The organism is Micrococcus sp. 63XJN7_8_ISO-PGPR-S23-253, from assembly GCF_056173425.1.
In genome coordinates, this window is the sequence record NZ_CM149673.1 from 1,126,870 (window position 1) to 1,182,958 (window position 56,089).

The 56,089-nt window shown below is 74.1% G+C and carries 50 protein-coding genes and 1 tRNA gene (2 of these 51 running past the window's edge); 21 read left to right on the plus strand and 30 right to left on the minus strand.

The features are described from left to right. The 5 genes in view from dop to AC0VX4_RS05205 are tightly spaced (at most 16 nt apart) and all read right to left on the minus strand, a layout consistent with a single transcriptional unit that may run on beyond the window. Positions 1-657, minus strand: partial view of a depupylase/deamidase Dop gene (gene dop, locus AC0VX4_RS05185; protein WP_136940512.1) — the 5' end (the start) only. 1,071 nt of this gene lie to the left of the window's left edge; only the first 657 of its 1,728 coding nucleotides appear in the window; it begins with the start codon at positions 655-657; the stop codon falls past the left edge of the window. Beyond that, positions 654-2,408 carry a proteasome ATPase gene (gene arc, locus AC0VX4_RS05190; RefSeq protein WP_060774968.1) on the minus strand — a complete coding sequence of 585 codons (1,755 nt, stop codon included), beginning with the start codon at positions 2,406-2,408 and terminating at the stop codon, positions 654-656. The genes dop and arc overlap by 4 nt, the downstream gene beginning before the upstream one ends. Further along, positions 2,409-3,473 (minus strand): tRNA (adenine-N1)-methyltransferase, encoded by a 1,065-nt coding sequence (locus tag AC0VX4_RS05195; RefSeq protein WP_060774967.1) that lies wholly within the window; start codon positions 3,471-3,473, stop codon positions 2,409-2,411. 16 nt (positions 3,474-3,489) lie between these two features. Continuing rightward, the gene (locus tag AC0VX4_RS05200; RefSeq protein WP_002855068.1) at positions 3,490-4,617 is read right to left on the minus strand and encodes a M50 family metallopeptidase; all 1,128 of its coding nucleotides are present in this window, start codon (positions 4,615-4,617) and stop codon (positions 3,490-3,492) included. Then, positions 4,614-5,354 carry an HAD family hydrolase gene (locus AC0VX4_RS05205; protein WP_002855066.1) on the minus strand — a complete coding sequence of 247 codons (741 nt, stop codon included), beginning with the start codon at positions 5,352-5,354 and terminating at the stop codon, positions 4,614-4,616. Before AC0VX4_RS05205 ends, AC0VX4_RS05200 begins: the two co-directional genes overlap by 4 nt. Positions 5,355-5,445: 91 nt before the next feature. Between AC0VX4_RS05205 and AC0VX4_RS05210 the strand changes: the two genes are divergently transcribed. Beyond that, positions 5,446-6,396 (plus strand): proteasome assembly chaperone family protein, encoded by a 951-nt coding sequence (locus tag AC0VX4_RS05210; protein ID WP_002855061.1) that lies wholly within the window; start codon positions 5,446-5,448, stop codon positions 6,394-6,396. Positions 6,397-6,418: 22 nt separating this feature from the next. Here AC0VX4_RS05210 and mshC read toward each other — a convergent pair whose 3' ends face one another. The 3 genes from mshC to AC0VX4_RS05225 form a co-directional block, all read right to left on the minus strand. After that, the gene (gene mshC / locus AC0VX4_RS05215) at positions 6,419-7,687 is read right to left on the minus strand and encodes a cysteine--1-D-myo-inosityl 2-amino-2-deoxy-alpha-D-glucopyranoside ligase (RefSeq protein ID WP_475464657.1); all 1,269 of its coding nucleotides are present in this window, start codon (positions 7,685-7,687) and stop codon (positions 6,419-6,421) included. Between the two features lie 64 nt (positions 7,688-7,751). Beyond that, positions 7,752-8,585 (minus strand): undecaprenyl-diphosphate phosphatase, encoded by an 834-nt coding sequence (locus AC0VX4_RS05220; protein WP_002854828.1) that lies wholly within the window; start codon positions 8,583-8,585, stop codon positions 7,752-7,754. Positions 8,586-8,654: 69 nt separating this feature from the next. Beyond that, the gene (locus AC0VX4_RS05225) at positions 8,655-8,873 is read right to left on the minus strand and encodes a hypothetical protein (protein WP_036315190.1); all 219 of its coding nucleotides are present in this window, start codon (positions 8,871-8,873) and stop codon (positions 8,655-8,657) included. A gap of 93 nt (positions 8,874-8,966) precedes the next feature. On the opposite strand from AC0VX4_RS05225, the gene AC0VX4_RS05230 reads away from it, so the two are divergent. Then, positions 8,967-9,206, plus strand: coding sequence for a DUF5703 family protein (locus tag AC0VX4_RS05230; RefSeq protein WP_060774965.1), 240 nt, complete (start codon positions 8,967-8,969; stop codon positions 9,204-9,206). Positions 9,207-9,258: 52 nt separating this feature from the next. On the opposite strand, the gene AC0VX4_RS05235 is transcribed toward AC0VX4_RS05230, so the two are convergent. Beyond that, positions 9,259-10,584, minus strand: a complete 1,326-nt coding sequence (locus tag AC0VX4_RS05235) for a M20/M25/M40 family metallo-hydrolase (protein ID WP_002855054.1) — start codon at positions 10,582-10,584, stop codon at positions 9,259-9,261. Between the two features lie 116 nt (positions 10,585-10,700). Between AC0VX4_RS05235 and AC0VX4_RS05240 the strand changes: the two genes are divergently transcribed. Both AC0VX4_RS05240 and malQ read left to right on the plus strand, forming a co-directional pair. After that, positions 10,701-10,784, plus strand: a tRNA-Leu gene (locus AC0VX4_RS05240). A gap of 84 nt (positions 10,785-10,868) precedes the next feature. Next, entirely contained in the window at positions 10,869-14,378 is a 3,510-nt protein-coding gene (malQ, locus tag AC0VX4_RS05245) for a 4-alpha-glucanotransferase (protein ID WP_036334376.1), read from the plus strand. Positions 14,379-14,445: 67 nt separating this feature from the next. On the opposite strand, the gene AC0VX4_RS05250 is transcribed toward malQ, so the two are convergent. From AC0VX4_RS05250 to AC0VX4_RS05260, 3 genes are read right to left on the minus strand one after another with little or no spacing between them, the layout of a single operon-like run. Next, a complete protein-coding gene (locus AC0VX4_RS05250; RefSeq protein ID WP_002855052.1) occupies positions 14,446-15,339 on the minus strand; it encodes a MaoC family dehydratase in 894 nt (297 codons plus the stop codon). A gap of 2 nt (positions 15,340-15,341) precedes the next feature. Further along, complete coding sequence (locus tag AC0VX4_RS05255) at positions 15,342-16,691, minus strand: 3-oxoacyl-ACP reductase (protein ID WP_002855051.1); 1,350 nt, start codon at positions 16,689-16,691, stop codon at positions 15,342-15,344. Positions 16,692-16,723: 32 nt separating this feature from the next. Further along, on the minus strand, positions 16,724-18,067 hold the full coding sequence (locus AC0VX4_RS05260) for an acetyl-CoA C-acetyltransferase (protein ID WP_002855050.1): 1,344 nt from the start codon (positions 18,065-18,067) through the stop codon (positions 16,724-16,726). Positions 18,068-18,186: 119 nt separating this feature from the next. Between AC0VX4_RS05260 and AC0VX4_RS05265 the strand changes: the two genes are divergently transcribed. Both AC0VX4_RS05265 and AC0VX4_RS05270 read left to right on the plus strand, forming a co-directional pair. Beyond that, the gene (locus AC0VX4_RS05265) at positions 18,187-18,900 is read left to right on the plus strand and encodes a TetR/AcrR family transcriptional regulator (protein ID WP_002855049.1); all 714 of its coding nucleotides are present in this window, start codon (positions 18,187-18,189) and stop codon (positions 18,898-18,900) included. Next, positions 18,897-21,020: an acyl-CoA dehydrogenase family protein gene (locus AC0VX4_RS05270; protein WP_002855048.1), complete on the plus strand. Its 2,124-nt coding sequence runs from the start codon at positions 18,897-18,899 to the stop codon at positions 21,018-21,020. Before AC0VX4_RS05265 ends, AC0VX4_RS05270 begins: the two co-directional genes overlap by 4 nt. Positions 21,021-21,095: 75 nt before the next feature. On the opposite strand, the gene glgA is transcribed toward AC0VX4_RS05270, so the two are convergent. Beyond that, positions 21,096-22,292 carry a glycogen synthase gene (gene glgA / locus AC0VX4_RS05275; protein WP_002855046.1) on the minus strand — a complete coding sequence of 399 codons (1,197 nt, stop codon included), beginning with the start codon at positions 22,290-22,292 and terminating at the stop codon, positions 21,096-21,098. 113 nt (positions 22,293-22,405) lie between these two features. Here glgA and glgC point away from each other — a divergent pair, with 113 nt between their 5' ends. Both glgC and pepN read left to right on the plus strand, forming a co-directional pair. Next, positions 22,406-23,650 (plus strand): glucose-1-phosphate adenylyltransferase, encoded by a 1,245-nt coding sequence (gene glgC / locus AC0VX4_RS05280; RefSeq protein ID WP_002855045.1) that lies wholly within the window; start codon positions 22,406-22,408, stop codon positions 23,648-23,650. 103 nt (positions 23,651-23,753) lie between these two features. Further along, positions 23,754-26,402, plus strand: a complete 2,649-nt coding sequence (pepN, locus tag AC0VX4_RS05285) for an aminopeptidase N (protein ID WP_475464658.1) — start codon at positions 23,754-23,756, stop codon at positions 26,400-26,402. 81 nt (positions 26,403-26,483) lie between these two features. On the opposite strand, the gene AC0VX4_RS05290 is transcribed toward pepN, so the two are convergent. The 5 genes from AC0VX4_RS05290 to AC0VX4_RS05310 form a co-directional block, all read right to left on the minus strand. Further along, positions 26,484-27,542 carry a lipoate--protein ligase family protein gene (locus AC0VX4_RS05290; protein ID WP_475464659.1) on the minus strand — a complete coding sequence of 353 codons (1,059 nt, stop codon included), beginning with the start codon at positions 27,540-27,542 and terminating at the stop codon, positions 26,484-26,486. A 103-nt stretch (positions 27,543-27,645) separates the two neighbouring features. Then, positions 27,646-27,903 carry a type B 50S ribosomal protein L31 gene (locus AC0VX4_RS05295; protein WP_002855042.1) on the minus strand — a complete coding sequence of 86 codons (258 nt, stop codon included), beginning with the start codon at positions 27,901-27,903 and terminating at the stop codon, positions 27,646-27,648. Between the two features lie 109 nt (positions 27,904-28,012). Next, positions 28,013-28,855: a TrmH family RNA methyltransferase gene (locus AC0VX4_RS05300; protein WP_002853876.1), complete on the minus strand. Its 843-nt coding sequence runs from the start codon at positions 28,853-28,855 to the stop codon at positions 28,013-28,015. Continuing rightward, a complete protein-coding gene (locus tag AC0VX4_RS05305; protein WP_475464660.1) occupies positions 28,848-29,693 on the minus strand; it encodes a sulfite exporter TauE/SafE family protein in 846 nt (281 codons plus the stop codon). The genes AC0VX4_RS05300 and AC0VX4_RS05305 overlap by 8 nt, the downstream gene beginning before the upstream one ends. After that, the gene (locus AC0VX4_RS05310) at positions 29,690-30,514 is read right to left on the minus strand and encodes an ABC transporter ATP-binding protein (protein ID WP_119217286.1); all 825 of its coding nucleotides are present in this window, start codon (positions 30,512-30,514) and stop codon (positions 29,690-29,692) included. The genes AC0VX4_RS05305 and AC0VX4_RS05310 overlap by 4 nt, the downstream gene beginning before the upstream one ends. Before the next feature lie 86 nt (positions 30,515-30,600). On the opposite strand from AC0VX4_RS05310, the gene serB reads away from it, so the two are divergent. Further along, on the plus strand, positions 30,601-31,437 hold the full coding sequence (gene serB / locus AC0VX4_RS05315; protein ID WP_475464661.1) for a phosphoserine phosphatase SerB: 837 nt from the start codon (positions 30,601-30,603) through the stop codon (positions 31,435-31,437). A 73-nt stretch (positions 31,438-31,510) separates the two neighbouring features. Here the strand turns inward: serB and AC0VX4_RS05320 are convergent, their stop codons facing one another. Both AC0VX4_RS05320 and fabG read right to left on the minus strand, forming a co-directional pair. After that, positions 31,511-32,269: an SDR family oxidoreductase gene (locus AC0VX4_RS05320; protein ID WP_002855338.1), complete on the minus strand. Its 759-nt coding sequence runs from the start codon at positions 32,267-32,269 to the stop codon at positions 31,511-31,513. A gap of 37 nt (positions 32,270-32,306) precedes the next feature. After that, positions 32,307-33,053: a 3-oxoacyl-ACP reductase FabG gene (gene fabG, locus AC0VX4_RS05325; RefSeq protein ID WP_060774953.1), complete on the minus strand. Its 747-nt coding sequence runs from the start codon at positions 33,051-33,053 to the stop codon at positions 32,307-32,309. Between the two features lie 171 nt (positions 33,054-33,224). Here fabG and AC0VX4_RS05330 point away from each other — a divergent pair, with 171 nt between their 5' ends. The 3 genes from AC0VX4_RS05330 to AC0VX4_RS05340 are packed head-to-tail and all read left to right on the plus strand — an operon-like array spanning position 33,225 to position 34,971. Beyond that, positions 33,225-33,692 carry a DUF3099 domain-containing protein gene (locus tag AC0VX4_RS05330; protein ID WP_475464662.1) on the plus strand — a complete coding sequence of 156 codons (468 nt, stop codon included), beginning with the start codon at positions 33,225-33,227 and terminating at the stop codon, positions 33,690-33,692. After that, complete coding sequence (locus AC0VX4_RS05335; RefSeq protein WP_475464663.1) at positions 33,689-34,060, plus strand: hypothetical protein; 372 nt, start codon at positions 33,689-33,691, stop codon at positions 34,058-34,060. Before AC0VX4_RS05330 ends, AC0VX4_RS05335 begins: the two co-directional genes overlap by 4 nt. After that, a complete protein-coding gene (locus AC0VX4_RS05340) occupies positions 34,057-34,971 on the plus strand; it encodes an SURF1 family cytochrome oxidase biogenesis protein (RefSeq protein ID WP_475464664.1) in 915 nt (304 codons plus the stop codon). Before AC0VX4_RS05335 ends, AC0VX4_RS05340 begins: the two co-directional genes overlap by 4 nt. Before the next feature lie 30 nt (positions 34,972-35,001). On the opposite strand, the gene abc-f is transcribed toward AC0VX4_RS05340, so the two are convergent. After that, complete coding sequence (gene abc-f / locus AC0VX4_RS05345; protein WP_002855330.1) at positions 35,002-36,600, minus strand: ribosomal protection-like ABC-F family protein; 1,599 nt, start codon at positions 36,598-36,600, stop codon at positions 35,002-35,004. 122 nt (positions 36,601-36,722) lie between these two features. Between abc-f and ypfJ the strand changes: the two genes are divergently transcribed. Beyond that, entirely contained in the window at positions 36,723-37,670 is a 948-nt protein-coding gene (ypfJ, locus tag AC0VX4_RS05350) for a KPN_02809 family neutral zinc metallopeptidase (RefSeq protein ID WP_036334441.1), read from the plus strand. Positions 37,671-37,778: 108 nt separating this feature from the next. Here the strand turns inward: ypfJ and AC0VX4_RS05355 are convergent, their stop codons facing one another. The 5 genes from AC0VX4_RS05355 to AC0VX4_RS05375 all read right to left on the minus strand — a co-directional run bounded on the left by AC0VX4_RS05355 (position 37,779) and on the right by AC0VX4_RS05375 (position 42,402). Next, positions 37,779-38,105 carry a metal-sulfur cluster assembly factor gene (locus AC0VX4_RS05355; protein ID WP_002855327.1) on the minus strand — a complete coding sequence of 109 codons (327 nt, stop codon included), beginning with the start codon at positions 38,103-38,105 and terminating at the stop codon, positions 37,779-37,781. A gap of 1 nt (position 38,106) precedes the next feature. Continuing rightward, positions 38,107-38,871: a Fe-S cluster assembly ATPase SufC gene (gene sufC / locus AC0VX4_RS05360; RefSeq protein WP_010078702.1), complete on the minus strand. Its 765-nt coding sequence runs from the start codon at positions 38,869-38,871 to the stop codon at positions 38,107-38,109. 46 nt (positions 38,872-38,917) lie between these two features. Further along, on the minus strand, positions 38,918-40,156 hold the full coding sequence (gene sufD, locus AC0VX4_RS05365) for a Fe-S cluster assembly protein SufD (RefSeq protein WP_002855627.1): 1,239 nt from the start codon (positions 40,154-40,156) through the stop codon (positions 38,918-38,920). A gap of 1 nt (position 40,157) precedes the next feature. Beyond that, positions 40,158-41,630 carry a Fe-S cluster assembly protein SufB gene (gene sufB / locus AC0VX4_RS05370; protein WP_002855322.1) on the minus strand — a complete coding sequence of 491 codons (1,473 nt, stop codon included), beginning with the start codon at positions 41,628-41,630 and terminating at the stop codon, positions 40,158-40,160. Positions 41,631-41,706: 76 nt separating this feature from the next. Beyond that, positions 41,707-42,402, minus strand: a complete 696-nt coding sequence (locus AC0VX4_RS05375) for a helix-turn-helix transcriptional regulator (protein WP_100069101.1) — start codon at positions 42,400-42,402, stop codon at positions 41,707-41,709. A gap of 139 nt (positions 42,403-42,541) precedes the next feature. Here AC0VX4_RS05375 and AC0VX4_RS05380 point away from each other — a divergent pair, with 139 nt between their 5' ends. The 3 genes from AC0VX4_RS05380 to AC0VX4_RS05390 are packed head-to-tail and all read left to right on the plus strand — an operon-like array spanning position 42,542 to position 45,339. Continuing rightward, positions 42,542-43,507 carry an ABC transporter ATP-binding protein gene (locus tag AC0VX4_RS05380; RefSeq protein WP_223246403.1) on the plus strand — a complete coding sequence of 322 codons (966 nt, stop codon included), beginning with the start codon at positions 42,542-42,544 and terminating at the stop codon, positions 43,505-43,507. After that, positions 43,504-44,280, plus strand: a complete 777-nt coding sequence (locus AC0VX4_RS05385) for an ABC transporter permease (RefSeq protein ID WP_206480458.1) — start codon at positions 43,504-43,506, stop codon at positions 44,278-44,280. The genes AC0VX4_RS05380 and AC0VX4_RS05385 overlap by 4 nt, the downstream gene beginning before the upstream one ends. Before the next feature lie 42 nt (positions 44,281-44,322). Further along, positions 44,323-45,339, plus strand: coding sequence for a COX15/CtaA family protein (locus AC0VX4_RS05390; protein WP_060774944.1), 1,017 nt, complete (start codon positions 44,323-44,325; stop codon positions 45,337-45,339). Between the two features lie 87 nt (positions 45,340-45,426). Here AC0VX4_RS05390 and AC0VX4_RS05395 read toward each other — a convergent pair whose 3' ends face one another. Next, positions 45,427-46,410: a heme o synthase gene (locus tag AC0VX4_RS05395; protein ID WP_002855638.1), complete on the minus strand. Its 984-nt coding sequence runs from the start codon at positions 46,408-46,410 to the stop codon at positions 45,427-45,429. Positions 46,411-46,673: 263 nt separating this feature from the next. Here AC0VX4_RS05395 and tkt point away from each other — a divergent pair, with 263 nt between their 5' ends. From tkt to AC0VX4_RS05420, 5 genes are read left to right on the plus strand one after another with little or no spacing between them, the layout of a single operon-like run. After that, positions 46,674-48,848 (plus strand): transketolase, encoded by a 2,175-nt coding sequence (gene tkt / locus AC0VX4_RS05400; protein ID WP_475464665.1) that lies wholly within the window; start codon positions 46,674-46,676, stop codon positions 48,846-48,848. Positions 48,849-48,908: 60 nt separating this feature from the next. Then, complete coding sequence (tal, locus tag AC0VX4_RS05405) at positions 48,909-50,027, plus strand: transaldolase (protein WP_475464666.1); 1,119 nt, start codon at positions 48,909-48,911, stop codon at positions 50,025-50,027. 36 nt (positions 50,028-50,063) lie between these two features. Continuing rightward, complete coding sequence (locus AC0VX4_RS05410; protein WP_475464667.1) at positions 50,064-51,665, plus strand: glucose-6-phosphate isomerase; 1,602 nt, start codon at positions 50,064-50,066, stop codon at positions 51,663-51,665. Next, positions 51,655-53,217, plus strand: coding sequence for a glucose-6-phosphate dehydrogenase (zwf, locus tag AC0VX4_RS05415; protein WP_002855642.1), 1,563 nt, complete (start codon positions 51,655-51,657; stop codon positions 53,215-53,217). The genes AC0VX4_RS05410 and zwf overlap by 11 nt, the downstream gene beginning before the upstream one ends. Next, positions 53,214-54,155 carry a glucose-6-phosphate dehydrogenase assembly protein OpcA gene (locus AC0VX4_RS05420; RefSeq protein WP_002855643.1) on the plus strand — a complete coding sequence of 314 codons (942 nt, stop codon included), beginning with the start codon at positions 53,214-53,216 and terminating at the stop codon, positions 54,153-54,155. Before zwf ends, AC0VX4_RS05420 begins: the two co-directional genes overlap by 4 nt. A gap of 93 nt (positions 54,156-54,248) precedes the next feature. Here the strand turns inward: AC0VX4_RS05420 and secG are convergent, their stop codons facing one another. The 3 genes from secG to AC0VX4_RS05435 form a co-directional block, all read right to left on the minus strand. After that, on the minus strand, positions 54,249-54,500 hold the full coding sequence (secG, locus tag AC0VX4_RS05425) for a preprotein translocase subunit SecG (RefSeq protein WP_002855646.1): 252 nt from the start codon (positions 54,498-54,500) through the stop codon (positions 54,249-54,251). A gap of 81 nt (positions 54,501-54,581) precedes the next feature. Continuing rightward, positions 54,582-55,373 (minus strand): triose-phosphate isomerase, encoded by a 792-nt coding sequence (gene tpiA / locus AC0VX4_RS05430; RefSeq protein ID WP_036334518.1) that lies wholly within the window; start codon positions 55,371-55,373, stop codon positions 54,582-54,584. Positions 55,374-55,375: 2 nt separating this feature from the next. Then, a protein-coding gene (locus tag AC0VX4_RS05435; RefSeq protein WP_002855648.1) for a phosphoglycerate kinase crosses the window boundary here: on the minus strand, positions 55,376-56,089 show its 3' portion. The gene runs 534 nt beyond the window's last position; only the last 714 of its 1,248 coding nucleotides appear in the window; its start codon lies off the right edge, out of view; the stop codon is at positions 55,376-55,378.

Sequence of the window (56,089 nt, forward strand, 5' to 3'; positions counted from 1 at the left end):
GTAGTTCTCGTGCGCGCCGTAGGACCGGCCCTTGCCGTCCACGTTGTTCTTGTAGACCAGCACCTCCGGGGCGCCCTCGGCCTGGCCGATGTGCTCGGCCGCCGCCTGCGCGACCAGGTCCCCGGCGGCGTCCCAGACCATGGCGTCCCGCGGGGTGGTCGTCTCCGGCGACGAGTACTCCGGGTGGGCGTGGTCCACGTACCAGCGCGCGCCGTTGGCCAGCACGGTGGACAGCAGCAGGTGCACGGGCTCCCCGTCCGGGCCCACGAGCGCCTCGTCGGTCAGCTGCGAGGGGTGCGCCGCCGAACGCGGCAGCCGCCAGCCCCGCGCGTCCACGAGCGGCGACTCCCCCGTGTAGTCCCACTCCGTGCCGGCCACCGCCGAGCCGGAGCGGGTGACCAGGTCCGCGTACGCGTTCACGAGCTCGACCGAGAGCACGCTGTGGTGCGCCCCCGGGTTGGCCGGCGCGTGGATGCCGAACTCGGTCTCCGTGCCCATCACCCGGTGCACGCCCCAGCCGGCGGCGTCCCGCCCGTTCGGGGGCACGGCCGCGCCGTGGAACAGCCGACGCTGGCCCTCGAAGGCGGGGGTCGGGCCGACGTCGACGGCGGCGGCCCGGGCGAAGCCGTCCGCGGTCCCGCGGCCGAACGCGCTCATGCCTCGACCCCCCGGACCATGCGCAGCGAGCGCAGCCGAGGACCGCGCCAGCCGGAGGTGCGCGCCCACTCGGCGGGCGCGACCGTGGCCAGCAGGTCCGTCTGGTCCTCCAGCACCGCGGCCACGGCCTCGCGCAGGTGGCCCTCGCGGACGCCGAGCGCGGCCGGGGCCTGGCCGGCGGCGAGGTAGTCGCGGACCGCGTGCCGCTTGGCCCGGTCCACGACGTCGGCCACCACGGCGCCCGAGACGAGGTCGGCCAGGTGCAGGGCGTGGGTCGTGCCGGACACGTCCGTCAGCTCCGCCAGCGCGGTGTCCGCGCCGCGGTCGTAGAGGGCGGCCACCGTTCGGGCGATGAGCGTCGCGCGGGCCGCGTCCGCGGAGCCGGCCGCCGCGACGTCGTCGGCGTGCAGGGGCACGTCCGCGGTGAGGTGCTTGGCCATGATCTCGGCGGCGCCGGCGGCGTCGGGACGGTCCACGCGGATCTTCACGTCGAGCCGGCCGGGGCGGAGCACGGCGGGGTCGATCATGTCCTCGCGGTTGGAGGCGCCGATGACGATCACGTTCTCGAGGGCCTCGACGCCGTCGATCTCGGTGAGCAGCTGCGGGACGATCGTGGTCTCCACGTCCGAGGAGACGCCGGAGCCGCGCGTGCGGAACAGCGACTCCATCTCGTCGAAGAAGATGACCACGGGGAAGCCGGCGTCGGCCTTCTCGCGGGCCCGGTCGAAGATGACGCGGATCTGCCGCTCGGTCTCGCCCACGTACTTGTTCAGCAGCTCGGGTCCCTTGACGTTGAGGAAGAACGAGCGCTCGCCGTCCGCGCTGCGGGCCGAGAGGGCGTTGGCCACGGCCTTGGCGAGCATGGTCTTGCCGGTGCCGGGCGGGCCGTACAGCATGATCCCCTTGGGGGCGCGCAGGCCGTGCTCGCGGTAGACCTCGGGGTGCAGGAACGGGATCTCGACGGCCTCGCGGATCCGGTCGATCTGCGGGCCGAGGCCGCCGATGTCCTCGAATGTGACGTCCGGGACCTCTTCCAGCAGCACCTCGTCCACCTCGGACAGCTCGACCCGCCGCAGCGCCCATTCGACGCGGGCGTCCACGGTGACGGCGTCCCCGTGGCGCAGGTCGACGCCCTCCAGCGCGGGCGCGCGCCGCACCATGCGCTCCTCGTCCGCCGTGCCGGCCAGGACGAGGCCGCCGTCGGGCAGCGCCTCCTTGACGCGCAGCAGCTGACCCGACCCCGTGCCCGGGGCGACGCCGACGATCGAGCTGGACTCGTCCAGCAACACCTGGGCGCCGGGGGTGAGGCGGCCGGCGTCGAGCAGCGGGGAGACCGTCACGCGCAGCCGCCGGCCGTTCTGCACGACGTCCGCTCCCCCGCGCACCACGGCGCCGGTCTCCACGCCCTCCTCGGGCTCGCGCGGGGCGTGGACGGCCTCGAGGGTGGCGAAGGTGAACGGCGGATGCGTGACGGCGTCCAGGTTCTCCTTGAGCGTGGTGATCTCGGCGCGCGTGGCCTCGAGCAGCTCGACCATGCGCCGGTTGTTGCGGGCGGCCGTCTGCGTCTGGGCCTCGGCGGCCCGACGGCGTTCGCTCAGACCGGCGGCGTGCCGCTGGGCGGACTGCAGCTGGTGCCGCAGCCGTTCGGCCTCGGCCTGGGATTGCCGCAGCAGCTCCCGCGCCTCGGCGAGGCGCTGCTCGGCGTGCTCCGTGCCTGATTGCGCGTGGTGGTCCACCGGTGCTCCGTCCACTCAGTCCTGCTCCCCGGTCGGGGTCCTCCCACCGTACGCGTCCACGCCCTGCTCGGCGGCGCGTGACCGCGCGGCCATGAGGCGGGCCTCCTTCGCCGCCTTGCGCGCCTTCTTGTCCGTGATCGGCCGTTCGCCGAGGGCCTCGGGCGTCCACCGGGCCTCGTCGGCCGGCTGCCAGGCCTCGACGTCCTCGGCCTTGAACTCGGAGACCTTGGAGCGCTTCTTCAGACGCAGCGCCTCCTCGCCCGAGGCGAGGCGGCGGGCCGTGAGGAGGAAGCCGGTGTGCGCGACCATGCGGTGGTCGGGGCGCACGGCGAGCCCGTCCAGGTGCCAGCCGCGCACGAGGGTCTCGTTGGCCTCGACCTGCGTGAAGCGGCCCGAGTCCCGGATGGCCTCGGCCACGCGGGAGAGCTGGGTGGCGGTGGCCACGTAGTTCAGCCACACACCGCCGGGGGCCAGGACCTCGGCGACGGCATCGAGGCACTCCCACGGGGCCAGCATGTCCAGGACCACCCGGTCCACGGAGCCCGGCTCGTGGACCGTGAGCATCTCCTCCTGCGCGTCGCCGAGGTGCACCGACCAGGCGGGGTGCTCGGCGCCGAAGAAGGCCTCCACGTTGGCCCGGGCGACGTCCGCGAACTCCGGGCGACGCTCGTAGGAGTGCAGGCGACCGTGGTCGCCCACGGCGCGCAGCAGGGACATGGACAGGGCACCGGAGCCCACGCCGGCCTCGACCACGACGGCGCCCGGGAAGATGTCCGCCTGCTGCACGATCTGCGCCGCGTCCTTCGGGTAGACCACCGTGGCGCCGCGGGGCATGGACAGGACGAAGTCGTTCAGCAGGGGGCGCAGCACCTGGTACGGCTGGCCGGCCGAGTTCTCGACCACGACGCCCTCGAAGCCGCCGATCAGGTCGTCGTGCCGCAGCACGCCCTGGTAGCTGTGGAACTCCCCGCCGGGCAGCAGGGTGATCGTGTTGAGACGGCCCTTCGCGTCCTTGATCTGCACGCGCTGGCCGGCCCGCAGGGGGCCGCGGCGCGCGCTCACGCCGGTGGGTTCGGTCATGGGGGGCTCCTTCGGTTCAGGGACGCCGCGTCGCGTCGACGGCGGCGAGGATCGTCTCGCGGGGCACCACGGAGCGCACGAGGCCGTGCGCGTCGGTCAGTACCCACACGGGGGTCTGGGGGTCGGCCAGGCGGGCGGCCAGGTCGGGACCGGAGGCGGGGACGTCATCGCGGACGAGGACGGCCTCCGGGGCCAGCGCGACCGCGACCGCGGCCAGGGGGGTGGTCGTGCGGCGCGCCGGGGTGAGGGCCACCGCGGCCGTTAGGTCCAGCACGCCGCGGGGCCGACCGGCCCCGTCCACGGCCACGACGGCGCGGCGGCCGTCGTCCGCCTGGGCCAGGGCCTCCGCGACGCCGAGGTGCTCAGGCAGGGCGACGGCGGGCGTCTCGACCTGCTCGAGCCGCAGGGTCTCCAGCCGGCGGCTCCAGCGCCCGTGGCGCACGGCGTCGTCCGCGCCCCGCCACAGGGTGAGGGCGACCCAGGCCGCCAGGACGACGACGAACAGGTCCGGCGCGCGGCCCGCGAGGATCGGGGGGCCGAGCACCGCCGCGAGGACGCCCACCGCGACGACGCGACCGGCCCAGCCGGCCGCCTCGACGCCGCGGGCCCGGGAGCCGGTGGCGGCCCAGACGGCGGACTCGACCATGCGGCCGCCGTCGAGCGGGGTGCCCGGCAGCGCGTTGAACGCGGCCAGGAGGAGATTGGCCCACACCGTGACCTCGAGCAGCAGGGCGGGGACGGACGGGCCGGCCACGGCGCGGGCCGCCAGGTGGGCGAGGCCCGCGAGCACGAGGTTCGCGGTGGGGCCGGCCATCGCGGTGAGCACCGTGTCCAGCGGTCGGGCGGACGGGCTGCGGAACTGGGTGTGCCCGCCCCACAGGGTGAGCGCGATCTCCTCGGTGCGCTGGCCGAAGGCGCAGCCGGTGAGGGCGTGGGCGGCCTCGTGGGCCAGGACGGACAGGGCCAGGAGCACGGCGTACCCCAGGGCCACGGCGTAGGCGCCGCCGCCGAGTGAGGGCAGCGCGCGCTGGATCTGCGGGCCGAACGCGAGGGTGATGACCGCGGCGATCAGGAGCCAGGACCAGGACAGGCGCACCGGTGCGCCGGCGATCGTGCCCAGCCGGACGGAGGCGGGCCCGCTCATCCGGCCCCGTCCGCCCCGGGCCCACGCGCGGCGGCGATCCGACGGACCGCGGCGAGGTCGGCCGGTGTGCGGCCGGCGAGCGTCGTCCACTCGACGGTCGCGAGCCCCGCCGGCAGCGGCAGCACGCTGGGCACGCCGACCGTGGGCAGGCCCGCGGCCACGGCCGCGCCGACGCCCACCGGGGAGTCCTCGACCGCCACGCAGTCGACGGCCGTCAGCCCCGGTGTCCGCTCGGCCAGCAGCCGCAGGCCCAGCCGGTACGCCTCCGGGTCGGGCTTGCCTCGGGAGACCATGTCCCCCGAGACGACGACGTCCAGCGTGCCCGCCGGCGCCCGCTCGGCCAGCGCGCGGGCCAGCGGGGCGTGGGACATCGTCACGAGGGCGCCCGGCACGCCGGCCTCGGCGAGCGCGACGAGCAGCTCTCGGGCGCCCGGCCGCCACGGCACCCCGTTGACGACCCCCTGGACGACCTCGTCCATCGTCAGGTCGATGATCCGCTGCACGGGCAGGTCCAGCCCGGCCTCCTGCAGGCGGCGCGCTCCCTCGTCCAGGGGGCGTCCCACGAGGGAGGCGGCCAGGTCGTCCGACCAGGTGCCGCCGTGCTCGATCACCAGCCGGCGCTGGACGGCGTTCCACAGGGGCTCGGTGTCCACGAGGGTGCCGTCCATGTCCCACAGGACGGCGCGCGGCAGGCGGCGGGCACGGTCGTCCGGGGCGGGCGCGGGGTGGCGGGACATGGAGTGCATCCTATCGAGCGCCGCCGCCGGGGTGTGCCGGGCGGGTCGCGGGCCGTGACCCCGTCGTCGGGCCGTGTCTAGGCTGGCCGCCATGACCGACGCTACCTCCGAGGACCAGCCGGACGACGCCCTGGGCCCGCTGCGGACCCACCTGACGGCGACCGTGGACGCGCTCGAGGCCGGGCGGCGGGCCCCCACGGTCCTGCTGCTGGCCTTCGAGGGCTGGAACGACGCCGGGGAGGCCGCGACCGGGGCCCTGGGCGCGCTGCGGGAGCAGTGGGACGCCGCGGACGCGGGACGGGTGTGCGACGGCGAGTTCTACGACTACCAGGTCACCCGGCCGCTGGTCCGGCGCGACGCCGACGGGCTGGGGACGCTGGACTGGCCTGCGGTCGCCCTGCACGAGGCGTTCCTGGATCGGGAGGGCCGGCCCGTCGCGGGCGAGGCCGCCCCGCCGGACGGGGTGCGCGTGCTCATCGCCGTCGGCGTGGAGCCGAACGTGCGGTGGCGCGCGTTCCTCGAGGAGCTGTTCACGGCGGCCGACGCGCGCGACGTGGACGCCGTCGTGACGCTGGGCGCGCTGCTGGCGGACGTGCCCCACACCCGGCCCCTGCGCGCCCGCCCGACCTCGCCGCTCGTGGACGTCCGGGTGGCCGTCGGTGCGGACCGTCCGGTCTACGAGGGGCCCACCGGGATCATCGGCGTCATTGCGGACGAGGCCGCGCGCCGCGGCCTGCCGAGCCTCTCGCTGTGGGGGACGGTGCCCCACTACGTGGCGCAGGCGCCCTCCCCCAAGACGCTGCTCGGGCTGGTCGAGGCGGTCGAGGACCTGCTGCACGTGAGCGTGTCCACGCGCGGGCTCGAGGACGACGCGAGGGCCTGGCAGCGCGGCGTGGACGAGCTGGCCGCCGAGGACCCCGACGTCGCCGCCTACGTCCGGCAGCTCGAGGAGGCCCAGGACACCCAGCAGCTGCCGGAGGCTTCGGGCGAGTCGATCGCGCGGGAGTTCGAGCGCTACCTGCGCGGGCGCGGCGGACGCTGACGCCCGGCCGCGCCCTGCGGGGTCAGCGCAGGCGCAGACCCAGCAGCGCCGCCACGACGTCGATCACCGGCACCGGGTCGGCGGCGGCCTCGACCAGGCCCGGCAGGGTGCCGGCCGCCCATGCGTCGAGGGCCTCCAGCGCGCGGGGGGCGTCGAGGTCGTCGGAGAGCGCCGCGTGCACGGCGTCCAGCACGGCAACGCCGGCGGCGGCATGCGGTCCGTCCAGGGCGGCGCGCCAGCGGGCCACCCGCGCCTGGGCGTCGGCCAGCACCTGCTCGGACCACTCCCAGTCCGACCGGTAGTGGTGCGCGAGGATCGCCGCGCGGACGGCCACCGGCTCGACGCCCCGCGCCCGCAGGCGGGAGACGAGTTCGAGGTTGCCGAGGGACTTGGACATCTTCTCGCCGTCCAGGGCCACCATGCCGGTGTGCGCGTAGGTGTGCGCGAGCGGCAGGCCGTCGACGGCGGTGGCGTGCGCGGCGGAGAACTCGTGGTGCGGGAACCGCAGGTCGGAGCCGCCGCCCTGCACCGTGAACGGCGCAGGCAGGTGGGCCCGGGAGATCACGGAGCACTCGATGTGCCAGCCGGGCCGGCCGGAGCCGAGCGACCGGCCGTCCCAGGCAGGCTCCCCCTCGCGGTGCACGCGCCACAGCAGCGGGTCCAGCGGGTCGCGCTTGCCGGGGCGGTCGGGATCGCCTCCCCGCTCCGGGAACACCGCGGCCATCTCGCCCAGGCCCATCGCGGAGACCTGCCCGAGGCGCCAGTCGGTCGCGGACTGGGCCGCGCGGACGTCGAAGTAGACGTCCCCGTCGGGCTCGCCGTCGCCGCCCGGCACGCGGTAGGCCCGGCCCGCCGCCAGCATCGTCTCGACGGCGTCCACCACCAGGCCCACCGCCTCGGTCGCGCCGACGTAGTGGCCCGGGGCGAGCACCTCGAGGGCGGCCATGTCCGCTCGGAACAGGTCGGTCTGCTCCTCGGCGAGCGCGCGCCAGTCGACGCCGGTCGCCTCGGCCCGCTCGAGCAGGGGGTCGTCCACGTCGGTCACGTTCTGGACGTAGGCGACCTCGAGACCGGCCGCGCGCCAGTAGCGGTGCAGCAGGTCGAAGGCCACGTAGGTGCTCGCGTGGCCGAGGTGCGTCGCGTCGTACGGGGTGATCCCGCAGACGTACAGCGAGGCGCGCTGGGCGTCGTTGCCCGGATGCCGGGTCCGTCCCGTGGCGGTGTCATGCAGCCGCAGCCGGTCGGGGCGGCTCGGCACGGTGGGCGGGGCGGGGGTACTCCAGGACTTCACGGGACTCCTCACATCGGGGTGGTTCGGCGGGGCCGGGCCGTCCTGCCCGGCGGCGGGAGCGGGCTCAGGCGCTGATGACGCCCGCGCCCAGCAGGGCGAACAGCACGCCGCCCAGGAGGATGCGGTACCAGACGAACGGCAGGAACGAGTGGGTGCTGATGAAGCGCATGAGCCAGGCGATGACCGCGTAGCCCACCACGAAGGCGATCCCGGTCGCGACCAGCGTCTCCCCCATGCCATACGGGCCCTGCGTGCCGGGATCGGTGAGCGAGGTGTACAGCTTGTACAGGCCGGAGGCGAACACGGCGGGCACCGCCAGCAGGAACGCGTAGCGGGCGGCGGCGGGCCGGGTGTATCCCATGGCCAGGCCGGCCGCGATGGTGCCGCCGGAGCGCGAGACGCCCGGGACCAGCGCGAGGGCCTGGGCCAGCCCGTAGAGCACGCCGTCCCGCACGGTGAGCTTCTCGAGCGGCGTGGTCTGACGGCCGAGCCGGTCCGCCAGGGCGAGCAGAACGCCGAACACGATGAGCATGGTCGCCGTGATCCACAGCGACCGGAACTCCGTGTCGATCCAGTCCTGCAGCAGCAGACCCAGGACCGCGATCGGGATCGAGCCCACGATGATCAGCCAGCCCATGCGCGCATCGGGATCCGAGTGCGGGATCCGCCCCGTCACCGCGGCGCACCACCGCCCGATGATGCGGGTGATGTCCCGCCAGAAGTAGATGAGGACCGCCAGCTCCGTGCCGAGCTGCGTGATGGCCGTGAAGGCCGCCCCCGGGTCGGCCCCGGAGGGCAGGAACTCGCCCACGATGCGGATGTGGGCGGAGGAGGAGATGGGCAGGAACTCCGTGAGGCCCTGCACCAGGCCCAGGATGATGGCTTCGATCCACGTCACGGAGGGTCACTGTACGCCACGGCCCCGGGTGGGAACCCGGGGCCGTGCGGTCCGTCACGAGCGGGACGGTCAGTCGTCGTCGTCCTCGTCGTCGAAGAGGTCGAGCGGGGTGACCTCCTCGGTGTCCGCGTAGAGGGCGTCCTCGTAGGCCTCGAAGGCGTCGGCCACGGCGAAGAACGCGGCTTCGACGGCGGGGTCGTCCTCGCCCCGCTTGTTCTGCGCGGCCACGAGGTGTTCGTTCAGGGCGGTGGTGAGGGCCTCGAGGGCCATGCGGGCGTCAGAGCTCATGGGTGAACGGTAACCCGGTGGCCGGTGGCGCGGCCAGGGGTGGGCCGTGCGGGACCGGCCGCCGGACCCGACGCCGTCTGCCAGGATGGGCGGGTGCGTGAACAGCTGATGTCCTCGACCCTCGACGCGATCTCCCGCGGACAGAAGTGGGAGTACCTGGTGATGACGGTCGCCCCCCACGAGTCCCTCGCCGACGCCCGTCGGCGCCTCCTGGAGCACGCGGAGTACGGCCAATGGGAGCTGCAGCGCTCCGTGCACTACCGCGACGGGGCGCGCCGCTACTGGATGCGCCGCCGCGTGATGCGCGTGGCCTCGACCCTGCAGACCCTCTGAGGCGCGGGCGCGACGACGCCGCCCCGGCCGTCGTCGCCGCCCGCGGCCCGGATCAGCGCGGCTCCAGCATCCGCTCGAGCACCCGGCAGCCGAACTCGAGCGCGTCCACGGGCACCCGCTCGTCGATGCCGTGGAACAGGGACGTGAAGGCCAGGTCGGCGGGCAGGCGCATGGGCGCGAACCCGTAGCCGGTGATGCCCAGCCGGGAGAGGGACTTGTTGTCCGTGCCCCCGCCGAGCATGAACGGCAGCACCTGGGCCTCGGGGTCCTCCGCCTGCAGCGAGGCGATCATCAGCTCCACCAGGTCCCCGGAGAAGGGGGTCTCCAGGGCGACGTCCCGGTGCTCGGGCTCGATGGTCACGTCCGGACCGGCGAGCTCGGCGATCGTGGCGAGGGCGGACTCCTCCTCCCCGGGGATCAGGCGGACGTCTACGGTGCCGGTGGCCGAGGACGGGATGACGTTGTGCTTGTAGCCGGCGGTCAGCCCCGTCGGGTTGGACGAGGTGCGCAGGGTGCCGGCCACCCAGGACCGGGCCTGCCCGAGGGCGTCGAGCTGCGGCGTCGGGTCCGTCTCGTCGAAGTCGACGCCCATGATCTCCGCCACCTGTTCGAGCAGCGCGCGCGTGGTCTTGGTGTACACGAGCGGCCACTCGTGCCCGCCGATGCGGGTCATGGCGCCGGCCAGCCGGGTGACCGCGTTGTCCGGGTGCGGGGCCGAGCCGTGCCCGGGGGCGCCCTCCGCGGTGAGGTTCAGCCAGGCGAGCCCCTTCTCCGCGGTCTGCACGAGGTAGGCGCGCGAGCCGTGCACCTCGGTGGAGAAGCCGCCCACCTCGGAGATCGCCTCGGTGCACCCGTCGAACACCTCGGGGTGGTGGTCCACGACCCAGCGTGCGCCGTAGACGCCGCCGGCCTCCTCGTCGGCGAAGAACGCGACCGTCAGGGGGCGCCGCGGCCGGCGGCCCGTGCGGGCCAGGTGCAGCAGCACCGCGAGCACCATGGCGTCCATGCCCTTCATGTCCACGGCGCCGCGCCCCCAGATCATGCCGTCCTTGAGCTCGGCGCCGAACGGGTCCACGCTCCACTCGTCCGCCTCGGCGGGGACCACGTCCGTGTGCCCATGGATGACGAGCCCCGGCGCCTTCGGATCCCAGCCCGGCAGGTGCCCGACGACGGAGACCCGGCCCGGCGCCGACTCGAAGAAGCGGGGGGTCATCCCCGCCTCGGCCATGAGCCGGGCGCAGTACTCCGCGGCCTCGGGCTCGCCGACGGAGACGTTGCCCCCGCGGTTGGTGGTGTCGATCCGGATGAGGTCGCGGCAGATCTCCACGACGCGGTTCTCGGGGCGCGAGCGGGCGGGGTTCACGATGTTCTCGACCATGGTTTTGAGCCTAGCCCGAACCCGTGCTATCTTTCTCGAGTTGCCCGGAGCGGGACGGACCGGACAGGACCGGAACGCGGCGGGCGACGGAGCCTCTCCCAGGGCTCCACCGATGAGCGCGAGTGGCGGAATTGGTAGACGCGCAGCGTTGAGGTCGCTGTGTCCGCAAGGACGTGGGGGTTCAAGTCCCCCCTCGCGCACCGCTCGTCGAGCAGCAGGGCCCCGGTCGTCACGACCGGGGCCCTGCGTGTTTCCCGTCCGGCGTCCCCTCTAGAGTGGTGTCCGTGCGACGGCAGGCGCCGTCGGTGGAACCGCACGACGGCATGGAGGACCCGATGGCCCTGGAAGCCCCCGCACTGCTGCATCGGCTCGCGCGAGCCCACGGGGTGCAGCCCGAGTACGTCGGGCAGGACGGCTCGGCCCAGACCGTGCCAGACGAGGCCCTCGTGAAGGTGCTCGCCGCCCTCGGGGTGTCGGTCCGACCGGACGGGGTCGCCGCTCTGGCCGAGGCGGTGGAGGAGGCGGAGACGGCCCCCTGGCGGGACGTGCTCCCGCCCACCGTGGCCGCCCGGTCCGGTCACCGCCTGTCCGTGCCGTGCCACGTGGCCGCGGGCGAGCCGGTCGTGGCCCGCGTGCGCACGGAGGACGGGCGGACCCTCGAGGTGAGCGTGAGCGAGCCGGTGTCCGAGGTCCGCCTGGTCGACGGCGTCGAGCGCGAGCGCGTCCACGTGCAGATCCCCGCCGACCTCGCCCCGGGCTGGCACCGGCTGGAGGTGACCAGCGGCTCCGGCTCCACCGCCTCCGCGGTCCTGGTCTGCGCCCCGACCCGGCTGAGCACGCCGCGTCCCTTCCTCGAGCGCCGCGGCTGGGGCGCGGCCGCGCAGGGCTACTCGGTGACCTCGGCGGACTCGTGGGGCATCGGCGACGCGGCGGACATGGCGTCCCTGGCCGAGATCGTCGCCCGGCACGGTGCCGACTTCCTGCTGCTGCACCCCCTGCACGCGGTCGAGCCAGGCCCCCACCCGGCGGACTCCCCCTATTCCCCCGTCTCCCGTCGGTTCCTCTCGGCGCTGGTCGTGCACGTGCCCTCGATCCCCGAGTTCGCCGACCTGCCCGCCACGGAGCAGGCGGAGCTGCGGTCGGCGGGCGCCCGCGTCCAGGCCGAGCTGGAGCGCACCGGCCGGATCGACCGGGCCGCCGTCGCCGCCGTCCTGTGGCCTGCGCTGCGCCGCGTGCACGAGGTGCCCCGCTCCCCCGAACGCGAGGCCGCCTACGCGCGGTTCCGCGCCGAGGCCGGACCGGGCCTGGACGACTTCGCCCTCTGGTCCGTCCTGCGGCTGGACGGCGAGGGCACCGGCCCCGATCTCGCCGACCCGGCCTGGGCGCCGGGCGGGGTCGAGGCCGAACGGGTCCGCGCCGAACGCGCGACCGACGTCGACCTGCACCGCTGGGTGCAGTGGATCGCCGCCGAGCAGCTCGCCGGCGTGCAGGAGCGGGCCCGGGCGGCCGGCATGCGCATGGGCGTCATGGTGGACCTGGCGGTGGGGGCCACCCGCGAGACCGCGGACGCGTGGATGCTCGGGGACGTGCTGGTGCCGACCATGTCCGTCGGCGCGCCGCCCGAGCTGTTCAACCAGCTGGGCCAGGACTGGTCGCAGCACCCCTGGCATCCGCGCCGCCTGGCCGAGACCGGCTACGCCGCGTTCCGGGACATGCTGCGCACCGTGCTGCGCGGCGCGGGCGGCATCCGGATGGACCACGTCCTCGGGCTGTTCCGCCTGTGGTGGATCCCGGAGGGCGCCGGCGCCACCCAGGGCGCGTACGTCGAGTACGACCACGAGGCGATGCTCGCCGTGCTCACGCTCGAGGCCGAGCGGGCCGGCGTCGTCGTGGTGGGCGAGGACCTCGGCACGTTCGAGCCGTGGGTGCAGCGCCGCCTGGCCGAGGCCGGCGTGCTCGGCACGTCGATCCTCTGGTTCGAGCAGGAGGACGGCGAGCCCACCCCGCCGGAGCGCTACCGGCGGCTGGCCATGGCGGCGGTGAACACGCACGACCTGCCGCCCACGGCCGGCTACCTCGAGGGCGTCCAGGTGGACCTGCGCGAACGGCTGGGCCTCTACACCGTGGACGTCGCCCAGGAACGCCGCCGGTCGGCGGAGGAGGTGCGCGCGTTCCTCGCCGCCGCGGCCCGACGCGGGCTGCTCGCCGAGGCGGAGGTGGACGTCCCCGACGCCGGCCCCGAGGTGCGCGAACGCCAGATCGTGGCCCTGCACCGCCTGCTCGCGCAAGCGCCCTCGGCCCTGCACAGCGTGGCGCTCGTGGACGCTGTGGGCGAGCGGCGCATCCAGAACCAGCCCGGCACTCTCCAGGACCAGTACCCGAACTGGACCGTGCCGCTCGGCGACGGCGCCGGACGGATGGTCTCCGTCGAGGACCTGGCGGACTCGGCGTCGGCGGCCCGGCTGTTCGACGCCGTGGACGCCGAACTGCGGGCGTCCGTGCCGGTGGGGATCGGGGTCAGCCTGCACACCTCCCCCCTGGCCCAGCCCGGCCGCGGCGACGCCGGCGGCATGAACGTCTACGTGCGGCAGGCCGCCGTCGCCCTGGCCCGCCGGGGCGTGCGGATGATCCTGCTGACCCGGGCGGAGGAGCCGGTGGGACCGGACGGCGCACGGGTCCGGACGCTGGACGCCGGCGGGCAGGCCCCGCCGGTCACGGTCGTGGACCTCGCCGCCGGGCCGTCCGCTCCCGTGCCCAAGGAGGAGCTGGCGGGACTCGGCGCCGAGTTCACCCGCGCGGCCCTGGACTGGCTCGCCTCGGACGCCGTGCCGGGCGGCCCCGTCCTCGGTGGCGCGGACGCCCCGCCCGTCGCGTTCGTGCACGGCCACTACTGGCTCTCCGGGTCCACCGCCGCGGCGCTGGCGCGGGCGGCGCACGCCCCGTACCTGCAGACCATGCACACCACCGCGGCGGCGAAGATGCTCGAGGACCCCGCGCTGCGCGAGCCGACCGCGCGGATCGAGGCCGAGCGCGAGGTCGTCGAGCGGGCCGACCTGCTCGTGGTCAACTCCGCCGCCGAGGTCGCCGACCTGCGCGAGCTGCTGGACGTGCCCCGCGCCCGCACCCGGGTGCTGCCCCCCGGGGCCGACCTCGAGACGTTCACGCCGGACGGCGCCGCGCAGTGGCCGGGCACACCGGAGGACGACGGGGCCCTGCGCGTCCTGTTCGCCGGTCGTGTGCAGCGGCACAAGGGCCCGCACCTGCTCGTGGCCGCCCTCGGGGTGCTGCGCGAGCGGGCCGGTGGCGCGGGCGCCGACCCGGGGGTGCGCCTGCACGTGAACGGGGCCGCCTCGGGGGACGACGAGCTGGACCTGGCGGGCCTGGCCGCGCAGGAGGGGGTCGCCGACCTGGTGACGTTCTCCGCGCCGGTGCCCGCGCCCGCCCTCGCCGCCCAGTTCCGGGCGGCGGACGTCGTGGCGATGCCGAGCGCGTCCGAGACCTACGGCCTGGTCGCCCTCGAGGCACAGGCCTGCGGCACGCCCGTGCTGGCGCACCGGGTCGGCGGACTGGTCTACGCGGTCCTCGACGGCGTGTCCGGCCGCCACGTGACGGCGGGCACCCCCGAGGCGTGGGCCGATGCCCTGGCCGAGATCCTGGCGGATCGTGACGCCTGGGCCGCCCTGGGGACCGGCGCCGTGCGCCACGCCGCCGGTCACTCGTGGGAGGCCTACGCGGACGGGCTGCTCGAGGCCGTCGCGGCCGTGCCGCGGCGGTCGCCCGGGCTGGACGCCTGACCGCCCGAACGCACCGGCCCGCCGAGACAGCGAGTCTCGGCGGGCCGGAGCGCGGGCCCGGTGGCCGTCAGGACTCGAGCGGAGTGATCTCCCCGGAGAAGTGCGGGCGCCGGCGCCGCGCATCCCAGCCGCACACGCGCGTGCCGCCGTCGGGCCCGGGCTCGTAGCGGACGGCCACGGTGGTCGGGAGCACGACGGGCGCCTCGAAGTCGATGTGCCAGCGGAACCCGGCGCCGGCCGGCTCCCGGCCCTCGAGCATCCGGGCGGCCAGGAACATCCCGTGGGCGATCGCGCCCTTCATGCCGAACAGTCGGGCCGAGACGCCCGTCAGGTGGATCGGGTTCCAGTCCCCGGAGACGCCCGCGTACCGGCGCCCGGCCCCCGTCCCGAAGCGCCACTGGGCGGTCGGCGTCGGCGGCACGAAGTCCAGGCGGGCGGGCCGCTCGGGACGCAGGCCGGAGAGGTGGACGCCCTTGGCGAGGTACCGGGAGACGCCCTCCCACAGCAGTGCCTCCCCGCCGTCGTCGCCGGGCCCCTCGACGGTCACGACGACGTCCACGGCCGTGCCCGCGTGGTGCGGGACGAGACCCACCGCGCGCGCGGTGACGCGCAGGGCGGTCTCCGCCGGGACGGGCCGGTGGTGCAGGACCGTGTTGCTCAGGTGCACCAGCCCGGGCAGGGGCAGCGGGAACTCGGGGTCGGCCATCAGCTCCATGGCCGCGCCGAACACCTGGGTGTGCACCAGGACCGAGGGCAGGTCCGCCGGATCCGCAGACCCGACGGCCCCGCGCCACGCGGTCACGGCCTCGGCCGGGATGCGGTGGCCGGTCACGACCACCTGACGGTCCGGCAGATCGCGGGGACGGCGCCGACGGACGACGGCGTCCGTGGCGGCGCGCCCAGCGGCCCGGACGTAGAGCCGGCCGAGGGAGGGCGGGGCGGAGAGCTGCGTGGTCTGCATCCTCACGCCCCCAGCTTCGACTGGCCGCAGACCCGCAGCGTGGCCCCGTTGGTGCCGCCCGCGGCGTCCGAGGCGAGCCAGGCCACCGTCTCGGCCACGTCCTGCGGCAGGCCGCCCTGCTGCAGCGCGTTGAGCCGTCGGCCCACCTCGCGCGTGGCGAGCGGGATCTTCGCGGTCATCTCGGTCTCGATGAAGCCCGGGGCCACCGCGTTGATCGTGCCCCCGCGGGCCGCGAGGACCGGGGCGGACGCCGCGGTCAGGCCGATGACCCCGGCCTTCGAGGCCGCATAGTTCGTCTGGCCGCGGTTGCCCGCGATGCCGGAGATGGAGGCCAGGCCCACGATGCGCAGCCCCTGACCCACCACGTCCCGGGCGTCCTCGGAGAGGAACGCCTCGTTCATGGCCAGCTGGGCCGTGGTGTTCACGGCGAGGACGGAGTCCCAGCGCGCGGCGTCCATGTTGGCCAGCATCCGGTCCCGGGTGATCCCGGCGTTGTGCACCACCACGTCCATCCGGCCGTGCCGGGTGCGGCAGTGCTCGAGGATGCGAGCGCCCGCGTCCGGCGCCGTGATGTCCAGGGCGAGCGCGGTGCCGCCCACCTCGTTCACGACCTCGGCCAGCGCCTCGCCCGCCGCCGGGACGTCCACGCCGACGACGGCGGCCCCGTCGCGGGCGAGCGTCCGCACGATGGCGGCGCCGATGCCGCGGGCGGCGCCCGTGACCACGGCGACCTTGCCGGCCAGCGGGCGCGCGGCGTCGGCGGGGACCGCGCCGTCGGCGGTGGCGACGGGCACGAACTGGCCGGAGACGTACGCCGCGCGGCCGGAGAGCAGGAACGCCAGCGCGCCGGCCGCACCGGGGGCGGTGAGCGGCACGCCCTCGCCCAGGACCAGGCCGTTGGCCGTGCCGCCGCGGCGCATCTCGTGCGCGATGGAGCGGGTCAGGCCCGTGACGCCCTGGCGGGCGGCGCGCAGGGTCGGGTCCGTGGCGGCCTCGGGGTCCTCGAACACCGTCACCACGCGCGAGGAGGAGCCCAGCGAGCGCAGCGCGCCGCCGATCTCCAGCGCCACCGCGCCGAGGTCCGCGGGCGTGGCGACCCCGTCGAAGCACGCGACGATCGCCGCGTGGCGGGCGCCCTCACGGGGGGCGTCGGCGACCTCGAGGCCCCACGAGGCCAAGAGGGTGCGGGCGTCCTCGGCTGCGGGGGTCGCGCCCAGGACGAGCACGGAGCCGGGCAGCACGGGGTCGCCGGGGGTGTGCCGGCGCAGCTCGACGGGCTGAGGCAGGCCCAGGGCGCCGGTGAGGCGGCGGCCCAGGGGCGAGGCGACGAAGGTGCCGTAACGGTCGGTCATGGTCGGTCCTCTCGGGTCGGGTCGGTCAGGGCTCAGCGGCCGCGGAGCAGGGCGACGATGCCCTGGCCGCCGGCAGCACAGACGGAGATGAGGCCGAGGGAGCCCTCCCCCTTCTCATGCAGCATCTTGGCCAGCAGGGCGACGATGCGGCCGCCGGTGGCGGCGAAGGGGTGACCGGCCGCCAACGAGGAGCCGTGCACGTTGAGCCGGGCGCGGTCCACCGAGCCCAGCGCACCCGGCAGCCCGAGGCGCTCGCGGCAGTACTCCTCGTCCTCCCAGGCGGCGAGCGTGGACAGGACGGTGCCGGCGAACGCCTCGTGGATCTCCACGAAGTCGAGGTCGTCGAGGGTGAGCCCGTGCCGGGCCAGCAGGCGCGGGACGGCGTAGGCGGGGGCCATGAGCAGGCCCTCGTGCCCGTCGACGAAGTCCACGGCGGCGTTCTCCATGTCCACGAACTCGGCGAGCACGGGCAGCCCGCGCTCGGCGGCCCACTCCTCGGAGGAGAGCAGCACCGCGGAGGCGCCGTCGGTGAGCGGGGTGGAGTTGCCGGCCGTCATGGTCGCCTCGTCCCCCAGCTGGCGGCCGAACGCGGGCTTCAGGCCGGCCAGCTTCTCCGGCGTGGAGTCGGGGCGGAGGTTGTTGTCGCGGGCCAGGCCGTGGAACGGGGTCACCAGATCGTCCATGTACCCGGCGGCGTAGGCGGCGCCGAGGTTCCGGTGGGAGGCCGCGGCGAGCTCGTCCTGGGCCTGACGGGTGATGCCCCACTTGTGGGTGGTCAGGGCCTGGTGCTCGCCCATGGACATGCCGGTGCGCGGCTCGCCCGCGCCGGCCGGCTCGGGCACGAGCTGCCCGGGGCGCAGCTGGGCGAGGGCGCGCAGGCGGTCCTTCGTGGTCTTGGCGGTGTTGAGCTGCAGCAGCACGCGGCGCGCGCCGTCGGAGAGCGAGACGGGTGCGTCCGAGATCGAGTCCACGCCGCCGCCGATGGCGGAGTCGAGCTGGCCGAGCCGGATCTTGTTGGCGAGGGTGCCCAGGGCCTCCATGCCGGTGGCGCAGGCCACCTGGACGTCGGCGGCGGGGGTCGCGGCGGAGAGCGCGGAGCCCAGGACGGCCTCGCGGGTGAGGTTGAAGTTGCGCGGGTGCTTGAGGACGGCGCCGGCGGTGACCTGGCCGAGGCGCTCGCCCTGGAGCCCGAACCGCGCGACGAGGCCGTCGAGCGTGGCCGTGAGCATCTCCTGGTTCCCGACCTCGGCGTAGGCGGTGTTGGCGCGGGCGAAGGGGATGCGGTTGCCGCCCAGGATGACGGCGGGGCGCAGCGCTCCGCCGGCGACGGCGGGGCGGGAGGCGGTCTCGGACGCGGGGGTCTCGTGGTGGGTCATGACGGTCCTCTCGACGGCGGGCCCACCGCCGACGCGGCGGGGGGCGTTTTCACCCCGGACGATACGGACGTCGGCGGGGTGGGTGACTGTGACCCACAGTACCTGATACGCTCGGTTTCGTGAACCCCGTCACGTCCACCGCCCGGGACGGTCGCAGCGTCCGCTGGGACCGGCACCGCGCCGAGCGCCGTCTGGAACTGGTCCGGGCCGCCCGGTCGGCCGTGCACGCCCTGGGCGCACACGCCTCGATGGAGGAGATCGCGTCCCACGCAGGCACCTCCAAGACCGTCTACTACCGCTACTTCGGCGACCGCGAGGGCCTGCGCCTGGCGGTGTCCGAGCGGGTCACCGCCCACATGGAGCGCCGCCTGCTCGAGGTCGCGGACGAACCGGTCTCCGAGCCCGAGGCGCTGCGTCGCATGGTCGAGGTGTACCTCACGGTCGCGGCGACGTCGCCCGAGGTGTACGCGTTCGCCGTCGCCCCGTCCCCCGCCACGGCCGAGGCCCCTGTGCTGGGCCCGTTCCTCGAGCGCGTCTACGCGGTGCTCGAGTCGGGCCTGGTACGCGGGATGGCCGCGCGGGGCCACGCCCCGGCGCCGGCGGACCCGCTCGCCCTGTGGCCGCGCGCCGCCGTCGGCCTCGTCCGGGCCGCCGCCGAGACCTGGCTGCGGACCCCGGCCGCCGGGCGCATTCCGGTCGAGGCGATGGCCCGCGCCATCGCCGACTGGCTGCTCACCGGCCTCCTCGGCGCCGCGCCCGGCGCCTCCCTCGAACCCGCGGCGGCGGACGCCGACCGCGCCCGCCCCCACTCACGAACAGGAGCATCGTCATGACCGTCCACGAGAAGCTCGCCCCCCAGTCCCCGACGCACAGCACCGAGGTTCCCTCCGACGTCGCCGAGATCGCGCCCGAGCGGCCGACGCCCGGCTCCCTCGACGCCGCGGCCCTCGAGGAGGCCCTCCTCGGCCGCTGGGCCGCGGAGCGCCGCGAATCCCGCGAACTCGCCAAGGACCCCGCCCTGTGGCGCGACCCGCTGCTCGGCATGGACGAGCACCGCGCCCGCGTCCTGCGGCAGCTGGGCGTCCTCGTGGAGCGCAACGCGGTCCATCGCGCCTTCCCGCGCGAGTTCGGCGGCGAGGACAACCACGGCGGCAACCTCGCCGCCTTCGGTGACCTCGTGCTCGCTGACCCCTCCCTGCAGATCAAGGCCGGTGTGCAGTGGGGCCTGTTCAGCTCGGCGATCCTGCACCTGGGCACCGCGGAGCACCACCGCCGGTGGCTGCCGGGCGCGATGGACCTGAGCGTCCCGGGCGCCTTCGCCATGACCGAGATCGGGCACGGCTCGGACGTCGCCTCGATCGCCACGACCGCCACGTACGACGAGGCGACCCAGGAGTTCGTCATCCACACCCCGTTCAAGGGCGCCTGGAAGGACTACCTCGGCAACGCCGCGCTGCACGGCAGGGCGGCCACGGTCTTCGCGCAGCTGATCACCCGGGGCGTCAACCACGGCGTGCACTGCTTCTACGTCCCCATCCGGGACGAGAAGGGTGCCTTCCTGCCCGGCGTGGGCGGCGAGGACGACGGCCTCAAGGGCGGACTGAACGGCATCGACAACGGCCGTCTGCACTTCACCCAGGTCCGCATCCCGCGCACCAACCTGCTCAACCGCTACGGCGACGTGGCCGAGGACGGGACCTACTCCTCGCCCATCGCCTCCCCCGGGCGTCGTTTCTTCACGATGCTCGGCACGCTCGTCCAGGGCCGCGTCTCCCTGTCCCTCGCCGCCACCACGGCCTCCTTCCTCGGCCTGCACGGTGCGCTGGCCTACGCGGAGCAGCGCCGCCAGTTCAACGCCTCCGACCCGCAGCGGGAGGAGGTGCTGCTGGACTACCAGAACCACCAGCGCCGCCTCATCGACCGCCTGGCCCGCGCCTACGCGGACGCCTTCGCCTCCAACGAGCTCGTCGAGAAGTTCGACGACGTCTTCTCCGGCCGCTCCGACACGGACGTGGACCGGCAGGAGCTCGAGACGCTCGCCGCGGCCGTGAAGCCCCTGACCACGTGGCACGCCCTGGACACCCTGCAGGAGGCCCGCGAGGCGTGCGGCGGCGCCGGGTTCCTCGCCGAGAACCGGGTGGCCCAGATGCGCGCCGACCTGGACGTGTACGTCACATTCGAGGGCGACAACACGGTGCTCCTGCAGCTGGTGGGCAAGCGTCTGCTGACCGACTACTCGAAGGAGTTCGGACGTCTCAACGTGGGCGCCGTCTCCCGCTACGTGGTCCATCAGGCCTCGGACGCCATCCACCGTGCGGGCCTGCACAAGGTCGTCCAGTCCGTGGCCGACGGCGGGTCCGAGCGCCGCTCCGCGAACTGGTTCAAGGACCCCGCCGTGCAGCATGAGCTGCTCACCGAGCGCGTCCGCGCCAAGACCGCCGACGTCGCCGGCACCCTCTCGGGGGCCCGGGGCAAGGGCCAGGCGGCCCAGGCGGAGGCGTTCAACACGCGCCAGCACGAGCTCATCGAGGCCGCCCGCAACCACGGCGAGCTGCTGCAGTGGGAGGCCTTCACCCGCGCCCTGGAGGGCATCACGGATGAGACCACGAAGACTGTCTTGACGTGGCTGCGCGACCTCTTCGCGCTGCGCCTCATCGAGGACGACCTCGGCTGGTTCGTGGCCCACGGCCGCGTCTCGAGCCAGCGCGCCCGGGCCCTGCGCGGCTACGTCAACCGGCTCGCCGAGCGGCTGCGCCCCTTCGCCCTCGAGCTCGTCGAGGCGTTCGGCCTCGAGCCCGAGCACCTGCGCATGGCGGTGGCCACGGACGCCGAGACCCAGCGCCAGGAGGAGGCCCACGCCTGGTTCACGGCCCGCCGGGCCGCCGGCGAGGAGCCGGAGGACGAGAAGGCCGTGCGCGCCCGCGAGAAGGCGGCGCGGGGTCGCCGCGGCTGACCGCGGCCGTCCCCGGACGCACCGGGCCCCCGTCACCTCGCGGTGGCGGGGGCCCGTGTGTGTGATCGGGCGGGCTCAGCGCAGCACGGCCTCGTAGACCTCGATCGTGCGCTCCGCGATGGTCTCCCACGAGAAGTGCTCAATCGCGCGTGCCCGGCCGGCCTCACCCATCGCGCGGGCGCGCTCCGGGTCCTCCACGACGCGGGTGAGCGCGGCCGCGAAGTCGGCGGCGAACCCCTCCTCGTCCACGGGCGCCCCCGTGCCGTCGTCGACCTGCTCGAAGGGCACGAGCAGGCCGGTCTCGCCGTCCTGCACGACCTCCGGGATGCCGCCCACGGCGGAGGCGACGACGGCGGTGCCGCACGCCATCGCCTCGAGGTTGACGATGCCCAGCGGCTCGTAGACCGAGGGGCAGGCGAACACGGTGGCGGCCGTGAGGATCTCCATCACCTCGTGGCGCGGGATCATCCCCTCGATCACGACGACGCCCTGGCGGGTGCGCCGCAGCTCGGCGATCAGTCCGTTGACCTCGTGCGCCAGCTCCGCGGTGTCCGGGGCGCCCACGCACAGCACGAGCTGGACGTCCTCCGGCAGCCGCAGGGCCGCACGGAGCAGGTGGGGCACGCCCTTCTGGCGCGTGATGCGGCCGACGAATGCGACGGAGGGCTTGTCCGGGTCGATTCCGTACTTCTCCAGTGCGGCGGTGCCGGTCTGCGGGGTCCAGACCTGCGTGTCGATGCCGTTGTGGACCGTGTGCACCTTCGCCGGGTCCACGTCCGGGTAGCAGGCCAGGATGTCCCGACGCATGCCGTCCGAGACCGCGATGACCGCGTCCGCCCCGAGGTACGCCGTGCGCTCGGCCCAGCTGGACAGGGCGTAGCCGCCGCCGAGCTGCTCCGCCTTCCAGGGGCGCAGCGGCTCGAGGGAGTGCGCGGAGAGGACGTGGGGGGCCTCGTGCAGGAGCTTGCCGAGGTGGCCGGCCAGGTTGGCGTACCAGGTGTGGGAGTGGATGACGTCGGCGCCCTCGAGGTCGCCGAGGATCGTGAGGTCGGTGGCCAGGGTCTGCACGGCCCCGTTGGCGGCGTCGAACCCGGGCGGGTTCGGGTACGTCAGGACGCGGGCCCCGTGGTAGTCCGGGTCACGCGGCTCGCCGAAGGCGTGCACGCGGACGTCGACGCGGGAGGCGAGGACGCGGGTCAGCTCGGCGACGTGGACGCCGGCACCGCCGTAGATGGACGGGGGGAACTCTTTGCTCACGATGTCGATGCGCACGCCCCCAACCTAGTTCAGCCCGGCGGGGGTCGATAGTCTGGCGGCACGGATGCCCCGCACGCCCCGAGCACGCGTGCGGGTCGCGACGACCCGGCTCACGAGGAGTGACGCAGATGGTGCAGAAGAAGGTCCTCTCGGTCGTGCTGGCGGGCGGTGAGGGCAAGCGCCTGATGCCGCTGACGGCCGACCGTGCCAAGCCGGCCGTCCCGTTCGGCGGCACGTACCGCCTCATCGACTTCGCGCTGTCCAACCTGGTCAACAGCCGGTACCGCGAGATCGTCGTGCTGACGCAGTACAAGTCGCACTCGCTGGACCGCCACATCTCCGAGACGTGGCGGATGTCCACGCTGCTGAACAACTACGTGGCCTCCGTGCCGGCGCAGCAGCGCCGAGGCAAGGACTGGTTCACGGGCAGCGCGAACGCGATCTACCAGTCCATGAACCTGATCCACGATGCACGGCCGGACATCGTCGTCGTCATCGGCGCGGACCACGTCTACCACATGGACTTCCAACAGATGGTGGACCAGCACATCGCCTCGGGCGCCAAGGCGACCGTGGCCGCGGTGCGCCAGCCGCTCGAGCTGGCCTCCTCGTTCGGGGTGATCGAGACGGACCCGCAGGACAGGACGCGGATCTCGGCGTTCGTGGAGAAGCCGGAGACGACCCCCGGCCTGCCGGACGACCCCACGCAGTTCCTGGCCTCGATGGGCAACTACGTGTTCGACACGGACGCCCTCGTGGCGGCGCTGAACCAGGACGAGGAGAACCCGGAGTCGAACAACGACATGGGTGGGGACATCATCCCGCTGTTCGTGGAGCGCGGCGAGGCCGGGGTGTACGACTTCACCGCCAACGAGGTGCCCGGGGGCACGGCCGGCAAGCACTACTGGCGGGACGTCGGCACCCTGGACTCCTACTACGACGCGCACATGGACCTGGTGCAGCCGTGGCCGGAGTTCAACCTCTACAACCGGGAGTGGCCGCTCTACACCCGCCAGTCCGTCTCCCCGCCGGCCAAGCTGGTGCGCTCGTCCACCCGCCGCCCCGGCTCGGCGAACGACTCGATCCTCTCCCAGGGCGTGGTCATCTCCGGCGGCACCGTGGCCCAGTCCGTGCTCTCCACGGACGTGCGCGTGCAGAACGAGGCGTGGGTGGAGCAGTCGGTGCTGCTGGACTCCGTGGTGATCGGCGAGGGGGCCCACGTGCGCAACGCGATCCTGGACAAGAACGTGGTCGTGCCCCCGGGCGCGCGCATCGGCTTCGACCGGGCGGAGGACGAGGCGAACGGCTACACCGTGACAGAATCCGGCCTGACGGTGCTCTCCAAGGGCCAGCCCGTCCCGAAGCCGCACTGACGCGGCCCCGGGCCGCCGGTCCCGGACCACCGCCGACGCGCGGGCACGCCCCGGTGTGTCCGCGCGTCGCCGTCCCCGCTGGATCCCCGACCGGAGGCTCGCCTTGACCGACACCACCCCCGACCTCGACGCCACCAACGTCACCCGCGCTGAGGCCGCAGACCGCTCCCGCCTGCTCACGGTGCAGGACTACGTCGTGGACGTGGACCTCTCCGACGCCCGGGACGCCGCGACCGACACCTATCCGGTCCGCACCGTGATCCGCTTCGCGTGCGCCGAGCCGGGCGCGCAGACCCACCTGGACTGGATCCACGGGGGTGTGGAGTCGGTGACCCTCAACGGCACGGCGCTGGACGTGGCCGAGGTCGTGGGCGAGGCCCGGGTGCTGCTGCCCGACCTGGCGGCGCAGAACGTGGTCGAGCTGGTCGGCCGGTCCGTGTACTCCCGGTCGGGCGAGGGCCTGCACCGCTTCACGGACCCCGCCGACGGCGAGGTCTACCTCTACACCCAGTACGAGCCCGCCGACGCGCGCCGCGTGTTCCCGGACTTCGAGCAGCCGGACCTCAAGGCCGCCTTCACCTTCTCCCTCACCGGGCCTGAGGACTGGGTGCTGGCCTCGAACCGACCGGAGGTGTCCCGGACGCCGGCCGGGGACGGTGTCGTCCGGGTGGAGTTCGCCCCGACGCTCCCCCAGTCCACCTACATCACGGCGCTGCTCGCCGGCCCCTATGCGCAGTGGGAGGACGCCTGGGACGGTCACCCGGCCGGCGGTGCGCAGGCCGTGCCGCTGCGGCTGTTCACCCGGCGCACGATGGCCGACGCGTTCGACCCCGAGGCCGTGTTCGACGTGACGAAGCGGGGGCTGACGTTCTTCCACGACCTCTTCGGCGTCGCCTATCCGTGGGGCAAGTACGACCAGGCGTTCGTGCCCGAGTACAACCTCGGCGCCATGGAGAACCCGGGCCTCGTGACCTTCACCGAGGACTTCGTGTTCACCTCGCGGGCCACCGCGGTCCAGTACGAGGGCCGGGCCAACGTGATCCTGCACGAGATGGCGCACATGTGGTTCGGCGACCTCGTGACGATGCACTGGTGGGACGACCTGTGGCTCAAGGAGTCGTTCGCGGACTACATGGGCGCCCTCGGCGTGGACGAGGCCACCGACTTCCGGACCGCGTGGGTGACCTTCGCGTCCCGCCGCAAGGCCTGGGCGTACGTGCAGGACCAGATGCCGACGACGCACCCCATCGTCGCGGACATCGTCGACCTCGAGGCCGCCCGTCAGAACTTCGACGGCATCACCTACGCCAAGGGCGCCTCCGTGCTCAAGCAGCTGGCCGCCTACGTGGGCCGTGACGCGTTCCTCGACGCCGCGCACCGCTACTTCGCCGCCCACGCGTGGGGCAACGCCTCCCTCGCCGACTTCATGGCCGCGCTCGAGGCCGCCTCCGGGCGGGACATGCGCGCGTGGGCGGACGCGTGGCTGCACACCTCCGGCGTGCCCCGGCTGCGGGTCGACGTCGACGGCGACGCCCCGGTGCTGCGCCAGGAGGGCACGGACCCGGTCACGGGCGGGCCGATCCTCCGCCCGCACGTGCTGAAGGTCGGCGTGTTCACGCCCGGGCAGGACGGCGTCCTGCGCCGCACCGCCCAGGTCACCGCCGACGTGCCGGGCGGGGCGGAGGGCGCGGCCGTGCCCCTGCCGGACCTCGAGGTCCCCGGGGGCGTCCGCCTCGTGCTGCCCAACGACGAGGACCTCACCTACGCCGCCGCCGCGCTCGACGCGGACTCGCTGCGCGCGGCCCTGACGCACCCCATCGCGGACCCGCTCGCGGAGGCCACCGTGTGGGCCGCCCTGTGGTCGATGACCCGCGACGGCGAGCTGCCGGTCGCCCGGTTCCTCGACGCGGTCGCGACGCTGTCCGCGCGGATCGCGACCGTGGGCGTGCACGCGCAGGTGCTGGCGCAGGCCGCCGCGGCCGTGGGCCAGTACTCCCGCGCCGAGGACCGGGACGCTCTGCGCGCTCGACTGGGCGAGGTGCTGGCCGAACAGACCCGGACGCTCGAGGCCGGCTCCGACCGCCAGCGCACCGCGGCCCGCACGTGGGCGACGCTGGCGCGGGCCGACGTCGGGATGGCCGCGGCCCTCGAAGCCGCCCTGCTCGGCGAGGACGCGGCGACGTCGGCGCCGGGCCTGGCGATCGACGCGGAGCTGCGCTGGCTCGTGCTCCAGGCCCTCGCCGCGACCGGCCGAGCCGACCAGGACCGCCTGGACGCGGAGCTCGAGGCCGGCCGCACCGCCCAGACGGTCACGTGGCATCGCCTCGCCACGGCCGCCCGCCCCGAGGCCGAGGTCAAGGCCGCGGCGTGGGAGGCGGTCATGTCCGGTCGCACGGCCACCGGCACGGAGCTGTCCAACGACCTGCTCTCGGCCACGGCGGCCGGCTTCGCCGCGGGCGAGGTCGAGCTCCTCGCCCCCTACGAGTCCGGCTTCTGGCCGCGCCTGACCTCGGTGTGGTCCTCGCGGTCCAACGGGCTGGCCTCGCGCGCGATCGGCGGGCTGTTCCCGGGCCGCCAGGACGCGGTGGCCGGCGGCGCCGGCGCGCAGGAGTCGCACCCGACGCTGGCCGCGGCCCAGCGCTGGCTGGACGAGCACCCGGACGCCCCAGGTGCCCTGCGGCGCCTGGTCGTGGAGCACACGGACGCCCTGCGGCGGTCCCTGCGCGTGCAGGCGGTGCAGCCGGCGGGCTGAGCCGCCGGCCCGGTCCAGCCCACCGTGGTCACGACACGCCGCGTCCCTGCGGGAGAGACGGCGTGTCGTGACCACGGTGGCTCAGGGCACCCGCGCCGTCCACTCCGGGGTCGTGAACTTGGTGCGGGCCAGCTGCTCGGCCTCCTCGCGGGTGGCCTCGTCCAGCTCGACGCGGCGGGCGCCGTAGCGCTCCTCGAAGGTGGTCATCATGGTCTCCCAGATCTCCGCGCGGGAGACGCCGGTCTGGCGGCGGAGCGGGTCCACCCGCTTCTTCGCCGAGGCCACCCCCTTGCCGCGCAGCTTCTCCCGGCCGATGCGCAGCACCTCGAGCATCTTGTCCGCGTCGATGTCATAGCTCATCGTCACGTGGTGCAGGAGCCCGGCCGTGCCCACCCGCTTCTGCGCGGCGCCGCCGATCTTCCCCTGGTCCGTGGCGATGTCGTTGAGCGGCTGGTAGAACGCGTGCACGCCGAGCCGGGAGAGCGCGTCCATGGTCCACTCGTCCAGGAACGGGTAGGTCTCCGCCGTCTCCAGCCCGTCGACCAGCGACGACGGCACGTGCATCGAGTACGTGACGCAGTTGTCCGCCTCCATGAACATCGCGCCGCCGCCGGAGATCCGCCGCACCACGTTGATGCCGTGCCGCCGCGCTCCCTCGGGGTCCACCTCGTTGGCCAGGGACTGGAAGGCGCCGATCACCACGGCCGGCTCGTTCCACTGCCACAGGCGCATGGTCGGCTTGCGTCGCCCCTCGGCCACCTGTCGGGTGAGCACCTCGTCCAGGGCCACGGTCAGCGCGATCGGCATCGGCTCGGGCCCGATGACCTCCCACTCGTGGTCCTCCCACGTGGTCGCCTTGCCGAGGGCGCGGCGCACGGCCGAGGCGACCGCGAAGGCGTCCACGCCGAACAGCTCGGCCTCGGGTCGCAGACCCCGCTCGACGGCCTCCCGGATGACGCGGTGCTCGGCGTCCGTGGACAGCCCGGCCACCGCCGCGTTGAGGTCCTCGAGCGCCTCGTCCGGCTCGAGGAAGAAGTCGCCGTTGATGCTCGCCGTCGCGATCCGGCCGTCCGCGAGGCTCAGGTCCGCCGCGACCAGCTTGCCGCCGATCACCTTGTATTCACCGTGGAGAGTCGTCATGCCCGTCAGCCTACGGGCGACGCGACGGGCCCCGCACCGCCCGGATCGCTCCGGGGGCGCGGGGCCCGTCGTCGTGCTGTGCGTGCGGCTCAGGCCGCCGCGGTCACTTCTTGCCGCCGAAGCCCTTGAAGCGGGCGTTGAAGCGCTCGACGCGGCCGGCGGTGTCCATGATGCGCTGCTTGCCCGTGTAGAACGGGTGCGAGGCGGCCGAGATCTCGACGTCGATCACCGGGTAGGTGTTGCCATCGGTCCACTCCGCGGTCTTGTCGGAGTTCGCGGTGGTGCGGGTGAGGATCTTCTCACCGGAGGCGAGGTCGTTGAAGATGACGTAGCGGTAATCCGGGTGGATCTCAGACTTCATGGTGCATCCTTCGTTTCAGCCGCCTGATTGGGACCAGGGGCGCGAGAGGTGTGGTCAGGGGGCCTGCCGGAGGGCGGGCCAGCCGCCCACTCTACCGCACCCGGGCCGGTCAGCGCGCGCGCAGCTCCCACAGCGCGACCGCCGCGGCCGCGGCCACGTTCAGCGAGTCGACGCCGTCGGGCATGGGGATGACGACGTCGGCGTCGGTCTGGGCGAGGGTCTCGGGACGGACCCCCGGCCCCTCCTGGCCGAGGACGAGGGCCAGGCGCTCGGCGGTGCGCAGCGGCTCGATCCGAGCGGAGTCCAGGCCCACGGCGCGCTCCGTCACCTCGAGGGCGGCCACCGCGAACCCGGCCGCCCGCAGCGCGGGCAGCGACGCGGCGACCGGACCGGGCAGGCGCGCCCACGGCAGGCGGAACACCGTGCCCATCGAGACGCGGATGGCGCGCCGGTACAGCGGGTCGGCGGCCTGCGGGGTGAGCAGCAGCGCGTCCCAGCCGAGGGCGACGGCGGAGCGCACCACGGCGCCCAGGTTCGTGTGGTCCACGAGGTCCTCGGCGATGAGCACGCGCCGGGCGCCCGCGAGGACGTCGGCGAGCGGCCGGGGTGCGGGGCGGTCCATCGCGGCCAGGGCGCCGCGGTGCAGGTGGAACCCCGTGAGGGCCTCGAGCACGTCGTCGGGTCCGGTGAAGACCGGGACGTCCGGATGGGCGGCGAGCACGTCCGCGAAGGACTCGCGGTAGCGGTCCCCCAGCAGGAAGGAGCGCGGGGTGTGTCCGGCGTCCAGCGCGCGGCGGACCACCTGGGAGGACTCGGCGAGGAAGACGCCGTGCTCCGCGTCGACGCGACGGCGCAGGGCCGCGTCCGTCATGGTCGTGTAGGGGGCCAGGCGGGGGTCGGCGAGGTCCTCGATCCGCTCCAGGCGCACCTCGCGGGTCCCGCCCTCACCCACCCGCGACCTGCCGCATCACCATGACCACCAGCCCGGCCAGGCCCACGATCACGATGGTGACGCGCAGCGCCGTGGGCGAGATGCGCCGCCCGATCCGCGCGCCCACGAGCCCGCCCACAAGTGAGGAGAGCGCGATCAACAGGACGGCCCGCCAGTCGATGCGGTCGAAGGCGAAGAGCAGGTAGAACGCGGCGGCGGTGAGGTTGACCACCAGCGACAGCCACGTCTTCACCGCGTTGGCGTGCACGAGGGTGCCGCCCACCAGCAGCACGCCGAAGATCGCCATGAGCATGACACCCTGGGCGGCCACGAAGTAGCCGCCGTAGATGCCGGTCAGGAACACGAGCGTCCACAGCGTCGGGGTCACGGGGCCCACCGGCACGGGAGAGTCCGCGCCGGGGGTCGGTCCCTGGTCCTCCGCCCGACGCCGGACCCACCCCTGGATGCGCGGCTGCAGCACGACGACCGTCAGGGCCACCACGAGCAGCACCGGCGCGACGTAGCCGAACACGGCCGGGGGCAGCGTGGTGAGCAGCGCGGCGCCGATGACCCCGCCGAGCAGGGACGCGACGGTCAGCTTCGGCAGGAGCGCCCGGGACTGGGCCAGCTCGCGGCGGTACCCGTACGTGCCGGAGAAGCCCGAGGCCACCAGGCCCATCGCGTTGGAGACCTGGGCCGTCACGGGCGGGAACCCGACCGCCACGAGCGTCGGGAAGGTGACGAGCGTGCCCGAGCCGATCACCGAGTTGATCGTGCCGGCCCAGAACCCCGCGAGCAGCACGAGCAGGACCTGCCACAGGTCCATGCCCAGCAGCTGCGCGGTCAGCAGCCCCGTCACCGGGCGACGGCGGTGTACCGACCGCCGGTGCGGGTCACCTTCAGGTCCGTGCCGAACGCCGCGGAGAGGTGCTCCTCGGTGAGCGTCGACTCGATGGGCCCGGCCGCCACGACGCCGCCGTCCCGCAGCAGCAGGGCATGCGTGAAGCCCGGGGGCACCTCCTCGAGGTGGTGCGTGACGAGGACCAGGGCGGGCGCGTCCTCGTCCGTGGCGAGCGCCGTCAGCTGGCGCACGAGGTCCTCCCGCCCGGCGAGGTCCAGGCCCGCGGCGGGCTCGTCCAGCAGGAGCAGCTCGGGATCGGTCATCAGGGCACGGGCGATGAGCACGCGCTTGCGCTCACCGTCGGAGAGGGTGCCGAACGCGCGGTGCGCGAGGCGGGAGAGCCCCCAGGTCGCCACGAGGCCGAGCGCGCGGGCGCGATCCTCCGTCTCGTACCGCTCGCGCCACGTGCCGGTGATCCCGTAGGCGGCGGTGACGACGGCGTCCTGCACGGTCTCGTTCGCGGGCACCTGGGCGGCGAGCTGGGCGGAAGACAGGCCGATGCGCGGGCGCAGCTCGAACACGTCGACGGCGCCGAGCACCTCGTCCAGCACGCCGACGTCGCCGGCGGTCGGGTGCAGGCGGGCCGCGGCCAGCTGGAGCAGCGTGGACTTGCCGGCGCCGTTCGGGCCCATCACGATCCACCGCTGCCCCGCGCGGACCGTCCAGTCCAGGGGGCCGAGGATGTCGGTGGTGCCGCGGCGCACGCGCACGCGGCGCATCTGCAGCACGGCGTCCTCATCCGGGAGGAACCAGTCGTCGAGAGGCGCGGGGGTGGTCATGGGGGCCAGCCTAGTCCGGCTGGCCTGCGCGTCGCCGATGCGACGCACGCCCGGCCGCGCCCGCACCCCCGCCTAGGATGCCGCGCATGAGCACCCTGCGCCGCCTCGTCGTCACCGCCGACCCCGCCCTCCTCGTCACGGACGCGCCCCCGGCCGGCGTGCCCGACGACGCCGAGCGGCTCACCGACGACGGCCTGCTGGGCTGGCGCTTCGCCGCGGACGAGTGGGCCGCGGCCCCGGAGCCGGGCTCCGGGTGGGACGTGCTCACGCTGCCGGCGGCGGTCGCCGCCGCACCGGCGCCCCTCGTGGTGACGGACGTGGACTCCACGCTGATCCGGCAGGAGGTCATCGAGCTGCTCGCCGCCCACGCCGGCCGCGAGGCCGAGGTCGCCGAGGTGACGGAGCGGGCGATGCGCGGCGAGCTCGACTTCGCCGCCTCGCTGCACGCGCGCGTCGAGGCGCTCGCGGGGCTGCCCGTGGGCGTCGTGGCGGACGTGGTGCGGGCCATCCGGCCCACCGACGGAGCCCTCGCGCTGATCGAGGCCGTCACCGCGGCCGGCGGCCGGGTGTGCGCGGTCTCCGGCGGCTTCACCCAGGTGCTCGCCCCGCTGGCCGAGGCGTGGGGCGTGCACGCCTACTGCGCCAACGAGCTCGAGGTCCGGGACGGGCACCTCACCGGGAAGGTGCTCGGCGACGTGGTGGACCGCGCGGCGAAGGCCGCCATGCTGCGCGCCTGGGCCGAGGACGCGGGGCTCACCCCCGAGCAGGCCGTGGGTGTGGGCGACGGCGCCAACGACATCGACCTGCTCGAGGCGGCCGGCTGCGGCGTGGCCCTGTGCGCGAAGCCGATCCTCCGGGAGCACGCGGACGTCGTCGTCGACGTGCCCTCCTTCACCCCTCTGCGGTGGCTCCTCGGTCTCTGAGGCGCCCGCGCCCGGAGGTCACGAGGGCCGGATCCCACGGATCCGGCCCTCGTCGTCAGGGGTGTGGTGCGGTTCAGCTCTGCTGGAGGAAGTCCTCGGCGCCGCCCACGAGCTCGGTGTGGCCGACCTCGAGGTCGTCGCGGCCCACGAGGGAGGCGATCTCGGCGGCGAACTCCTCCACGGAGTAGAGCCTGCCGGCGGCCTCGCGGCGGGCCTCGATGGCACCGGGCTCGGCGCGGTTGAGCAGGGTGGCGGTGATGGTGCCCTCGATCATGTCGCCGGAGACCACCACGAAGCCCACGCCCTTCTCCGTGAACGCGGGGATGCGCTCGCGCAGGGCGTCCTCGCCGGCGCGCTTGGAGCGGGCCACGGGCTCGTAGGAGTCCATCGTGGCGACCTCGTCGATGAAGTGCGCCTGGTGGGAGGTCACGAACACGATCTGCCCGCCCCCGTCCATGCGCTCGAGCGCGGCGTCGGCCAGCGCGGCCTGGGCGTCACGGTTGAGCTTCAGGGCGTAGTCCTCGCCGAACTGGGACTCCATGCCGCCCGAGGCGTTGAGCACCAGCACGTCCAGCGAGCCGAAGTGCTCCACGGCGGCGTCCAGCAGCGCGGCCCGGTCCTCGGCGACGGTCACGTCGCCGCCCACGGCCACGGCGCGGCCGCCGGCCTCCTCGATCTTCTGCACCACCTTGTTCGCGCGCGGCGCCTTCTGGCGGTAGTTCACCACGACGCCCGCGCCGCGGGCGGCCAGCAGCTCGGCGGTGGCGGCTCCGATGCCGCGGGAGGAGCCGGTGACGACGACGCCGCGTCCGGCCAGGTCCTGCTCGGTCATGTTCTGTGCTTCCTGTCTGCTCAGCGGTCGGTGGTCGTCAGTGGCCCATGCCCAGGCCGCCGTCCACGGGGATCACGGCCCCGGAGATGTACGCGGCCTCGTCCGAGGCCAGCCAGCGCACGACGCCGGCCACCTCCTCCGGGGCGGCGAAGCGGCCGGCCGGGATGGACGTCTTGTACTGGGCCTTGAGCTCGTCGTCGAGGGACTGCGTCATCTCGGTGTCGATGTAGCCGGGGGCCACGACGTTCGCGGTCACGCCGCGCGCGCCGAGCTCGCGCGTGATCGAGCGGGCCATCCCGACGAGGCCGGACTTGGAGGCGGCGTAGTTGACCTGGCCGGGCGAGCCGAGCAGGCCCACCACGGAGGAGACCAGGACGATGCGACCCCGCTTCAGGCGCATCATGCCCTTGGTGGCACGCTGCACCACGCGGAAGGCGCCGGTGAGGTTCGTGTCGATCACCGAGGTGAAGTCGGCCTCGGACATGCGCAGCAGCAACTGATCGTGGGTGATGCCCGCGTTGGCCACGAGCACCTCGACCGGGCCGTGGGCCTGCTCGACCTCGCGGAAGGCCGCGTCCACGGAGGCCGCGTCCGTCACGTCGGCCCGGACCGCGAGGACCCCCTCCGGCCCCTCCCCCGAACGGGAGGTGATGGCCACGCGGTCGCCGTTCGCGGCGAACGCCCGGGCGATGGCCAGGCCGATGCCGCGGTTGCCCCCCGTGACGAGGACGCTGCGGCCGGCGGCTTGCGCGTCCGCTGCGGGCGTGGTGGTCTGATCGGCCATGGGAACACCTTCCGGACGGGACGGGACTAGACTGGAGCACCGGCGCGGCGTCGTCGACGCCGTCCTGCGGGACGCCGCCGACGGCGGGCGCGCCGGCATGTGAACCACCACTCTACGTCCGCGGCCGCGCGGGGGCCCTCCGCAGGGCGCGACGTGCCAGGAGGATGCGCCATGACCAGCTCCGCCGCCGGCTCCCGAGCCGGCCGTCCCGCCCACGCCGGGCGCGGGGCGACACCGGAGGTCCAGGGGGTCACCACCGCCGCCGCCGGCCGCAGCGCGGACCGGGAGGCGCGCATGAGGGTCTACCTGGTCCAGATGATGGTCCGCACCGCCTGCTTCGTCGCCGCGCTCTTCACCCACGGCTGGTGGCAGCTCGGGTTCATCCTCGGCGCGGTCGTGCTGCCCTACGTCGCCGTCGTGCGCGTGAACAACACCGGCCCGCAGCAGGCCGGCACCCTGCGTGCCGTGCCCGCCCAGGGACCGGCCCTGACCCCCCGCCCCGACGACGCGGCGGCGCCCGAGCCGATCGTGCTCACCGGCGACCTCGTGGACGACCCGCGCGACCGTGCGCCCCGGGCGCTGGGCCGAGGGTCCTCGTCCGCCGGCGGTCCCGGCCTGCCCGGACGGGGCGCCGCGTGATCGGGGCGGGCCCGGGCGAGCCGGGCATGGACCTGCTGGGCGCCCTGGCGGCCGGCCGCCTCGACCCCGCCGCCGGTGCCTCCGCCGCCCGATCCCCGCACGCCGCCGCGGACGGGCCCGAGCGGCCGGTCTGCTCGCGTCGCGGCTGCACCGCGGAGGCCGCCTGGGCCCTGGAGTGGAACAACCCGCGCGTCCACGCCCCGGACCGCGTGAAGACCTGGCTGGCCTGCGCGGACCATCGGCCCTTCCTGGACGACTTCCTGAGCGCCCGCGGCTTCCTGCGGCGCTCCCGCCCGCTCGACCCGGCCGCCACGCAGACGCCCGAGGTCGACACGCCCGAGACCCCGCAGGAGCCCCCGCGCCCATGAGCACCCCCGCCCCCATGACGGCCCCGAACGCCCGCGACGCCGAACGCCTGCCGCCCCTGCGCTTCGGCTTCCTCGCCACCGGCCCGTGGATCCTCGGCTTCGTGGTGTGCGTCCTCTTCGCGTTCCTGTGCCACGCGCTCGCCCAGTGGCAGTGGGACCGCCGCGTGGAGGTCCAGCACCGCGTCAACCGCGTCCTGGAGAACTACGACGACGACCCGGTCCCGTTCGCCGAGGCCTCCCGGCTGTTCACCGCGTTCCAGACCGAGGACGAGTGGACGCCCGTGACACTGACCGGCGAGTACCTCGTCGACGAGACGCTCATCGTCCGCAACCGCCCCCGGGCCGGCCAGCCCGGCTACGAGGTACTCGTGCCGTTCCGGACGGACGAGGGCCCCGTCGTCGTGGTGGACCGCGGCTGGCTCCCGGTGGGCAACAGCCCGGGGCGTCCGGACGCCGTGCCGACCCCGCCCACCGGCCACACCGAGGTCGTGGTGCGGGTCAAGCCCGGGGAGCCGGCCCTGGACCGCGACGCCCCGGACGGTCAGGTGCCCTCGATCGACCTCGCCGAGATCGCCGACACCGTGGGCGGACCCGTGGCCGGGACTGCCTACGGGATCATGGTCACGGAGGACCCGGCGGTGGAGCCGATGCCGCAGAAGCTCGTCGAGCCCACCCTCGACGAGGGCCCGCACCTGTCCTACGCGATCCAGTGGTACCTGTTCGCGGCCATGGGCTTCGGGGTGTGGGGGTACTCCGCGTGGATGCGCGCCCGCAACGACCGGGCCGACGCCCTCGACGACGCCGCGGACGACGGGCTGCTCTCCGCGCACCGGGTCCCCCGCGCCAAGCCGGTCCGGCGACGCGACGGGCGGCTCACGGACGAGGAGGCCGAGGACGCGCTCTTCGACTGAGCCCGCCCTCCGCCTCGGCGGCCCGCGCACTCAGGCGAGGGTGATGAGGTCCCTGTAGTCGTCGTTCCAGAGGTCCTCGACCCCGTCCGGCAGCAGCACCACGCGCTCGGGGTCGAGCGCCTCGACGGCGCCCTCGTCGTGGGTCACGAGCACCACGGCGCCCTCGTACTGATGCAGCGCGTTCAGGATCTCCTCGCGGCTGGCGGGGTCGAGGTTGTTCGTGGGCTCGTCCAGCAGCAGCACGTTCGCACTCGAGGCCACGAGCGTGGCCAGCGCCAGGCGGGTCTTCTCGCCACCGGAGAGGACGCGGGCGGGCTTGTCGACGTCGTCGCCCTGGAAGAGGAACGATCCGAGCAGCGTGCGCGCCTGGGTGTCGCCGAGCTGCGGGGCGGCGTGGCGCATGTTGTCCAGGACCGACGCGTCCTGGTCCAGGGTGTCGTGCTCCTGGGCGAAGTAGCCCAGCTTGAGCCCGTGGCCCGCCTGCACCTCCCCGGTGTCCGGGGTCTCCTCCCCGGCGAGCATGCGCAGCAGCGTCGTCTTGCCGGCGCCGTTGTAGCCCAGGATCACCACGCGCGAGCCGCGGTCGATCGCCAGGTCCACTCCCGTGAAGATCTCGAGCGAGCCGTAGGACTTGGAGAGGTTCTCGGCGCGCAGCGGCGTCTTGCCGGAGGCCTGCGGGGTGGGGAAGCGGATCGCGGCCACGCGGTCGACCGCGCGCTCGCCCTCGACGCCGCGCATGAGCCGCTCCGCGCGCTTGATCATGTTCTGCGCGGCGGTGGCCTTGGTCGCCTTGGCGCGCATCTTCTCGGCCTGGGCCATGAGGGCCGAGGCCTTCTTCTCCGCGTTGGCGAACTCCCGGCGGCGGCGCGCCTCGTCCTGCTGGCGCTGGGCGAGGTAGTTCTTCCACGTCATGTTGTAGACGTCCATGGTCTGCCGGTTCGCGTCCAGGTAGAGGACCTTGTTCACGGTCATCTCCATGAGCTCCACGTCGTGCGAGATCATCAGGAGGCCGCCGGAGTAGGTCTTCAGGTAGTCGCGCAGCCACACGATCGAGTCGTGGTCGAGGTGGTTGGTGGGCTCGTCCAGCAGCATGATGTCCGCGTCGGAGAAGAGGATGCGGGCGAGCTCCACGCGGCGGCGCTGGCCGCCGGAGAGGGTGTGCAGCGGCTGGTCCAGGACGCGGTCCGGCAGGCCGAGGTTGGACGTGATCCGGGCGGCCTCGGACTCGGCCGCGTAGCCGCCGCGGGCCTCGAACTCCGCCTCCAGGCGGGAGTAGCGGTTCATCGCCCGCTCCCGCTCGGCGTCGTCGACGGCGGCCATCCCGGCCTCGGCCTCGCGCATGCGGCGGATGGTCTGGTCCAGGTCGCGGGCGGAGAGGATGCGGTCACGGCCGGACTGGTCCATGTCCTCGACCTTGGGGTCCTGGGGCAGGTAGCCGATGCGACCGGTCCGGGTCACGGTGCCCGCCGTGGGCTGCCCGCCGCCGGCCAGGACCTTGGTCAGCGTCGTCTTGCCGGCGCCGTTGCGCCCCACGAGGCCGACCTTGTCCCCCTTGTCCACGCGGAAGTTCACCTCGTCCATGAGGAGACGGGCGCCCACGCGCAGTTCGACATCGGTGACGGTCAGCATGGGGGTGTCAGGCTCCAGGGGTCGAGGGAAGAACAGGGGTGCACCGGCGGGGCCCGGCCGATCTCGACGGGCGGGGGCCAGTGCGGTGCCGGGCCAGTCTAGTCCGTCTACACTCTGGCCCCATGAGCTTCAACGAGAACGTGCAGATCGACGCCGGCCGGGCCCGATCGGGCGGTGGCGGCGGGCTGGGGGGCCGGGGCATCGCCATCGGCGGTGGCGGCGGCCTGCTCGCGTTGCTGCTCGCGATCTTCGCCCCCGGGCTGGCCGAGCAGCTCGGGATCGACACGGGCGGCGGGTCCGTCGGCCAGAGCCAGTACCAGCAGCAGACGGGCTCGGGCGGCCAGGGCCAGCCCCTCTCGGACGAGGAGTGCGCCAGCGGTGCGGACGCCAACCAGAACACGGACTGCCGCGTCATCGCGACCACCGAGGCTGCGGACGAGTTCTGGGGCGAGTACCTGGCGCAGTTCTCGGACATCCAGTGGCGCCAGCCGCAGCTGACCCTGTTCCAGGGCGGCGTGAGCACCGGCTGCGGCAGCGCCTCCTCGGCCACGGGCCCGTTCTACTGCCCGGCGGACGAGTCCATGTACTTCGACACCGCGTTCTTCGAGACGCTGCAGACCGACTTCGGCGCCGAGGGCGGGCCGCTGGCGGAGGAGTACATCGTGGCGCACGAGTACGGCCACCACGTCCAGCAGGTCACCGGCTACCTGCAGCACTCCAAGGACGGGACCACCGGCCCCACCTCCGGCGCCGTGCGCGCGGAGCTGCAGGCCGACTGCTTCGCCGGCATGTGGGCCGGGCACGCGGCCTCCACCGTGGACCCCGAGTCCGGTGAGTCGTTCCTGAAGCCGATCTCGCAGGACCAGCTGCGCCAGGCCATCGACGCGGCCTCCGCCGTGGGCGATGACCGCATCCAGTCCACCCACACCGGTCGGGTGGACCCCGAGGCGTTCACGCACGGCACCTCCGAGCAGCGCATGGCCTGGTTCATGCGCGGCTACCAGAGCTCCCAGCAGGAGCCGGACATCCGTCAGTGCGACACGTTCCGGGCCTCCTCCCTGGACATCTGAGCCGGGAGCCCCGGGGCGCCTGCGGGCCCGTCCGCACTCCCCCACCACGACGGCGGCCCGTCACCTTCGCGCAGAAGGTGACGGGCCGCCGTCGTGGTCCGGGCCGGATCAGATGTTGAAGCCGAGGGCGCGCATCTGGTCGCGGCCGTCCTCGGTGATCCGCTCGGGGCCCCACGGGGGCATCCAGACCCAGTTCAGCCGCCACTCGTCCACCATGGTGCCGATCGCGCGGGAGACCTGGTCCTCGATCTCGTCCGTGAGCGGGCAGGCCGCGGTGGTCAGGGTCATGTCCACGAGCAGCGCGCCGTCGTCGGCGTAGTGCAGCCCGTAGAGCAGGCCCAGGTCCACGACGTTGACGCCCAGCTCCGGGTCGATGACGTCCTTGAGGGCCTCACGGATGTCCTCCGTGGGCGCCTGGTTCGTGGTCTCCGTCATCTCAGGCCCCCGCCGCGGCCTTCTCGAAGCGGGCGTAGCCCTCGGCCTCGAGCTGCTCGGCGAGCTCCGGGCCGCCGGACTCGGCGACGCGGCCGTCCACCAGCACGTGCACGTGGTCCGGCTTGATGTAGTTGAGGATCCGCGTGTAGTGGGTGATCAGCAGGGTGCCCATCTCGTTCTGCGCCTGGGCGCGGTTGACGCCCTCGGAGACGATGCGCAGCGCGTCGACGTCGAGGCCGGAGTCGGTCTCGTCGAGGATCGCGAACTTGGGCTTGAACAGCTCGAGCTGGAGGATCTCGGCGCGCTTCTTCTCGCCGCCGGAGAAGCCCTCGTTGACGTTGCGGTTCATGAACGCCGGGTCGATCTGCAGGGCCTCGAAGGCGCCCTTGACGTCCTTGGTCCAGGTGCGCAGCGAGGGGGCCTGGCCGTCGAGCGCGGTCTTGGCGGTGCGCAGGAAGTTGGTCATGGTGACGCCCGGGATCTCCACGGGGTACTGCATGGCCAGGAAGAGGCCGGCCTGCGCGCGCTCGTCGACGCTCATCTCCAGCACGTCCTCGCCGTCGAGGGTGATGGAGCCGGAGGTGACCTCGTAGCGCGGGTGGCCGGCGATGGTCGAGGCCAGGGTGGACTTGCCGGAGCCGTTCGGGCCCATGATCGCGTGGGTCTCGCCCGTCTCGATGGTCAGGGAGAGGCCCTTCAGGATCTCCTTGGGGCCGTTCTCGGTCGCGATCTGCACGTGCAGGTCGGTGATCTGCAGGGTTGCCATGGTGGTTCTCCTCGGGTGGAAGGCGGTGGGGTCTGCGGGGCGTCGGTCAGAGCTGCGCGATGCGGAGCTCGTCCTCCATGACGGCGGTCAGCTCGTCCTCGACGTCGCCGATGCCGATCTTCTGGATGATCTCGTTGAGGAAGCCGCGCACGATCAGGCGGCGGGCCTCGGTCTCGGAGATGCCGCGGGCCATCAGGTAGAACAGCTGGGTCTCGTCGAAGCGGCCGGTCGCGGACGCGTGGCCCGCACCCTCGATCACGCCGGTCTCGATCTCCAGGTTCGGCACCGAGTCCGCGCGCGCCCCGTCGGAGAGCAGCAGGTTCTGGTTCTTCTCGTACGTGTCCGTGCCCTCGGCCTCCTTGCGGATCAGCACGTCGCCCACCCATACGGTGCGCGCGTCCGTGCCCTGCAGGGCGCCCTTGTAGAGCACGTTCGAGACGCAGTCCGGCTGGTTGTGGTCCACGAACAGGCGGTTCTCGAGGTGCTGACCGGCGTCGGCGAAGTACAGGCCGTACATCTCGGCCTCGCCGCGCTCCGCGGCGAACCGCGCGGTCGGGGTCAGCCGCACCACGCCGCCGCCGTAGGACACGGCCACGTGCTTGAAGTGCGCGTTCGTGGCGACCGAGGCCTGCTGGGCCGAGACGTGCACGGCATCGCCCTCCCAGGCCTGCAGCGCGACGACGTTCAGGCGGGCGTCGCGGCGCACGTCGAACTCGACGTTCTGGGCCAGCACGGCGGTGCCGCGGTGGGCGATCACGACGTCGGCCTGCGCGTTCTCCTCCACGAGCACGGTCAGGTGCATCGCGGCCGGGTCGGCGGAGGAGCCGACGACGTCGATGCGCACCGGCTCGGCGACCTCACCGGAGATCGTCACGACGGTGGCCTCGGAGACCGAGTTCCAGGCTGCGGCGGACACGCGGTCGTCCGGGGTCAGGACGGAGCCGACGCGGGCGTCGTCGCGGGCCACGGTCTCCACCGTGACGCCGGCCTGCTCGGCCACGGTCACGGCGGGGGCGGCGCCGGTCAGGCGCGCGTCATCGCCCTCGGGCAGGTGCAGCCCGCCCAGGCGCTTGAGCGGGGTGAAGCGCCAGTCCTCCTCGCGCCCCGTGAGCACGGGGAAGTCGGACAGCTCGAAGGAGCTGAGGCGATCGGCGCGCGAGCCCGCGGCGTTGCGCTCCCGGCCCCCGGCCCGGGCGGCCGGGTTCTGCGCGACGGTGAGCTTCTCGCCCTCCTCGCCCATGCCCGGGATCATGGTCCGCTGGGTGTTCTCCACGGTGTCGGTCATGTCAGCCCACCGATCCTTCCATCTGCAGTTCGATCAGCTTGTTGAGCTCGAGCGCGTACTCCATGGGCAGCTCGCGGGCGATCGGCTCGATGAAGCCGCGCACGATCATGGCCATGGCCTCGTCCTCGGACATGCCGCGGCTCATGAGGTAGAAGAGCTGCTCCTCGGACACCTTCGAGACGGTCGCCTCGTGGCCGAGGGTCACGTCGTCCTCGCGGATGTCGATGTACGGGTACGTGTCGGAGCGGGAGACCGTGTCCACGAGCAGGGCGTCGCACACCACCGAGTTGGCGGAGCCGTTCGCGCCCTCGGCGATCTGCACCAGGCCGCGGTAGGCGGCGCGGCCGCCGCTGCGGGCCACGGACTTGGACACGATCGAGGAGTTCGTGTGCGGGGCCATGTGCACCATCTTGGAGCCGGTGTCCTGGTGCTGGTCCTTGCCCGCGAACGCGACGGAGAGGGTCTCGCCGGTGGCGTGCTCGCCGGTCAGGTACACGGCCGGGTACTTCATGGTCACCTTGGAGCCGATGTTGCCGTCGATCCACTCCATGGTGCCGCCGGCCTCGACCACGGCGCGCTTGGTCACGAGGTTGTACACGTTCGTGGACCAGTTCTGGATGGTGGTGTAGCGCACGCGGGCGTTCTTCTTCACCACGATCTCGACGACCGCCGAGTGCAGCGAGTCGGACTGGTAGATCGGGGCGGTGCAGCCCTCGATGTAGTGCACGTACGAGTCCTCGTCCGCGATGATCAGCGTCCGCTCGAACTGGCCCATGTTCTCCGTGTTGATGCGGAAGTAGGCCTGCAGCGGGATCTCCACGTGCACGCCCTTGGGCACGTACACGAAGGAGCCGCCGGACCACACGGCCGTGTTCAGGGAGGCGAACTTGTTGTCGCCGACCGGGATCACGGTGCCGAAGTACTCCTCGAAGATCTCCGGGTGCTCCTTGAGCGCGGTGTCGGTGTCGAGGAACACGACGCCCTGCTCCTCCAGGTCCTCACGGATCTGGTGGTAGACGACCTCGGACTCGTACTGGGCGGCGACGCCGGCCACGAGACGCTCGCGCTCGGCCTCCGGGATGCCCAGGCGCTCGTAGGTGTTGCGGATGTCCTCGGGCAGGTCCTCCCAGGTCTTGGCCTGGCCCTCGGTGGAGCGCACGAAGTACTTGATGTTGTCGAAGTCGATGCCGGACAGGTCCGGGCCCCATGCCGGCATCGGCTTGCGCTCGAAGTACTTGAGGGCCTTGAGGCGCAGGTCGCGCATCCACTCCGGCTCGTCCTTCTTGCCGGAGATGTCGCGCACGACGTCCTCGTTCAGGCCGCGGACGGCCTTCTCGCCGGCCGCGTCGGAGTCGGCCCAGCCGTACTGGTAGGCGCCGATGGCGTTGAGCTCGGGGTTCTTGTCGAGGATCTCCTGGATCACGCCGGGGTCGGCGGTCTCCGTGGAGTCCCGCTGGACGATCTGGTCGGTCATCTCAGCCTCTCTCACTAGTCACTGCGGTCGGGGTCGGTCGGGTGGTCGGCGGGAGCCGGGGCGAGGCCCGCGCGGCTCAGTCGCGGCCCAGCGGCACATGTGTGGTGCACACGTGGGCGCCGGCGGCGAGGGTCGAGAGCCGGCGCACGTCCACCTCGAGTAGGCGGGCGAACAGCGCGGTCTCCTCTTCACAGAACTCCGGATGGCGGGCGGGAATTCCCTGGAACGGGCAGTGCCCCTGGCAGATCTGGTCCGCGCGGAGGGTGGGCGCCAGGCCCGCGCCGAAGTGGCGCAGCGTGCCGGCGTAGCCGGCCTCGTCGAGGACCCGCGCGAGGATCCGGGTGCGCTCCTGGAGCGCGGTCTCCCGGCCGCCGACGGCGGCCGTGAAGCGCTCCTCGATCTCACGGAAGGCGTGGCGCGCGGCGCGGCGCACCTCCTCCTCCCCGCCGAGCTCCTCAAGGCGGGCCAGGGTGTCCAGGGCCACGGCGAGGTGGTCCTTGGGTAGGTGCTCCTGCGCGTGCGAGGTGACCACGTAGCGGCGGGAGGGCCGTCCCGCGCCGCGGGCCGCGGTGACCCGCTTGACCTCGACGAGCGAGTCCTCCTCGAGCGCGTCCAGGTGGCGGCGCACGGCGGCGGCGGTCAGCTCCAGCTCGCGACCGATCTCGGCCGCGCTCACGGGTCCACGCGTCAGGACCAGCTGCAGCACACGCTCGCGCGTGCCCTCGGCCGGGGCCGGAGCGGGGGGCGACGCAGACTGATCCGAATACACCACGCCATCATGACCTATTGATCTGGAACGGTTCAAGTGAGGATCGCCTGGCTTGATGACGCCCGCGGCGGAACCCGCGTCAGACCGGGCGCCCCCGGCCCCACGAGCCGGGGGCGCCGGTCCCGAGGACTAGACTGACACAGTGCCCCGACCTCCCCTGACCCCGGATCCCGTGCCGCGCGACGAGCCCGTCCTGCGCCTGAGCGACGTCCACCGGAGCCTCGGCCGCGGCCGGTCCCGCACCCCCGTCCTGCGGGGCGTCGACCTCACCGCCCGCGCCGGCGCCGTCACGGTGCTGCTCGGCCCCAACGGGGCCGGCAAGTCCACCACCCTCGGCCTCTGCCACGGCATGGACCGGCCCGACGCCGGCACCGTGCGCGTGTTCGGCGCAGACCCGTGGCGGGCCTCCGCCGACCTGCGCGCCCGCATCGGCGTGATGTGGCAGGAGGGCGGCCTGCCGCCCGCGATCCCCGCCCGCCGCTTCATCGGCCACGTGGCGTCCCTGTACCGCGACCCGCTGCCCGTCGAGCCCCTGCTGGAGCGCCTGCTGATCGCCGACGTCGCCGGCCGCCCCCTGCGCCGCCTCTCCGGCGGCCAGCGCCAGCGCGTCGCGCTCGCGGCCGCCCTGGTCGGCCGGCCGGACATGCTGTTCCTCGACGAGCCCACCGCGGGCCTCGACCCGGAGACCCGACCCGTCGTGCACGACGTCGTGCGGGAACAGACCGACCGCGGCGCCGCCGTGCTGCTGACCACGCACCTGCTCGACGACGCCGAGCGGCTCGCGGACGACGTCGCCATCCTGCGCGCCGGTCGCGTGGTCCGCTCCGGCCCGCTGGCCGAGCTCACACGCGTGGCCGAGGGCGACGTCGTCGACGTGGACTTCGGCGACGCCTCCCCCGACGCCGTCCGCGCCTGGGCCGACACCCTGCCCGCGCCGCTGCGTGCGGCCGGCCTCGACGAGTCCGCCCGCCTGCGCGTGGCCGGCGTCCGCGGCCCGGACGACTTGGCCGTCCTCGCGGCGAGCTGGCGGGAGCACGCCCTGATGCCCACCCGATTCGAGCGCGCCGGACTGCGCCTCGAGCAGATCCTCCGGGAGACCGCCGCATGAGCACGCCCGTCGTCGACCACCGCGCCCCGGCCGGCACCGGAGCCCACGCGGGCGCCGCCCCGCTGGCCGCCCGCGTCCTGCGTCAGGCCGGCTATGAGACCGGCACCGCGCTGCGCAACGGCGAGCAGCTCCTCGTCACCGTGGTGTTGCCCCTGCTCGCGCTCGTGGGCGTGCACGTCACCGGCCTGCTGGACGCCCCCGGCCGCTCGGGCCTGGACGTGGCCGTGCCCGGCGTGCTCGCCCTGGCCGTGATCAGCTCCGCGTTCACGGCCACCGCGATCGCCACGGGCTTCGAGCGTCGCTACGACGTGCTCGCCGCCCTGGCCACCACCCCGCTGGGCACGCTCGGCCTCGTCGCCGGCAAGGCCCTGGCGGTGGTGGCCCTCCTGCTGGTGCAGGTGAGCGTGATCGGCGGCGTCGGCCTGGCGCTCGGCTGGCGCCCGGACCCCGAGGGGATCCTGCCGGCCCTCGTCGCCCTCGCACTGGGGGCCGCCGCCTTCACGGCCCTCGGGCTGCTGCTCGCCGGCACGGCCCGGCCGGAGGCGACCCTCGCCGTCGCCAACCTGCTGTGGGTGCTGTTCGGCGCCGTCGGCGGCACGGTGTTCCCCGCCCGGGTGCCCGGCGTGGACCTGCTCCCTTCCGGCGCGCTGGGCACGGCCCTGCGGGCCGCCCTCCTGGACGGGGACTGGTCGCCCGTCCCCCTGCTCGTGCTCACCCTGTGGGGCGCCATGGCCGTCGCGGCCGCGCTCCGCTGGTTCCGCTGGCGGCCCTGAGCCGTCCCCCGTCCCCCTGCATCGAACGATCGGAAGGACACCGTGTCCACCACCACCCCCGCGGCCCGGACCGCCCCGGCCGGGCTCGCCGCCCGCCTGCCGCAGCGCCTCACGAAGGCCACCATGGCCCTCGCCGTGGCGTCCCTGGCGTCCGAGATCGGCATCATCGTCACCGGCGGCGCCGTGCGCCTCACCGGCTCCGGCCTGGGCTGCCCCACGTGGCCCAAGTGCTCACCCGAATCCCTCACCAACACCCCGGAGATGGGCATCCACGGCTACATCGAATTCGGCAACCGGACGCTGACGTTCGTCCTGGTGGTCATCGCCGCCGCCATGTTCCTCTCCCTGTGGAACCTGCGCGGCACCCACCGGAGCCCCTTCTGGCTCTCCGTGGGCCTGCTGGCCGGCATCCCCGCCCAGGCCCTCGTGGGCGGCGTCGTGGTCCTGACGCATCTGAACCCGTGGTGGGTGGCCGGTCACTTCATCGTGTCCTCGATCATGGTGGCCGTGGCGACCCTGCTCGTCGTGCGCATCGCCGCCGAGCGCCGCGCCGGCCGGGCGGGCGTGCCCCTCGTCGACGGCGCCACCACAGGCCGGTCCCGCGCCGCCGCGTGGGCGGCGTTCGCGCTGACGTGGGCCGCCGTGTACCTGGGCACCGTGGTGACCGGCACGGGCCCGCACTCCGGCGACCCCGGCTCGCCGCGCCACGAGTTCGACCCGCTGCTGGTCACGCGGGTCCACGTGGTCCCGGTGTACCTGCTCCTGGCGGCCGCCCTCGTCCTGTTCTTCACGGTGCGCCGCGCGGCCGGCGCCTCTCGCCTGCAGCGCGCCGCCGTGCTGCGGCTCCTGCTCGCCCTCGTGTTCCAGGCCGCCGTGGGCTACACCCAGCACTTCACGGGCCTGCCGATCGGCGTGGTCCTGCTGCACATGCTCGGCTCGGCACTGCTCGTGGCGTCCGCGACGGAGGCCTGGGACCGGCAGGTCGCCCGCTACGTCACGGCCGGACCCGGCGCCGCGGTCGAGGCCGCCGCCCCCACGCGCACCGTCGCCGCGGGCTGACGCCCCGGGTACGCGAACGGCCCCGCACCGGCAGGTGCGGGGCCGTCGTCGTCTGCGTCCCGGGGAGCGCCCGGGGCGGACCGGCGCTCAGGCGCCGAAGTGCATCAGCGGCGCACCCACGAACGGGTCCACGGCCAGGGCGATGAACAGCAGCGTCAGGTAGGTGATGGAGAGGTGGAAGACCTTCATGGCCTTGCGGTCCTCGAAGTCCTCGCGCTGGGCCTGCACCTGCAGCACGTGGGACTCCCAGATGAACCAGCCGCCGACGACGAGCGCGACCGCGGTGTAGACGATGCCGGCCCAGCCCATCGGCACGAGCAGGAGGGAGCACGCCACGGTGGCCCACGCGTACAGCACGACCTGGTTGGAGACGTGGCGCGCGGAGGCGATGGCGCCGAGCATCGGCACGTCGGCCTGCTGGTAGTCGCGCTTGTACTTCATGGACAGCGGCCAGTAGTGCGGGGGCGTCCACAGGAAGACCACGAGGAACAGCACGATGGCCGGCCACTCGACGGTCCCGCGCACGGCCGCCCAGCCGATCAGCACGGGGAAGCAGCCGGCGATGCCGCCCCACACGATGTTCTGCTCCGTGCGGCGCTTGAGCACGAGCGAGTACACGACCACGTAGAAGAAGATGGCGGCCACGCCCAGGCCGGCCGCCAGCCAGTTGGCGCCGAACCCGAGGATGAGGATGGACACGACCGTCTGCACCCACGCGAACACGAGGGCCCCGCGCGGGGTGACCTCGCCGGTGACGAGCGGCCGGTTCTCGGTGCGCTTCATGACCCGGTCGATGTCCCGGTCGATGTAGCAGTTGAAGGTGCCGGAGGCGCCGGCGGCGAGCGCACCGCCGACGAGCGTGGCGATCATGGTGAGCACGTCCGGGAAGCCGCGCTGCGCGAAGATCATGGTCGGCAGCGTGGTCACCAGCAGCAGCTCGATCACCCGGGGCTTCGTCAGCTCGACGTACGCCCGGACCTTGCGGCGCAGGGGCAGCGGGGACCGGTCGACGACGCCGGGCTCGGCGGCGGCGACGCGGGCGGCGGACGGCGACTCCAGGGAGGATGACATCTGCTTCTCACGGTGAGGGGACGGTGGGCGTGCCCGTCCCGGGGTTCGGATCGGCCACTCGGGCGGTCCGCCTGCGGGCAGGCCTTGACCCAGTCTACCCGTGTCAACGGCCGTTCGCCCGGGGGGTGAACCATGTCATGGGACGCCCGGTCGGGCCCGCCCCGCCGTCGCGCGGCTAGGCTGGGACGACGGCCCCGCGCCGCGACGCCCCGGCGTCGGCCGGGGTCGCGCCCCGACGCTCCCGATCCGCCAGGAGAGAACCCGTGACCGACGCCGCGCAGCCGTCCACCCCCCCGACCCTGAACCGGGTGGCCCCGGCCCGCGGGTTCGTCTACTCGGAGCAGGACCGCCGGATGGTGGACACGCTCAAGGCGCTCTCGGCGGACGCCGTGGAGAAGGCCGGGCACGGCCACCCCGGCACCGCGATCTCGCTGGCCCCCGTGGCGTGGCAGCTGTACCAGAACGTCATGCACCTGGACCCCACGGACGACCGCTGGGAGGGCCGGGACCGCTTCATCCTCTCCGCGGGCCACGCCTCGCTCATCCAGTACCTGCAGCTGTTCGCCGCGGGCGCCGGGCTCGAGATCGAGGACATCCAGGCGCTGCGCACCGAGGGCTCCAGGACCCCGGGCCACCCGGAGTACGGCCACACCCACGGCGTCGAGGTGACCACGGGTCCGCTGGGCCAGGGCCTGGCGATGGGCGTCGGCTTCGCGTACGAGCAGCGTCGCGTGCGCGGGCTGATGGACCCCGACGCCGCCCCCGGCACCTCCCCGTTCGACCACCACGTGTTCGTGCTCGCCTCCGACGGGGACATCCAGGAGGGCGTCGCCGCCGAGGCCTCCTCGCTGGCCGGGCACCAGGAGCTCGGGAACCTGGTGGTCGTCTACGACGCGAACCGCATCTCGATCGAGGACGACACGGACGTCGCGTTCACCGAGGACGTGGCGCGCCGCTACGAGGCCTACGGCTGGCACGTGCAGGAGGTCGACTGGACCAACGGCGCCCAGGGCCACGCCGTGACCGAGTACACGGAGGACGTGGAGGCCCTGTACGACGCCCTCGTGGCGGCCAAGGCCGAGACCGGCCGGCCCTCGCTGATCAAGCTGCGCACCGTGATCGGCTGGCCCTCCCCCACGAAGCAGAACACCGGCGGCATCCACGGCTCCAAGCTCGGCACGGACGAGGTCGCCGGCCTCAAGGAGGGCCTCGGGCTGGACCCGACCAGGTCCTTCGACGTCGACCCCGAGCTCCTGGCCGGCGCCCGGTCCATCGCCGAGCGCTCGGCCGAGTACCGCCGCGGCTGGGAGGCGGCGTTCCAGGCCTGGCGCGAGGCGCACCCGAAGAACGCGCGCCTGTACGACCGACTGGCCGGACGAGAGCTGCCCGCCGGCTTCGCGGACGCGTTCCCGTCCTGGGACGCGGACGAGAAGGGCCTGGCCACGCGCGCGGCCTCGGGTGAGGTGCTCACGGCCCTCGCGCCGGTCATGCCCGAGCTCTGGGGCGGCTCGGCCGACCTCGCCGGGTCGAACAACACGACCATGAAGGGCGAGCCCTCCTTCATCCCGGCCCGCCGCTCCACCGCCACGTGGCAGGGCGACGAACACGGCCGCACCCTGCACTTCGGCATCCGCGAGTTCGCGGCCGGGGCGATCGTCAACGGCATCACGATCGGCGGCCTGACCCGCGCGTACATGGGCACGTTCCTGACGTTCTCCGACTACATGCGCCCCGCCGTCCGCCTGGCCGCCCTCATGGGCACCCCGAGCACGTACGTGTGGACGCACGACTCCATCGGCCTCGGCGAGGACGGTCCCACGCACCAGCCGGTGGAGCACCTGGCCGCGCTGCGGGCCATCCCCGGGCTCGACGTCGTCCGCCCGGCCGACGCGAACGAGACCGCGTGGGCGTGGCGGACGGTGCTCGAGCACCGAGACCGCCCGGCCGGACTCATCCTGTCCCGGCAGAGCCTGCCCGTGCTCCCCCGGGACACGGACGGCTTCGCCCCCGCCTCGGGCGTGGCCCGCGGCGCCTACGTCCTCGTCGACGCCACGGATGCCGACGGCGCGCCGACGCCGGCCCGCGCGCTGCTGATCGCGACCGGCTCCGAGGTCTCCGTGGCCGTGCGGGCCCGCGCGCTGCTGCAGGCCGACGGCATCCCGACCCGCGTCGTCTCCGCCCCGTGCCTCGAGTGGTTCGCCGAGCAGGAGGAGGCCTACCGGGCCGAGGTCCTGCCCGACGGCCCCGACGCCCCGGTCCGCGTCTCCGTCGAGGCCGGCGTCGCGATGCCGTGGTTCGAGCACACGGTGACGGCCTCCTCCCCGGGCGCCCGCGTGAGCCTCGAGCACTACGGCGAGTCGGCCGACGGCGCCCGCCTGATGGAGAAGTACGGATTCACCGGCGAGCACGTCGCCGAGGTGACCCGCGGCCTCCTCTGAGGCCCGGCGCCCACGGCGCCCCGAGCACGTCCACCCCCGAAGGGAAGGCACCCGCAGACCATGAGCACCCCGCAGAACCCGAACACCGCCGCGCTGGCCGAGGCCGGTGTGTCGATCTGGCTCGACGACCTCTCCCGCACGCGGCTGGACGAGGGCACGCTCGAAGAGCTGATCGCCACCCGCTCGGTCACCGGCGTCACCACGAACCCGTCCATCTTCGCCGTCGCCCTCGCGGACGCGGGCGCCTACCAGGGACAGCTGCGCGACCTCGCCGCGGCCGGCGCCTCGGTGGACGAGGCCGTCGTCGCCCTGACGACCGAGGACGTGCGCCGCGCCGCCGACGTGCTCGCGCCCGTCCACGAGCGCACCGGCGGGGCGGACGGGTTCGTCTCCCTCGAGGTCGATCCGCGCCTGGCCCGCGACGCCGCCGGCACCGTGGCCCAGGCCCGCGAGCTGGCGGCGGCCGTCGACCGGCCCAACCTCATGGTGAAGATCCCCGCGACCGTGGAGGGCCTGTCCGCCATCGCGGACGTGCTCGGCGAGGGCATCAGCGTGAACGTGACCCTGATCTTCTCGCTGCCCCGCTACCGCCGGGTGCTCAACGCCTGGCTCACCGGCCTGGAGAAGGCCCGGGCGAACGGGCACGACGTCCGCCGCCTCCACTCGGTGGCCTCCTTCTTCGTCTCCCGTGTGGACACGGAGGTCGACGCGCGGCTGCGCGCGATCGGCACCCCCGAGGCCGAGGCGCTGACCGGCCGGGCCGCCGTCGCCAACGCGCGCCTGGCCTACCGCGCCTTCGAGCAGGCCCTGGACTCGGAGCGCTGGCGCCTGCTCGCGGCGGCCGGCGCCCCCGTGCAGCGGCCCCTGTGGGCTTCCACCGGCGTCAAGGACCCCGCCCTGCCGGACACGCTGTACGTCACCGAGCTCGTGGCACCGCACACCGTGACCACCCTGCCGGAGAAGACCCTCGAGGCGGTCGCCGACCACGGGGTGATCGCGGCGGACACCGTCACGGGCGCCTACGCCGACGCCGACGCCCTGCTCGACGCGGTCGGTGCGGCAGGCGTGTCCTACCAGGACGTCGTGGACGTGCTGGAGACTGAGGGCCTGGAGAAGTTCGAGGCCGCGTGGGACGAGCTGCTCGGCTCGGTCCGCTCCGGGCTCGACGCCCACCGCTGACCGCACCCGCTCGCCACGCGCACGGAAGGACCCCCCATGAGCACCCTCGGCCTCACCGCCACCGGAGCCGCCCTCGAGGCGATCGACCGCCATCTGCCCGCCCTCCTCCAGGACCGCGTCGCCTCCCGCCTCGGGGCGCAGGACGCCGACCTGTGGGGGGCGCTTGCCCGCGACGAGGCCGCCAAGCGGCTCGGGTGGATCGACCTGTTCGAGGACTCCCGCGCCCTCGTCCCGCACATCGCCCAGCTGACCCGGGAGCTGCGCGTCGAGGGCGTGGACCGCGTGGTCCTGGCGGGCATGGGCGGCTCGTCCCTGGCCCCCGAGGTGATCGCGGCGACGGCCGGCGTCGAGCTCGAGGTCCTGGACTCCACGGACCCGCTGCAGGTCTCCCGTGCCCTCGAGCGCGACCTCGAGCGGACCGTGCTGGTGGTCTCCTCCAAGTCCGGCTCCACCGTGGAGACCGGCTCGCAGCGCCGCGTCGTCGAGGCCGCGTTCCGCGACGCGGGGATCGACCCCCGCACCCGCCTGGTCGCCGTCACGGACCCGGGCTCACCGCTGCACGCCGCGTGCGAGTCCGCCGGCTGGCGCGCCGTCTTCACCGCGGACCCGACCGTGGGCGGGCGCTTCTCGGCCCTCACCGCGTTCGGCCTGGTCCCCACCGGCCTGGCCGGCGTGGACGTCGCGGCCCTGCTGGACGACGCGGAGGCCGTGCTCGACCTGCTGACGGCCGACGACGAGGACAACCCGGGCCTGCAGCTCGGCGCGGCCCTGGGCGGCACGCAGCCGCTGCGCGACAAGCTCGTCTTCGCCGACCACGGGTCCGGCATCGCCGGACTGCCGGCCTGGATCGAGCAGCTGATCGCCGAGTCCACGGGCAAGGACGGCACCGGGCTGCTGCCCGTCGTCGTCGCCCCCGGCGACCCCGAGACCGCGTGGGACGCCCCCGACCTGCTGCAGGTGCAGCTCGTCGGCGAGGACGACGTCGCGGCCCCGGGCCACGGCGTGCAGGTCGCCGGCTCGCTCGGCGCCCAGCTGCTGCTGTGGGAGGTGGCCACCGCGGTGGCCGGCCGCCTGCTCGGGATCAACCCCTTCGACCAGCCGGACGTGGAGGCCGCCAAGGCCGCCGCACGCACCCTGCTGGACAGCCCCGCCGCCGAGCGGACGGCCGACGGTGAGGTGGAGGGCGTCGAGGTCTCCGGCCCGGCGTCCGTGACCTCTGCCCCGGACCTGGCCGGCGTGCTGCGCGCCACGGCGGCGCTGGTGCCCGAGGACGGCTACCTGGCGGTCCACGCCTACCTCTCCCGTCATGACGACGCCGAGGTCGAGGTGCTGCGCGCGGACCTGGCGGACCTGGTCGGCCGCCCGGTCACGTTCGGCTGGGGGCCGCGGTTCCTGCACTCCACCGGACAGTTCCACAAGGGCGGCCCGGCCGTCGGCGTGTTCCTGCAGATCACCGGCGACGCCGGCCTGGACCTCGAGGTGCCCGGCCGCCCGTTCTCCCTGGGCAGGCTCATCGCCGCGCAGGCCGCGGGCGACGCCCGGGTGCTGGGCGATCTCGACCGCCCCGTGGTCACCCTGCACCTGCGCCGCCGCGACGCGGGCATCGAGGCCCTGAGGAGCGCCGTCCGTGGCCGGTGAGTCCCGGACCGTCCCCCGCAACCCGCTGCGTGACCCCCGTGACCGGCGCCTGACCCGCATTGCGGGTCCGTCGGCTCTCGTGCTGTTCGGCGTGACGGGCGACCTGGCGAAGAAGAAGCTCCTGCCTGCCATGTACGACCTCGCCCAGCGCGGCCTGCTGCCACCGGCGTTCTCCCTCGTCGGGTTCGGCCGCCGCGACTGGTCCGACGAGGAGTTCGCCGACTACGTGCGCGCCGCCGTGGAGGCCTCCTCCCGGACCACGTTCGACGAGACCGTGTGGGACCAGTTCCGGGGCGGCCTGCGCTTCGTCTCCGGCGCGTTCGACGACGAGGCGGCCTACGTCCGTCTCGACGAGGTGCTCGCCGAGCTCGAGACCTCACGCGGCACGCGCGGGAACACCGCGTTCTACCTCTCCATCCCGCCGGACTGGTTCGAGGCCGTCTCCCGCCACCTGGCCGACCAGGGCCTGGCCGACCGGTCCCAGCCGGCCGAGGGCCCGTGGCGCCGCGTGGTCATCGAGAAGCCCTTCGGCCACGACCTGGCCAGCGCGCAGGAGCTCAACGCCGTGATCGAGCGCGTCTTCCCCTCGGACGCGGTGTTCCGCATCGACCACTACCTCGGCAAGGAGACGGTGCAGAACATCCTCGCGTTCCGGTTCGCCAACCGGATGTTCGAGCCGCTCTGGAACGCGGAGCACGTGGACCACGTCCAGATCACGATGGCCGAGGACATCGGCATCGGCGGACGGGCGAGCTACTACGACGGCGTGGGCGCGGCCCGCGACGTCATCCAGAACCACCTCCTGCAGCTGCTCGCGTTCACCGCGATGGAGGAGCCGATCTCGTTCGACGCGGACCACCTGCGCGCGGAGAAGGAGAAGGTCCTCGAGGCCGTGACCGTCCCGGACACGCCCGAGGGACTCGCGGCGGCCTCCGCCCGCGGCCAGTACACCTCCGGCTGGCAGGGCGGCGAGCGGGTCACAGGCTTCCTCGACGAGGAGGGCTTCAACCCGGCGTCCGTCACGGAGACGTACGCCGCGCTCAAGGTGGGCATCCGCACGCGCCGCTGGCAGGGCGTCCCGTTCTACCTGCGGGCCGGCAAGCGCCTCGGTCGGCGGGTGACCGAGATCGCCGTCGTCTTCAAGAAGCCCCCGCACCTGCTGTTCCCCGTCCACGACGGGGACGAGTTCGGGCAGAACGTCATCGTCATCCGGGTGCAGCCGGACGAGGGCGTCACCATCCGCTTCGCGTCCAAGGTGCCCGGCACGCAGGCCGAGATCCGCGACGTCACGATGGACTTCGGCTACGGTCACGCCTTCACCGAGGACTCCCCCGAGGCGTACGAACGGCTCATCCTCGACGTGCTCCTCGGGGAACCGCCGCTGTTCCCGCGTCAGGCCGAGGTGGAGCTGTCCTGGCGGATCGTGGACCCGTTCGAGGAGCACTGGGCGAGCCTGGGCACCCAGCCCGAGCCCTACGCCCCGGGCACGTGGGGCCCGCCCTCGGCCGACGCCCTCATGGCCCGCGACGGACGAAGCTGGAGGCGCCCGTGAAGATCCGCATGCAGGACACCACCACCTCCCAGGTGGCCAAGCGCATCACGCAGCTGCGCGAGAAGAGCGGGGTCGTGACCCTCGGCCGCGTCCTCACCCTCGTGATCAGCACGGACGACGCCGGCATCGAGTCCGCCGTCCAGGCCGCCAACGCGGCCTCCCTGGAGCATCCGTGCCGCATCATCGTCCTGGCCCTGGGCGACCCCGCGGCCCCCACCCGCCTGGACGCCGAGATCCGGGTCGGCGGCGACGCCGGCGCCTCCGACGTCGTGGTGCTGTGGTGCGCCGGGGAGAACGCCCACGCCGACGAGTCGCTCGTCTCCGGTCTGCTCCTGCCCGATGCGCCCATCGTCGCGTGGTGGCCCGGGGTGCCGCCCGAGGTCCCCTCGGCGACGCCGCTCGGTCGCCTGGCCCACCGCCGGATCACGGACACGGCCTCGGCGGCCACGGCCGAGCCCGCCCTGTGGGCTCTGCGCGCGGGCCACCATGAGGGCGACACCGACCTGGCCTGGACGCGCCTGACGCTGTGGCGGATCCAGGTGGCCGGCATCTTCGACACGCTCGACGTGGCCACCCTGCGCTCGGTGACGGTGGACGGGGCGCCGGACTCCCCCAGCACCATGCTGCTGGCGGCGTGGCTCACCCTGGCCCTGAAGGTGCCCGTGACGATCGCGCACTCGAAGGCCGGCCACGGGATCCGTGCGGTGCGCCTGCGGTGCACGGACGGGGACGTGGTGCTCTCCCGCTCGCACTCGCAGGTGGCCCGGCTCTATCAGCAGGGCCGGCCGGTGCAGCGCATCTCCCTGCCGCGCCGGACGAACCAGGACTGCCTGGCGGAGGAGCTGCGCCGCCTGGACCCGGACGAGGTCTTCGGCGCCGTGCTCCACCGCGGCCTGCCGCGCACGGACCTCTCCCCCGTGCAGGCCTCCGAGCGCTGAGGAGCACCCGGCGCCGCACCGGCCCGGGACGCGCGAACGCCCCGCACGGATCATCCGTACGGGGCGTTCGCGTCGGGGCCCGGCGGGGCGGCCTCAGGACTCCAGGGTCAGACGCGGCAGGACGCCAAGCAGCGCGATGACGACACCCCAGGCGACCACGGAGCCGACGGTCAGGCGGGTGAGCAGGCGCTGGGCGGAGCCCGAGGAGCTCATCGAGGTGGTCACGCCACCGCCGAACATGTCCGAGACGCCGCCGCCGCGGCCCTTGTGCAGCAGGATGAGCAGCACGATGACCACGCTGAGCACGGCCACGAGGATCTGCAGGGCCAGGGTCAGGACGTCCACGGGAGGGCTCCTCGGGTCGAGGTGCGGCCCCGGCGCGTGCCGGGGCCGTCACGGAGAATGCGGTCGGTCGGGCCGGACGGATCAGGCCTGGTCGAACCGGACGATCTTAGCAAACTCGTCCGCGTCGAGGCTGGCGCCGCCCACGAGGGCGCCGTCCACGTCCGGCTGCGCCAGCAGGGCCGGCGCGCTGGAGGACTTCACGGAGCCGCCGTAGAGGATCCGCAGCCCGGCGGCGACGTCGTCGCCGTGCAGTGCGGCCACGCGGGCGCGCAGGGCCGCGCCCATCTGCTGCGCGTCCTCAGGGCCGGCGACCTCGCCCGTGCCGATCGCCCACACGGGCTCGTAGGCGACGACGACGCCGGCCACGTCCTGCGCCGACAGGCCCGCGATGGAGCCCTCCAGCTGGGCGAGCGTGTGCTCGACGTGCCGGCCGGCCTGGCGCACCTCCAGGCCCTCGCCCACGCAGATCACCGGGGTGAGGCCGTGGCGCAGGGCCGCGGCGGCCTTGCGCGCGACGAGGGCGTCGTCCTCCCCGTGGAGGGTGCGGCGCTCGGAGTGGCCCACGATCGCGTAACGGCACCCCAGCGCCGCCAGGAACGCGCCGGAGACGTCGCCCGTGTAGGCGCCGGCGTCCTCAGGCGAGAGGTCCTGCGCGCCATAGGCGAGGTCCAGGCGGTCGCCGGTGACGAGCGTCTGCACGGACCGCAGGTCCGTGAAGGGCGGGAACACCGCGACCTCCACGGCCTCCTGGTCATGGTCTGCGTCCGTGAGGAGCCACGTGAGGCGCTGCACCAGGGTGACGGCCTCGAGGTGGTCCAGGTTCATCTTCCAGTTGCCCGCGATCAGCGGCACGCGCGTGGTCTGCTCCGCCATGCTCACGCCCGCCCCTCGCCGGCCAGGGCGGTGACGCCCGGGAGCTCCTTGCCCTCGAGGTATTCGAGGGAGGCGCCGCCACCGGTGGAGATGTGGCCGAACGCGTCGTCGGCGAAGCCGAGCGTGCGCACGGCCGCCGCGGAGTCGCCGCCGCCGACCACCGACAGGCCGCCGGCCGCGGAGGCCTCGGTGAGGGCCTGGGCCACCGCCCGGGTGCCCTCCGCGAAGGCCGGGAACTCGAACACGCCCATGGGGCCGTTCCAGAACACGGTCTGGGCGCCGCGGATCTGCTCCGCGAACGCCCGGGCCGTCTCGGGGCCGATGTCCAAGCCCATGGCCGACGCGCCGTGCGCGCCTGAGGTGAGGGCGTCCACAGCCAGGACCTCGTGCTCGGCGTCGGCCGCGAAGCCGGAGGCCATCACGATGTCCGTGGGGAGCACGATGCGGGCGGCCCCGGCCTCGGAGCGGCGCAGGTACTCGCGGACGGTGTCGAGCTGGTCCTCCTCGAGCAGGGAGGCGCCCACCTCGTGGCCCTGCGCCTTGAGGAAGGTGAAGAGCATGCCGCCGCCGATCAGCAGCGTGTCGGCCTTGTCCAGCAGGTTGTCGATCACGGCCAGCTTGTCCGAGACCTTCGACCCGCCCAGCACGACGACGTAGGGCCGCTCCGGGGACTCGGTCAGGCGGGTGAGCACCTCGAGCTCGGCGGCGACCAGCGG

Bases quoted from the DNA above. Each gene is read 5' to 3' on its own strand.
- AC0VX4_RS05200 (WP_002855068.1), bottom strand. From the start codon at position 4,617: ATGAGCGGGCCCGCCTCCGTCCGGCTGGGCACGATCGCCGGCGCACCG.
- AC0VX4_RS05330 (WP_475464662.1), top strand. From the start codon at position 33,225: ATGACCAGCTCCGCCGCCGGCTCCCGAGCCGGCCGTCCCGCCCACGCC.
- AC0VX4_RS05395 (WP_002855638.1), bottom strand. From the start codon at position 46,410: ATGTCATCCTCCCTGGAGTCGCCGTCCGCCGCCCGCGTCGCCGCCGCC.
- AC0VX4_RS05250 (WP_002855052.1), bottom strand. From the start codon at position 15,339: ATGCAGACCACGCAGCTCTCCGCCCCGCCCTCCCTCGGCCGGCTCTAC.
- AC0VX4_RS05225 (WP_036315190.1), bottom strand. From the start codon at position 8,873: ATGAGCTCTGACGCCCGCATGGCCCTCGAGGCCCTCACCACCGCCCTG.
- serB (WP_475464661.1), top strand. From the start codon at position 30,601: ATGAGCACCCTGCGCCGCCTCGTCGTCACCGCCGACCCCGCCCTCCTC.
- AC0VX4_RS05340 (WP_475464664.1), top strand. From the start codon at position 34,057: ATGAGCACCCCCGCCCCCATGACGGCCCCGAACGCCCGCGACGCCGAA.
- AC0VX4_RS05320 (WP_002855338.1), bottom strand. From the start codon at position 32,269: ATGACCGAGCAGGACCTGGCCGGACGCGGCGTCGTCGTCACCGGCTCC.
- AC0VX4_RS05385 (WP_206480458.1), top strand. From the start codon at position 43,504: ATGAGCACGCCCGTCGTCGACCACCGCGCCCCGGCCGGCACCGGAGCC.
- AC0VX4_RS05205 (WP_002855066.1), bottom strand. From the start codon at position 5,354: ATGTCCCGCCACCCCGCGCCCGCCCCGGACGACCGTGCCCGCCGCCTG.
- sufB (WP_002855322.1), bottom strand. From the start codon at position 41,630: ATGACCGACCAGATCGTCCAGCGGGACTCCACGGAGACCGCCGACCCC.
- ypfJ (WP_036334441.1), top strand. From the start codon at position 36,723: ATGAGCTTCAACGAGAACGTGCAGATCGACGCCGGCCGGGCCCGATCG.
- AC0VX4_RS05310 (WP_119217286.1), bottom strand. From the start codon at position 30,514: ATGACCACCCCCGCGCCTCTCGACGACTGGTTCCTCCCGGATGAGGAC.
- AC0VX4_RS05295 (WP_002855042.1), bottom strand. From the start codon at position 27,903: ATGAAGTCTGAGATCCACCCGGATTACCGCTACGTCATCTTCAACGAC.
- AC0VX4_RS05235 (WP_002855054.1), bottom strand. From the start codon at position 10,584: ATGGTCGAGAACATCGTGAACCCCGCCCGCTCGCGCCCCGAGAACCGC.
- sufD (WP_002855627.1), bottom strand. From the start codon at position 40,156: ATGACCGACACCGTGGAGAACACCCAGCGGACCATGATCCCGGGCATG.
- abc-f (WP_002855330.1), bottom strand. From the start codon at position 36,600: ATGCTGACCGTCACCGATGTCGAACTGCGCGTGGGCGCCCGTCTCCTC.
- AC0VX4_RS05270 (WP_002855048.1), top strand. From the start codon at position 18,897: ATGACCGTCCACGAGAAGCTCGCCCCCCAGTCCCCGACGCACAGCACC.
- tal (WP_475464666.1), top strand. From the start codon at position 48,909: ATGAGCACCCCGCAGAACCCGAACACCGCCGCGCTGGCCGAGGCCGGT.
- fabG (WP_060774953.1), bottom strand. From the start codon at position 33,053: ATGGCCGATCAGACCACCACGCCCGCAGCGGACGCGCAAGCCGCCGGC.
- AC0VX4_RS05355 (WP_002855327.1), bottom strand. From the start codon at position 38,105: ATGACGGAGACCACGAACCAGGCGCCCACGGAGGACATCCGTGAGGCC.
- AC0VX4_RS05410 (WP_475464667.1), top strand. From the start codon at position 50,064: ATGAGCACCCTCGGCCTCACCGCCACCGGAGCCGCCCTCGAGGCGATC.
- AC0VX4_RS05290 (WP_475464659.1), bottom strand. From the start codon at position 27,542: ATGACGACTCTCCACGGTGAATACAAGGTGATCGGCGGCAAGCTGGTC.
- glgC (WP_002855045.1), top strand. From the start codon at position 22,406: ATGGTGCAGAAGAAGGTCCTCTCGGTCGTGCTGGCGGGCGGTGAGGGC.
- AC0VX4_RS05210 (WP_002855061.1), top strand. From the start codon at position 5,446: ATGACCGACGCTACCTCCGAGGACCAGCCGGACGACGCCCTGGGCCCG.
- AC0VX4_RS05255 (WP_002855051.1), bottom strand. From the start codon at position 16,691: ATGACCGACCGTTACGGCACCTTCGTCGCCTCGCCCCTGGGCCGCCGC.
- sufC (WP_010078702.1), bottom strand. From the start codon at position 38,871: ATGGCAACCCTGCAGATCACCGACCTGCACGTGCAGATCGCGACCGAG.
- tpiA (WP_036334518.1), bottom strand. From the start codon at position 55,373: ATGGCGGAGCAGACCACGCGCGTGCCGCTGATCGCGGGCAACTGGAAG.
- AC0VX4_RS05260 (WP_002855050.1), bottom strand. From the start codon at position 18,067: ATGACCCACCACGAGACCCCCGCGTCCGAGACCGCCTCCCGCCCCGCC.
- AC0VX4_RS05195 (WP_060774967.1), bottom strand. From the start codon at position 3,473: ATGACCGAACCCACCGGCGTGAGCGCGCGCCGCGGCCCCCTGCGGGCC.